This window comes from Actinophytocola sp. (genome assembly GCF_036002505.1).
Lineage (GTDB): Bacteria > Actinomycetota > Actinomycetes > Mycobacteriales > Pseudonocardiaceae > DASYTH01.
In genome coordinates, this window is the sequence record NZ_DASYTH010000274.1 from 1 (window position 1) to 40,685 (window position 40,685).

Here is a 40,685-nt window from a genome sequence, read left to right on the forward strand (position 1 = left end):
GGCGTGGTCATGATTCTTTGGCGCGAAGCGCCCCCCGCCAACCGGCACCCCAAAACCAAACCGGCACCGACGAGCACCACGGCGGCGCCACAGGCGGCGCCGTAGCGCTTCCTTTGTCTTTCCCTCTCCTAAAATTTCTAATCTTTTTAAAGGCGACCATCACCTGCCAAGAGCGGGAGAAGGATCCACTGCAAGGTTGTGGGCAGAGGAGGCCGCCCGCGGCCGAGTCTGTCCACAGCCTTGCGCCGGAACGCCGGACCCAGCCCACCCAAAGGCGACCACCCCGAGCGTTCCGACGAAGCCCGGTAGACCCGCCAAGCAAAACCGCGCCCAGCCCCGCCAAGCGAGACCTACCAGGACATCCCCTGACACCCCGCCGACGTCCCCCGCCCCTCACACTGCAAAGTAGCGTGCTCAATCCGATACCGACTCGCCAGCAGCCCCTGCGCAGCGCGAAGCACACGATCCCGGTCCACCCCATCACGCAAAGTCAAATGCGCAGAAAGCACCTCCATCCCCGAGGTGAGCGTCCAGACGTGCAGATCGTGAACCCCGGCAACACCCTGCAGCCCACCCAGCGCGCTGATCATCTCCGGCACGTCGACCCGCTCCGGGGCATGCTGGAAGAGGATGTTGAGGGAGCGACGGGCAAGCGTCCACGTACGCGGGAGGACGAACAAGCCGATCGCCACACCGATGAGCGGGTCGGCGTAGCGCCAGCCGAAGAGCAGCGTTGTCGCGCCGCTGAGGAGAACCCCGAAGGAGCCGATCAGGTCGGCGAGGACCTCGAGGTACGCGCCCCGGACGTTGAGGCTTTCGCTGGATCCCTTGCGGAGCAACAGGAACGAGGCGAGGTTGGCGAGCAGGCCCAGGGACGCGGCGATGATCACAGGGAGGCCGGGAACGTCGGGCGGGTCGGCGAACCGGGTAGCGGCCGCGACCACCACGTAGCCGGCGACGCCGAACAGCAGCACGGCGTTGGCGAGGGCGGCGAGAACTTCGGCCCGGTAGAGGCCGAATGTCCGGTGTGGACGGTTGGACTTCCGGTTGGCGACGACGATGGCGACCAGCGCGAGGCCCACCCCGATCATGTCGGTGAGCATGTGCGCGGCGTCGGAGATGAGCGCCAGTGAGGAGGTGGCGAGGCCGACGGTCAGCTCGACCGCCATGAACACCGCCGCGATGGCGAACGCGGCGGTCAGCCGGCCGCGGTGCCGCCCGGAGGCGCTGGCCGGCGTGTGGCCGTGGCCGTGTCCCATCTCCCCTGCCTTCTCGCCGGTTCAATCCCGAGGAGAACGTATAGTCGCATGCGCATGAGTACAACGTCAGATTACTCGCCGGCGTGTGCGACCTTGGTCGCCTGCCGGTCGAGCCAGCGGCCGAACGCCCTGGTGAGGATGGGTGCGATCCGGGCGCCCAGGGCGGTGATCCGGGCCTCCGGGGTGACCGGGACGACGACCCGGTTGTCCCGCACGGCCCTGATCACGGCCGCGGCGACCTTGTCCGGGCTGTAGCCGCGCCGACGGTAGGCGGCGGTGGCGCGCTCCCGCCGGGCCCGCTCCTGGTCCGGGGTGGTACCGGCGAACCGGGTGGTGCCGGTGATGTTCGTGTGCACGACGCCCGGGCAGATCGCGCTCACCCCGATGCCGGCCGGTTTCAGCTCGCCCTCGAGGCACTGGGCGAGCATCAGCACGCCGGCCTTGGTCGTCGAGTACGCCGGCAGCGTGGGGGTGGGGAAGAAGCCGGCCATGGACGCGGTGATCACCACGTGGCCACCCTCGCCGCGCTCGACCAGCGGCGGCAGGAACGCCCGTAGCGTGTTGACCACGCCCCACAGGTTCACGTCCAGCACCCGGCGCCAGTCCTCCTCGGAGGTCTCCAGGAACGACCCGCTGACACCGATGCCGGCGTTCGCCATGATCACGTCGGGCACGCCGTGCTCAGTGCGAATCTGATCAGCCAACTTCCCGGTGGCCAATCCGTCGGCGACGTCGAGTTGGAACGGGAACGCCGCCGAGCCGTGCGTAGCGGCGGCCTCGGCAGTCTCCTTGGCCGTAGCAAGGTCGACGTCCAGGCAGAGCACGTCCGCACCCTCCTGGGCGAAGGCGAGCGCGGTGGACCGGCCGATGCCGCTGCCGGCACCGGTGACCAGGGCGAGCCGGCCGGACAGCGGTCCGCGCTCCTCGCCGACCCGGGACCGGGCCAGCTCGCGGCTGGCCGGCCGGCCCTCGATGTGGTCGACGAACTCGGTGACCAGCCGGGTGACCGCCCGGGGATGGGTGCGGACCGCCCAGTGGCCGGCGGCCAGCTCGCGCCGCCAGAGCCGGGTGCACCACGGGTCGGCGGCGGTGAGCAGGTTCAGCGTGCAGTACTGATCCTGAGTTAGTGCTATCTGCTGGATGGGTACTTTCGTTTCGCCGGGTACCGGTCGCCTGGGCCGGTACGGCATGTTCGCCCGGTACAGCCCGAGGCCGTTGCGGGCGTCGCGGTAGTCGGCGTGGAACCTCGCCCGCAGCGCCGGCAGCCGCCAGACCAGTTCGGGCACCGCGGGCACCTGGAACGCCGCCATGTACCAGGAGTGCGCGGCCTGCCGGAGCACGTGCGGGGCGCGCCGCGGGCTGCGCAGGCCGCCTCGGGTCCAGTGTCCGATGTGCTCGAGGCTCGGCCCGGAGATCGTGGTGAACGAGGCGAACAGCTTGGCGTGCAAGGGTTCGGTGACCGCCTCCCAGGCGTGGATGGAACCCCAGTCGTGGGCGACGAGGTGTACCGGACCGTCCGGGCTGACCGCCGCCACGACCGCGACGAGGTCCTCGACCAGGTTCTCGATCCGGTAGCCGTCCCGGGTCTTCGGCTCCTCCGACTCACCGTGCCCGCGCAGGTCGTACCGCACCACCCGGAACCGCTCGGCGAGTAACGCGGCCACCCCGTCCCACACCGACGAGTTGTCCGGATACCCGTGCACCAGCAGGATCGTCCGCCCCTCGGCCCGCCCCTCCTCCCGCACCGCGAGCCGCACCCCGCCCGAGTCCACCCACCGCCGTCGCGTGTCGCTCATGCCGATCACCGTAGGCGCTCGAGCCAGCGTAGCGTCGGGGGAAAGTCACTCACCGTGCGCTCAATTGCAAACGCACTCACCATTCGGGCGATAGCAATTCTCCAGGCCACCAGCTCACGCTGAGATCACCCTGCTATCTCCTGCGTGCCGTGGGAGGTCCACATGCGCCGCCTCCTCCTCGTCCTGCCCCTGGCCTTCGCCACCGTGATCACCCTCGCGATCGTCCCCTCCGCACAAGCCGCACCGGGTCCGTACACCGCGCTCGGCGACTCCTACTCCTCCGGCGTCGGCACCCGGACCTACTACGCCGACAGCGGTTCCTGCTACCGCTCCCCCAGCGCCTACCCGGTGCTCGTGGCCCAGCGCACCGGCGCGCCGCTCACCTTCGCCGCCTGCTCCGGGGCGCGGGTGGCCGACGTGCAGAACACCCAGCTCGGCAGCCTCAACGCGGGCACCGCGCTGGTGACCGTGTCGATCGGCGGGAATGACGCCGGATTCGTCGACGTGATCACCTCGTGCGCCCGCCCCTGGCCGTGGACCTGCTGGGGCGATATCGACAACGCCAACGCGTTCATCCGGAACACCCTGCCCGCCCGGCTCGACGGCCTGTACAACACGATCCGCGGCCGCGCTCCCAACGCGACGGTCGTCGTGGTCGGCTACCCGCGGCTGTTCAACGGCCAGGAGTGCAACTTCGGCGCCCGGATCAGTTCCGGCGAGCAAACTGAGCTGAACAAGACCGCCGACCTCCTCGACAGCACCACCGCCGCCCGCGCCGCCGCCCACGGATTCGGCTTCGTTGACCCGAGATCCGCCTTCACCGGCCACGCCATCTGCTCCACCGCCGAGTGGCTCAACGGCCTGTCCAACCCGATCATGGAGTCCTACCACCCCAACCAGACGGGCCAGTCCGCCGGCTACACGCCGCTCGTCCTGGCCCGCCTGGGGGTCACCGTCGGAGCGGGGGTGGCTGCGGCCTGAATGCCATGAAGGTGACCTTCAGGACGTTGAGCGTCCTGAAGGTCACCTTCATGGCAGTCCCTACCCGCGGAGGTCGTAGACGGTAGCGCCGCCGATGATGGTGGCGGTGTAGTTGTCCGCGACCCACTGGGCGATCTCGCTGTTGCCGCGGCCGGGGCCGCCGCCCATGCCGCCGCCGCTGATGTAGTAGCTGATCCGGCCTTCGCTGACCCATTGCTGGAACTGGGCGAGGGTGGGCGCGGGGTCGCTGCCGTTCCAGCCGCCGATGGCGATCACGGCTTTGCCGCTGGCGAGTTGGAGGTTGGCGGCGGAGGTGGCGCCGGTGGTGGCGGCGGCCCAATCGGTGGTCGTCTGCGAGAGGAAGGTGGTCAGCTCGGTGCTGGACGCCTCGCTGCCGGGGCCGCCGCCCATGCCGCCGCCGAAGCCGCCCGCGGAGTACTCGGCCGGACCGGAGACCGGGATCGAGCCGCTGTGTGTCGCAGACGCGGTGGCGACGGCGTAGGCGCCGGATGCGGCACCGGTGGTGATGATCGCGGCGGCCGCGATCACGGCGACCAGGCGGCGCATCGTGGGCAGGCCGACGATCACCACAGTGGCCACCACGACGCTTGCCACGAGGATCAGCCAGCGCAGTGCGGGGAGCCAGGTTTCGCTGCGGTGCAACAGGATGAAGGACCAGGCGCCGGTGACCGCGATCATCGCGCCGAGGGTGATCCGGGCGGGTGGGTAGGCCCGGCCGCGCCAGAGCTCGCGGCCGCCGATGGCGACCAGGGCGGCGATGGCGGGTGCCAGGGCGACCGAGTAGTACGGGTGCGTGATGCCGCTCATGTAGCTGAACACGAGCGCGGTGACGACCAGCCAGCCGCCCCAGAGGATCAGCGCGGCGCGGGTGCGGTCGGTGCGCGGGGCGCGCCGGGTGAACCAGAGGCCGGCGACGAGGGCGATCAGCGCGGCGGGCAGCAGCCAGGAGATCTCGGTGCCGAAGCTGGCGCCGAACATGCGGAACAATCCGGTGCTGCCGCCGAACGCGGTGTTCCCGTTGCCACCGCCGCCGAAGCCACCGCCGCCCGGGTTGCCGTCACCGCCGAAGATCCGGCCGAAACCGTTGTAGCCCAAGGCAAGCTCCAGCACGCTGTTGTCGGTGGAGCCGGCGATGTAGGGGCGGCTTTCGGCGGGCCAGAGCGCGACCAGCGCCACGAACCAGCCGGCGGAGACGACCAGAGCGCCCAGCGCGGCGAACAGGTGCGCGATCCGGCGGCCCAGACCCGTTGGGGCGGCGACCAGATACATCAGGCCGAACGCGGGCAGCACCAGGAACCCTTGCAGCATCTTGGTGAGGAAGGCGAACCCGATCGCGGCGCCGGCCAGCATGAGCCAGCGCACGCTCGCCTTCCCGGTGGCCCGCACGGTGCAGTAGGCGCCGGCGACGAGCAACAGGACGAGCAGCGCGTCAGGAAGGTTGAACCGGAACATGAGCACCGCCACCGGGGTGACGGCGAGCGCCGCGCCGGCCATCAGCCCGGCGACGTGGCCGGAGGTGCGACGCACCGTGGCGTACAGAAGTCCCACCGCGGCAACGCCTTCGAGTGCCTGCGGGGCCAGCACGGTCCAGCTGGAGAGGCCGAAGATCCGGGCGAACAACCCGCTCACCCAGAGTGCGGCCGGGGGCTTGTCGACGGTGATCACGCCGCCGGGGTCCAGCGAGCCGAACAGCCACGCCTTCCAGCTCTGCGCGCCGGCCTGGGTGGCGGCGGCGTAGAAGCTGTTGCCGTAGCCGGACGCGGTGAGGTCCCACAGGTACAGCACGGCCGTGGCGGCGAGCAGGACCAGCACCGACGGCCGGACCGGGAAAGCCTTGCGGTGCGGGGGTTCCGCAGCGGCCTGGGTGGCGATGCGTTCGGGGGCCAGGGTGGTGGTCACAGGGTCTCCTTCACGGCGGCGCGGCGCGGGTTGAACACCCAGCCGCGGAGCAGGACGAAACGCAGGACGGTCGCGGCCAGGTTGGCCAGGACCAGCACGGAAAGCTCCAGCACGCGGCCGGGCTCGGTGAGCGAGTTGAGCAGGGCCAGCGAGCCCGAGGTGAGCGCCAGCCCGAGGCCGAACACGACCAGGCCCTCGAGCTGATGGCGGCCGGCCCGCTCGCGGCCGCGCACGCCGAAGGTGAGCCGGCGGTTGGCCGCGGTGTTGGCCACGGCGGTGATGCCCAGCGCCAGGAAGTTCGCCGCCTGCGCGCCCATTCCCAGGCGCAGCACCAGGAACAGCACGAGGTAGGCGAGCGTGCTCAGGATCCCGACGGCGGCGAACCGGACCAGCTGCCGGGGCAGGCCGGTGGGCACGCCGGGAGCCTGGACCGTCGTCGGGGCGCGGCCGAGCTGGGCGCGCAGCGCGCGGACCGGGACCGCGCCGGTGGCCAGCGCCCGGCCGAGCCGGACGATGCCCTTGAGGTCGGCGACCGCGGTGGCCACGATGTCCACCCGGCTGTCCGGATCGTCGACCCAGTCCACCGGCACCTCGTGGATGCGCAGGCCCGAGCGCTGCGCGATGACCAGCAGCTCGGTGTCGAAGAACCAGCCGGTGTCGTTGACGTGCGGCAGCAGCCGCCGCGCCACGTCGGCCCGGATCGCCTTGAAGCCGCACTGCGCGTCGGTGAACCGGGCGGCCAGGGTTCCGCGCAGCAGCAGGTTGTAGCCGCGGGAGATCAGCTCACGCTTGGGCCCGCGGACCACCTGCGCGCCGCGGGCCAGCCGGCTGCCGATGGCCAGGTCCGAGTGTCCGGAAAGGACGGCGGCGACCAGCGGCGAGAGCGCGGCGAGGTCGGTGGACAGGTCCACGTCCATGTAGGCCAGCACCGCCGCGTCCGATGTGGACCACACCGCATGCAGGGCGCGGCCGCGGCCCTTCCTGTTCAGGTGCACCGAGGTCACCTCGGGCAGCTCGGCGGCGAGCCGCCCGGCGATCGCGAGCGTGCCGTCCGTGCTGGCGTTGTCGGCGATCGTGACCCGGAAGCGGTACGGAAAGTGCTCGGTGAGGTACGTGTGCAGGTGCCGCACGCACGGCTCGAGGTCGCGCTCCTCGTTGTACACCGGGATCACCACGTCCAGCACGGGGCCGGTTCCGTTGGTGTCGACCGGAAGTCGCTGCGGTTGGTGCATGGTGACGGTCATGTCCATTACGGTGTCCGGCCCGGCTGGGTGGCTGGTGTGGCCTTGCTGTGTCATCGCTGTGAGCCGCTCAGGTCGTACACCGTCACACCATCCACGGTGGACGCGGTGAAGTTGTCCGCCACCCAGTCGGCGACCTGCTGGGACACGTCGCTGCCGCTGTTGCCCTGCATCATGACGCCGCCGAGGAAGTACCGGATCGCTCCACTTCGGACATACTCCTGGAACTGCTGCAGCGTCGGGAACGGGTCAGTGCCGTTGAAGCCGCCGACCGCGAGCACCGGCAGGCTGCTGGCAAGCTGGTAGCCGGCCGCGTTGTTGGAGCCGACCGTGGCCGCGACCCAGGTGTAACCACCAGAAGCGTTGCGCAGTAATGAAGTGAGCTCCGCGCCAGGGGTGGTGGCGTTGAGCAGCCCACCCATGCCGCCGCCCATTCCCCCAGCACGGCGCCCGGTACCACCGCCCGGTGGACCGCCGCCGAACCCTCCGGAACTTGACGGACCGGCCGAGGGAATCGCCCCGGTGTGCGGCACGGCAGCCGTGGCCACGCCGTACGCCGCGGGTGCGAGCAGGATTGCGATCATCGCGATGCTAGCGACAATGCGTTGGGCCACTTGAGGAATCTGGCTCACCACGATGATCAGTCCGGCGGTGAGCAACCCAGCGGTCAGCACCACCGGGCGCAGCCACGGCTGCCAGTCCGTTTCCCGGCCAAGCAGCACGTAGGCCACCAGCACCGTGATCGCGATTCCCGCTGCGAGGCCACCTGCGGCTACCGCGTCGTGGCGATGCCGCCAGGCCAGTGCGGCGCCGATGCCGACCAGTGCAGCAACCGCGGGCGCCAGAGCCACCGTGTAGTACGGGTGGATGATGCCCTGCATCAGGCTGAACACCGCGGCGGTGATGATCAGCCAGCCGCCCCACAGGATCAGCGCCGCCCGGATCCGGTTGGTGCGCGGTGCTTTCCGGGTCAGCCAGAGGCCCAGGCCGAGCGCCAGCACCGCGGCGGGCAGCAGCCAGGCGATCCCGCCGGCCATCTCGGTACCGAACAGCCGGCTCCAGCCGGTCGAACCCCAGCCACCGCCGGGTGAGCCGCCGACGCTGCCCACCTCCTCGCCGTTGAGCCGGCCTACACCGTTGTAGCCCAAGGCAAGCTCCAGCACGCTGTTGACCTGCGAGCCGCCGATGAACGGGCGGCTGCTCGCCGGCCACAGCTCGACCGCCAGCACCCACCAACCGCCGGCCACGACCATCGCGCCCAGCGCCGCTCCGAGGTGCGCGACCCGCCGGCCGAGGCTCGCCGGCGCGGCGACCAGGTAGGCCAGGCCGAACGCCGGCAGGACCAGGAAAGCCTGCAGCATCTTGGTGAGGAAGGCGAACCCGACCGCGGCGCCGGCCAGCATGAGCCAGCGCACGCTCGCCTTCTCGGTGGCCCGCACGGTGCAGTACGCGCCGGCCACCAGCAGCAGCGTCAGCAAAGCGTCGGGGTTGTTGAACCGGAACATCAGCACGGCCACCGGGGTGACCGCGAGCGCCGCGCCGGCCAGCAGACCCGCGGCGTGCCCGGCGGTCCGGCGCACCGTGGCGTAGAGCAGGCCGACCGCGGCGACGCCCTCGAGCGCCTGCGGGACCAGCACGCTCCACGAGCTGAGCCCGAAGATCTTGACGGACAGCGCCATCACCCAGACCGAGGCCGGGGTCTTGTCCAGGGTGATCCCGCTCGCGGCGTCGGTCGCGCCGAAGAACAGCGCCTTCCAGCTCGCCGCGCCGGCCTGCGCGGCCGCGGAGTAGTAGGCGTTGGCCCAGCCCGACGAGCCCAGGCCCCACAGGTAGAGCAGCGCGGTCCCGGCCAGCAGCGCCGCGAGCGCGATACTTCGGGTGCGGGGCGGCGGTTTGGGTTGCGCAGGCACGGACGGCGCGGCGGTGCGGGGCAAGGTCGCGGTCATGACATCAGCGTCGAGCGCGCACCTGGACACACCTTGTGCCATCCCTGTGCGCCCGCTGTGAACCGGCGTGTTGGCGCCCGGCGCGGGTGTGTTGGCGCCTGGCGTCGCCGTGTTGGCGCCTGGCGTCGCCGTGTTGGCATCTGGCGTCGCCACATTGGCGCTTGGCGCAGGCGCGCGCCACTGGGCGCGAACGCTGGGAGCCAACATGACTACGTGACGGGCCAACACGCCGACGTGAGGCGCCAACACGCGGGGGTTAGGCCGGCAGGGTCACGGTGAACCGGGTGCTGCCGGGGACGCTCGAGACCTCGACCGTGCCGTGATGGGCGGACACCACCGCGGCGACGATGGCGAGGCCGAGGCCGGTGCTGCCGGCGGCGCGGGAGCGGGAGCTGTCGCCGCGGGCGAAGCGTTCGAACACCTCGGGGAGCAGGTCCGGCGGGATGCCCGGGCCGTCGTCGGTGACCGTCAGGATCGCACTGTCCCGTGTGGACCGAACGCCCGTGGTCACGGTGGTGCCGGGTGGGGTGTGCGTGCGCGCGTTGGCGAGCAGGTTGGCCAGCACCTGGTGCAGGCGCGCGGCGTCGCCGGTGGCCTGGACGGGCTCGGCGGGCAGGTCGAGCCGCCACTTGTGGTCCGGCCCGGCGATCCGGGAGTCGCTGACCGCGTCCACGACCATCCGGGACAGGTCCACCGGCTCGGCCTCCACCGGGCGCCCGGCGTCCAACCTTGCCAGCAGCAACAGATCCTCGACCAGCGTGGTCATCCGGGCGGACTCGGACTCGACCCGGCTCATCGCATGCCGCACGTCCGTCGGGACCTCGTCGCGGCTGCGCCGGGTCAGCTCGGCGTAGCCGCGAATCGCCGCCAGCGGAGTGCGCAGCTCATGGCTGGCGTCGGCGATGAACCGGCGCATCCGGGTCTCGCTGGCGTGCCGGGCTTCCAGCGCGTTGCCGATGTGCCCCAGCATGCGGTTGAGCGCCGAGCCGACCTGGCCGACCTCGGTGCGCGGATCGGTGTCAGAATCCGGAACCCGCACCGACAGCGCAACTTCCCCGCGGTCCAGCGGCAGCTCAGCCACCCGCCCAGCCGTCGCAGCAACCCGTTGCAGCGGACGAAGAGTACGCCGCACGATAAATGTGCCGCCACCCCATGCCGCGGCCAACGCGATCAGCGAGATCCCGCCGAGAATCAAGCCGACGGTCAGCAGCGTCGCATCTACAGTGGACAGTGGCAACCCGGTGATCACGATGCTGCCGTCGTCGGCGCGTGTCGCGGTGAGTCGGTACGAACCGAAGTCACCAAGGTCGCGGGTGGTGGCGCCGCGCTCCACCGGTAATCCGGCGAGCACCGGATACAGATCAGCGGAGAGTTCTTCCGACCCGCCGGCGGAGCTTAACCGCTGGGCACTGCAGACCTGGCCGCGCACGATCCTCGCGTTGAGCGTGCCGGATCCCTGACCGGGCGCACTGGTGAGCGGCGGTGGCTGGTCCGACAGGCAGTTCTGCGCGGGCAGTTCGGGCAGGCGGCCCGGGCCTGGACGATGCGTCGCACGTCCACTCGCCTCGGCCAGTTGCTGATCAAGCTGTCCCATAAGGAACCGGTGCAGGGCGAACTCGGTCGTCAGGCTCAGGATCAGGCACACCACCGCGACGACGCCGACGAGCTGGACTATCAGTTTGGCGCGGAGGGATCTCGGGCGGCCCTGCCTACTCCGCGGGTTTGAGGACATATCCGGCGCCCCGCATGGTGTGGATCATTGGCTCCCGGCCGGCGTCGATCTTCTTGCGTAGGTACGAGATGTACAGCTCGACGATGTTGGCCTGGCCGCCGAAGTCGTAGCTCCACACCCGGTCCAGGATCTGGGTCTTGGACAGCACCCGGCGCGGGTTGCGCATGAGGAACCGCAGCAGCTCGAATTCCGTCGCGGTCAACGAGATCTGCTCGCCGCCGCGGTGCACCTCGCGGCTGTCCTCGTCCAGCGTGAGATCGCCGACCACCAGCTTGGCGCCGGCCTCGGCCTCGGTGACGCCGGTGCGCCGCATCAGCGCGCGCAGCCGCAGCACCACCTCCTCCAGGCTGAACGGCTTGGTCACGTAGTCGTCGCCGCCCGCGGTGAGCCCGGCGATCCGGTCCTCGACGGCGTCCTTCGCGGTGAGGAACAGCACCGGCAGCTTCGGCGCCTCGGTCCGCATCCGGCGCAGCACCTCGAGACCGTCGAAGTCAGGCAGCATGATGTCCAGCACCACCGCGTCCGGCCGGAACTCGCGCGCCACCCGCACGGCGTTGCGCCCGTCGGCGGCGCTGCGCACCTCCCAGCCCTCGTAGCGCAGGGCCATCGACACCAGCTCGGCCAGCGTCACCTCGTCGTCCACGACCAGCACCCGAACGGGTGTGCCGTCCGGCCGGCGCAGCTCGGATCGGGCGGGGGCGCTCATCGTGGTCATGGTCCTCATCGTCGGGTGCCCGGTTTTGCCGGAACTGTGGTGTTCCTGTGTATCACCTGTGACCCGACCTCACAGGTCGGGCGGGGCGGATACACAGGTCCTACACAGGCTGGGCGGCGACGGTGGCACAGACAGCCCGTCTCGACAGGGAGGATCGACATGAGCACCGACGCGCCCAGCACCCCGGAGCAGCCGTGGGGCGCGGAGCAACCCGTGCCGCCGCAGCGACCCAAGTGGAGCGGCCGGAAGACCGCGGCCGCGGTGGCCATCGCGGTGGTGATCGCGGGGGGCGGCGGCGCGGCCATCTGGGCGGCCACCGCCAACGACTCCGGCAACCGGCCAGGCGGCGGACCGGGCGGGCCGGGGTTCGGCCGGTACGGTGGGCCGGGATTCGGCCAGGACGGTGGCCCGGACGGCGGCGGCCAGATGCGCGACCTCGGGCCGGCCGCGCTGGCCGACGCGCTGCACGGCGAGTTCGTGCTCGCCGACGGCAGCACGGATCTGCTGCAGACCGGCAAGGTGACGGCGATCAGCGCCACCTCGATCTCGGTCACCAGCACCGACGGCTACGCGAAGACGTACGTGATCAACGGTTCCACGCGGATCGACAATGGTCCGAACTCGACGGACAGCATCAAGACCGGCGACGAGGTGACCGTGATCGCGAAGCAGACGGACCTCTCCGCGATCACGGTCACCGACCGCGCCACGATGACGCAGCGGGTCCCGGGTCAACCTGGACAGCCCGGGCAACCGCCGCAGCCGCGGTGAACTGCCCTGTGGGTTATGCACAACGCCGGTTGCGAGTGGTGGGCCGCCGGGCGGTGTTCGATCCGACTAGCGAGGGTAGGCCGGAGGCCTGCCCGAGCGGTCGGACTAGCAACCAGCCCTGCCAAACCAGCCAGCAACCCGAACACCGCACGGCACGCTGGCCCACCGCGAGCAACCGGCCAGCCGGCCACGGTGCCGACGCAGCCACATGCCTTTGTGCATAACCCACTTCTCCATCGAGCAATGAATGCCTCATTCAGTGCCCCTGCCGCACCGAATGAGGCATTCATCGCCCTTACCTACTGGACGGTGCAGGCCGTCCCGTTCAGCGTGTACGAGGTCGGTTTGGCCGTGTTCCCGGTGTGCGTGGCCTGGAAGCCGAACCCGCTGATCGAGCCGCCGTTGGCACCGATCACCGCGTTGAAGCCGACGTTCCGCGCGGTCACCTGACCTGACGTCGGCGTGTACGTGGCGTTCCACGTCGAGGTGATCACCTGCCCGGCCGGCAGGGTGAACACCAGCGACCAGCCGTTGATCGCCGCGGAGCTGTTGTTGGTGACGGTGAAGTTCGACGTGAAGCCCGTGTTCCAGGCGTTCTGGTCATCCCGCACCGTGCAGCCACCCGGCGGCGGAGGCGGACCCGTCGTGGTGGTGGTGGTGGTCGTCGTCGTGGTCGTCGTCGTGGTGGTCGACGACGGCGGCGGGGAGCCGTCGAGGCCGAAGAACTGGATGGCGCGCAAGGCCTGGCCGCCCTGCGGCAGGCTGTGCCCGACGTTCTCCAGCCGGTTCGCCTCGACCGGTGCCTGGGTGCCGGTGCCGCCGTAGCGGGTGCGGGTCCAGCCGGAGCCCGGGGTGTCGGTCAGCGACGGGGTCTGGCTCAGGCCCATGACGTTGGTCCACTGCTTGATCTCCTCCCCGAAGTTGGGGAAGCGCAGGGTGGCGTCCGCGGTGCCGTGCCAGAGCTGCATCCGGGGGCGCGCTCCGGTGTAGCCCGGGTTCATGTTGCGGGCGGCGTCGCCCCACTGCTGCGCGGTCCGGATGATGTTGCCGTTGGCGCAGTCGCTGTTCCACTCGTTCGGCGGGGTGGTGGCGAAGCAGGTGGCCGGCACACCCATGAACGCCGCGCCCGCCTTGAACACGTCCGGGTAGTCGCCGAGGAGGACGTTGGTCATCATGGCGCCGGACGACGCACCGGTGACGTATACCCGGTTCGCGTCGCCGTTGCGGTTGGCCACCGTCCAGTCGATCATCGACTTGATCCCCACCGGGTCGCTGCCCCCGTTGCGCCGCAAGGCTTGTGCCGTGTAGACGTCGAAGCACTTGCTGCTGCGGGTCACGGTCGGGTAGACCACGATGAAGCCGAACTGGTCAGCCAGCCGGGCGAACTCGGTGCCACTGAAGAACACCGGGCCCGAACCGCCGCAGTAGTGCACCGCCACCAGGATGGGCGCCCGCGGCGTCACCACCCGGTCCGGAACGTAGACGTGCATCTGCAGGTTGCTCGGGTTGTTCCCGAAGTTCGTGACCTGGACCAGCGACGCCGCCGAGGCCGGCTGGGGCGAGAGCGCCACCAGCACGGTGACTGCGGCCAACACGACTGCCCCCAGACAGCTCAATGCCACTTTTCTCATCATTGAGAGATCTCCTCGCTTGCAGGGCGCGAAACATTCCGATTGTGTTCCGGAACGTTTCAGAAAGCAAGGAGACCGGATGCTCAACCTGCCGGCGGCGGCCCGGTGCTCTGCCGGACGACCAGCGCGGTGGCCAGCTCCACCCGGGTGCTCCTCGGATCCTCCCCCCGGGCCAGCTCGAGCACCAGGTTTGCGGCCGCGGCGCCCATCTGCACGAGGGGTTGCCGGACCGTGGTCATCGGCGGCCCGGCCCACCGGGTGAACGACAGGTCGTCGAAGCCGACCACGCTGAGATCCTCGGGGATGCGCACGCCGGCCTGGCGCGCCGCCTCGTAGACGCCGAAGGCCTGCAGGTCGTTGGCGGTGAACACGGCGGTCGGCGGGTCGGGCAGGCGCAGCAGCGCGGCGCCGTCACGCAGGCCGCCCTCCACATAGAGAGGGCTGCTGACTCGCACCAGGTCGGGGTCGACCGGCACGCCCGCGGCGTCCATGGCCGCGCGGTAGCCGTCCAGCCGGGCCCGGCAGCACGGCCACACGGTCGGGCCGCAGATCATGGCGATCCGGCGGTGGCCCAGCTCGAGCAGGTGCCGGGTGGCGGCCAGCCCGCCGTTCCAGTTGGTGGCGCCGACCGACGGCGTCTCGTGCAGCGGCTCCCCGGTCGGGTCCAGGACCACCAGCGGGATGGCGCGCGCGGCCAGCGTCGACTGCTGCGCGACGGTGAGGTCGGAGAACACCGCGACCACACCGGTCGGGCGGCGGGCCAGCACCTGCTCGGTCCAGGCCCGGCCCGGGGTGAGCCGGCCCTGCATCTCGGTGAGTACCACGGCCAGCTCGTGCTCGCGGGCCACCTGCTCGACCCCGCGGATGATCTCCAGTGCCCACAGGCTTTCCAGCGCGTGGAAGACCAGCTCGAGGATGGCGGCCGGCTCGGTCGACTCCGGGCGGCGGTAGCCGTGCTCGCGGATGACCTGCTCGACCCGCCTGCGGGTGTCCAGCGCGACCCCGGCCTGGCCGTTGATCACCCGGGAGACCGTGGGCGGCGAGACTCCCGCCAGCCGGGCGATGTCCGCGACGGTCATCTCGCCTCGCCGGCGTCCGGCCCGCCGCGCCGACGTCACCGCGGCAGAGTACCCCAACCGTGTCTTGACCGATGGTCCGCTGACCCCTAGTTTCGGAAAATACCGGACAGGTTCCGAAAGTTTTCGGAGGCATCATGGATCCCCGACCCCTGCTCGGGCGCCGCACGTTCCTCACCGGCACGCTCGCCACGGGCGCGCTTGCCGCCTGCGGCACCGGTGGCAGCACCAGCAACCCGTCACAGTCCGTCCAGGGGCTCAAGATGCCCACGCTCCAGGTATTCGCGGGCGTGAAACCGGACCTGCCGGGTAACGACCAAGGCTTACTCGACGCGTTCTCGAACTACCCCAGCCCACCGGTGAAGGCGTTCACCTCAGCACCCGGTGACGGCGGGCCGGTATCGGCGTTCGTGCTGACCGGCTCCCCGGTCCCGCCCGCGCTCCCGCAGAACCCGTTCTGGCAGGAGCTGAACAAGCGGATGAACGTGGATCTGAAGCTGACCATCGTGCCGAACGCGGACATGCCCACCAAGTTCGCCACCCTGGTCGCCGGCGACGACCTGCCCGACTTCATCGTGCCGGCGCTGTTCACCCCGAACGGCATGCCGGCCGGCATCGCCAACCTCCCGGCCTGGCTGAAGAGCAAGTGCCAGGACCTCACGCCGTATCTGTCCGGCGACGCGGTCAAGGAATACCCGTTCCTGGCGAACCTGCCCACCGCGTCGTGGAAGGACTGCCGGTACAACGGCGGCATCTACGGCCTGCCGACCCCCCGCGGCATCGGCGGCACCCTGATGTTCCGCCGCGACGACATCATCAAGCAGCTCGGCCTGAACCCCGACCCGAAGAGCTTTGCCGAGCTCCGGGAGCTGGCCAAGCAGGTGTCGGACACGAAGGCGAGCCGGTGGGCGTTCTCCCAGGCGCCGCTGGACTTCGTCCGGCAGATGCTCGGCCTGCCGTGGCGGTGGGCCGAGAAGGACGGCAAGCTGACCAGCGGCTACGAGATGGAGCAGGCCAAGCAGGCACTGTCCGACTGCGCGCAGATGTTCAAGGACGGCGTGATCCACCCGGACAGCACCGCGAACAACGCGCCGGTGAAGAAGTGGTTCAACTCCGGGCAGGCGGTGTTCAACGCCGACCGGTACACCGCCTGGCCGCAGTACTACGCGGACAACGTCGCCGGTCCGACCTTCGACATCGGCGGGCTCCGGCCGCCGAAATACGACGGCGGCGGGTTCGCCGCGACCTGGCAGGCCGCGCCCACCAACAACTTCACCGCTCTCAAGAAGGCGTCGGACGACCGAATCCGCTACCTGCTCAAGATCGCCAACTGGCTGTCCGCGCCGTTCGGCACCGAGGAGTGGCTGTTCCGCCGGTTCGGCGTCGAGGGCACGCACTACACCATGAAGAGCGGTGGCCCGGCCCAGACCCAGGCCGGCATCACCCAGACCGTGCTCGGCATCCGGTACATTGTGGACGCTCCAGACGTGATCTTCATTCCGGGCAACGCGGACGCCACCCGCAAGTCCTACGAGTACCAGAAGTCCATCATCCCGACCGCGGTCCACGACTCGCAGACCGGCATCTTCTCCGACACCTGGTCCCGCAAGCAGGGCCAGCTCGGCCAGCTCATCAACGACGCCCAGGGCGACATCCTCAGCGGCCGCAAGCCCGTCTCGGTCTGGGACGACGTCATGAAACAATGGCGTGAGAACGGCGGCGACAAGGTCCGCGGAGAGCTCGAAGAAGCCATCTCCAAGGGCGAGGGCTGAACTCAAAGCGGCCATGAAGGGTCCCTTCAGGACGCTCAACGTCCTGAAGGGACCCTTCATGGCATTCGGCCTCCGACGTGTGCCGGGTGCGCGTCCGCCGGCGCCGGCGGCTGGGGTAGCAAGCGATTCTCCATGGCCAGTGCCACCATTGCCGCGCGCGAATTCACGCCGAATTTGGTGAAGATTCGTCGAAGATATGAGGAGACCGTGAAGGAACTGATCTCCAATATCCCTGCAATGGTCTTGTTTGGATAGCCCTCGGCAACCATGCGCACGATCTCCGCCTCACGGGGGCTGAGCGCACCGGTGAGCGCGACAACGGACGATTCAAGCCGGCAACGAATGCCGTCGACGACGACATCGAGCAGCACCTCCGCTGAGCCGTCCAGTTGCGCCCGGGACAACGCGACGAGTTGGCGAACGAGTGACTCAATCTCGCTCGTCGATCGCACGCCGCACTCCATCCCGCCGAATTTCAAGATAAGCGAGTGTACGAAGCCGATCCGCCCCGATCCCGTCGCACAAGTGCGTGACACACATTCCGGCGGCACTCGTTCGTGCTGGACGAAAACGTGCCAATGGCGGTCGGGCATGACCGGTCCGTACGGTCCGTCTCATCAGCGACCGGCCACGGAGGTGCGGCGATGCAAGCAGTACGCGCGACCGAACTCGAGGACGAGTGGGAGTTCGAGGACGAGGCCGAGGACGAGCTCGAAGGCGAATTCGAGGGCGAGGAGTTCCTCGGAACCATCGCCAGGGGAATCGGCGGCCTGCTCGGCGGCCAGGGTGAGTACGAGGACGAGCTGGAAGGCGAGTACGAGTACGAGCTCGAGGACGAGAGCGAGGAGTTCTTCCGTCGGATCGGCCGGTTCATCCGCCGCGCGGCGCCGGTGCTGCGCCGGGTCGCCCGGGTGGCGGCGCCGATTGTTGGCACCGCCGTCGGTGGGCCGCTCGGCGGGGTGCTTGGCCGGGCAGCGGCCACTGCGCTGGGTGAGGAAGAGCTCGAGGGCGAGTACGAGGACGAGTACGAAGGCGAGCTGGAGTTCGAGGATGAGTACGAGGACGAGGCCGCCCCGGTAACCCCCAGCCAGGCTGTGGCAGAGCTGATGGCGAGCGTCGCGTCCCAGGCGCGGACCGAGACCGAAGCGGAGGCGATGGTCGGCGCGGCGACGCTGCTGTCGGTCTCCGCGGCCGACCGCGCCGAGCTGCGCAGGATCCTGCCGCATCTGGTCCGCGGCACCGCGGTCCTGACCCGCATCCTGCGCCGCCGCCGGGTGACGAGGCCCGCGGTCCGCGTGGTCCCGACGATCGTCCGTCAGACGTCACGGGCGCTTGCGCAGCGTGCGGCCGCTGGACGTCCGGTGACGAGGCAGGCCGCGGCGCGCACGATGGCCGCCCAGACCCGTCACGTGCTGGGTAGCCCGCGCGCCTGCACAGCGGCCGTGAGCCGGAACGTCCGCGCCACCCAGGCGGCGAGGAGGGCCACGCCGGCAACCGGGGCGCGGCTGCGGCGGCGCCAGGCGCTGCGGTAACCCGGCCCGAGTTCTCCTCCCATCCGAGCCGTACACGGAGGCCGGCACATGACCACCAGCGCGGAACTTCTGCAAGCGACGCCCGAGTACGAGTTGGAGCTCGAAGGTGAATTCGAAGCCGAGTATGAGGACGAGGAGTTCTTCCGGTCCATCGCGCGGCTTGCCAGGCGGGCCGCCCAGAACCCGGCGCTGCGCCGGGTCGGCCTGGCCGCCGCCCGCTCCGCGCTGTCCGGTCTCGGCGGGGTCGGCGCGGCGATCGGGGGGCCGACCGGCTCGCGGGGCGCCCGGATCGGAGGCCCCGCCGGTGCCGCGATCGGTCGCACCCTGACCGACCTGCTGCCCCAGCAGGAGCTGGAGGGCGAGTGGGAGTACGAGGTCAACCCGATCCGCCGGGTGTACCCGGAGGCCCTGATGGAGCACCTCGGCCACGCCGCCGCCGCGTCCGCGAGCGAGGCGGAGGCGGAGGCGTTCATCGGCGCGCTGGTCCCACTCGCCGCGCGGGTGGCTCCGCAGGCGGCGCGGGCGATCATGCGCAACGCGCCGCAGCTCGTCCGCGGGATCGCGGCGGTGACCAGGACGCTGCGCCGCAACCCGGCGACCAGGCCGCTGGTGCGCGCCCTGCCGACGGTCGTGCGGCGCACCGCGCAGTGCCTCGGCCGGCAGGCCGCCGATGGTCGGCCCATCACCCCGCGGACGGCGGTGCGCACCCTCGCCGCGCAGACCGCGGGCGTGCTCGGCAACCCAAGGCAGTGCGCGGCGGCGTACCGGCGCTCCCGGGCACTGGATCGCCGCTTCCACATCGCGGCCGCACGGCCCTGAATGGATCGGCGATGAACGACCCGAGCGCACAGCCGCTGGTCCGGCGCAACGGACGGCCGGCGCGAGTCCCCAGGCCGCAGGCGACACCAGCGGCGCCGGTGGCCGCCGGGCCCGTGCTGCGCCCGTGGCTGCGCGCCCAGTCGGTCAACGTCGTGCGGCACGCCGCGGCGCTGCGGCCGTTCGCCGACGGCGAGTTCGGCACCGACGCCGCCGCTCCCAGCCGCGGGCATGTGCAGGCGGTCAACGCGCTCATCGTTCGCCTGCGGGACCTGCTGATCCGCCGTACCCGGCAGGTCACCGACGCCGGCGAGCTAGCCAAGCGGCAGCCGAACACGGGCAGGCTGACCCGCGTGCTGGTCACCAAGGAGCGCGCGCACGCCCAGGTGCGGGCGGTCGAGACCGTGTGGGACTTCTACTTCGAGCTGTTCGGGCAGCGCCAGTCGCGGTTCGCACCGTGGCTGCTCGCCTGCGACCGGATCGCCCTGGACTGCTACCAGGTCGCCTTCCTCGGGGTCGGCGAGGCGAAGCCGATCCCGGCTCCGCCGCCGTTCTCCTATATGCGGACCGGTTTTTCGCCGGCCACCTACCGCCGCAGCATCCCGTTGCGCCGCCTCGGCCGCCAGCTCAACCCGTTCCCGCTGATCCAGCTGCCCTACCACCGGCTGGTGAACCCATGGACCCTCGGCGCGATCCTGCACGAGGTGAGCCACAACCTGCAGAACGAGCTCGGGCTCGCCGAGGTGATCCCGAACGCCATCGCGCGGCGGCTGCGGGCGGCAGGCCTGCCCGAGCCGGTCGTGGCGACCTGGCGGCGGTGGAACCGGGAGACCTACGCCGATCTCAGCGGCCTGCTGCTCGGCGGCCCGGCCGTGGTCGCGTCCCTGTTGGATGTCATCGGCCGCGGACCGGCGACCGTGCTGGCCTACCACCCGCGCGCCCCGCACCCGACCCCGTACCTGCGCGCCCTGATCAGCGTAGAGCTGTTGCGGCGCATGGGGTTCACCGGCGAGGCGGACCGCTTCCGGGCCATGTGGACCAGGCTCTACCCCGACCCCACCGGGGGAACCCTCCCCCGTCCGCTGCTGGCCACCGCCGCCCGGACCGTGCCGCTGATCGTGGACACCATCTGCTACCAGCCCTGTCGCGTCCTCGGCGGCAAGCGGCTCGCTGATGTGCTTCCTTTTGGCCGCAAGGAACAACAGATCAACGAGGAGGCTGCGCGCCGCCTCGCCTCGGGCAACGACCCCGGCATCGTCCCCGAGCGCTTCCTGATCGGCGCCGCTCGGATCGCCCTGGACAACTGCCTGGCGCGCCCCGGCGTCATCGCCCGCAACTTCTACGAAGCACTGGGGCGGAGGTAGGTCACATGGCGACCGTGCCGAACTTCCAGACCCTGTGGGCCGCGCTGCACACACTGCGGGACAGCCTTCGCATGCTCGGGCTCACCGTCGGACAGGACCACCCGCCCGCTCGGGCGGTGCCGCAGCCGGTGCGGCGGGCCACCGAGGATGTCGACGATCTGATCGGCACCCTGCACGACGCCATCGCCGCGATCGCCGAGGGCGGGTTGCGCGCCTGCCACGAGCGGCTGATCGCCATGGCCCGGATGTCCAGCGCCGGCCTCGCCTCGCCCGAACGCCTCGACGACCTGGCGTCGGTCGCCCGCGACCGCGGCGGCAACTGGCAGCGTTGGCTGGGAACCGTCCTCAATGGACTGATCAATTTTCAGGACGCGCTGTGGGACAGCCACTCCGCGGCACTCACCTGCTGGGACGACCTCGCCACCACGCCGCCGCGCATCCGGGTCTCCGGTTCGGCGCCACCCACCGAGGAGGACTGACATGGCCGTCAGCAAGAGAACCGTGTGGGGCCAGATCCAGATACCGCATGCGCTGGGCGGTGGCCGGACCGTCAAATGCACCATCGCCGTGCTTAACGGCAGAGGCAGCGTGATCGCCACCGACAAGGTGAACAAAAATGGCAAGTTCAAGATCAACCTGACGAAGATCGTCAAGAAGCCGGCACAGATCACGGTCCGGGCCGGCACCTGCCGCATCGACGGTCACGACTTCCTTCCCGAGCATCCGACCCAGACGGTCAGGTTCGATCCGAATGCGCCGTTCGACAAGCTGACCATCGGCTACGGTCCCGCGTTCGCCGAGGTTCAGGCCACCGCGTGGTACAAGGCCGCAGGCGGAAAGCCGCAGCCCCTTCCGGGAGCCAAGATCGAGCTGTTCCGCGGCCGGGGCACGACCAAGGTGCTCCGCACCGTCACCACCTCCGGCGGGCAGCCGACCCGCACGCTCGACGAGCTCAAGCCCGGCTGGTACACCGTGGTGATCTCCGGACCGGCGGAGTTCGCCGGTTTCCCCGTGGTGCCGGTCCATCCCCAGGACTCCAGGAAGACCGTACGGCTCAAGCCGGGCGATGTCATCGCGATCGCCCGCACCTTCCGCTCGGCGGGTGCGGTGGTGGAGGTGCGCGTGGTCAACCAGGAGGTCGCTGGCGCCATCGGCAAGGTGCCGGTCCTGCTCGAGTCCACAAACGGCATCCGCCACCTGGCCAAGACCAAGACCAGCGGCATCGTGACGTTCCCACCCGTGCCGCCCGGCGCCTACTTCGTGCAGCTCGCCGAACCGTCGGTCACAGTAGACGGTCGCAAGTGGATACTATCCAGCGGCCCGCAGATCGTGACCATCGGCCCCGGCTCGAACGAGGCGGTCGCGCTGCTGCAACTGGTCGCCGACACGCACGAGATCTTCGGAACGGTGCGGGATCCGAAGGGCAACCCGATCCCACACATGCGGCTGATCGTCCGGCGGTTCCCGGACCGCACGGAGATGGGCGACCTCTACAGCGACGACACCGGCAACTACCGGTTCATCGCGCCGGCCGCCGGCACGTACACGGTCAGCGTCAAGCAGCAGAACGGTGTTCCGGAACGGGCCACGCCGATCACGGTGAACAGCTCGACGCAGCACGATGTTCTGGTCGACGGGTCGTCCTATCCGGACCCACCGCCCACCAACGACGGCACCAAGGATGCGCTCACGGAGTTCCAGGCGTTCCCGGTGATGGTCGGCGAAGTCGACATCGGCGGCCCGCCCGCCGGCCGCGGTGGTGGCGGCGCATCGGGCGGGTCGACCGGGCAGATCGTGGAATCCGCGCTGAAGGACATCCTCGGCTGGCGGCCGCGCACGCAGGACCCGCGCGGGTTCGTCGCCGCACTCACGCAGTCGTTCTCCTGCAAGGAAGTCCAGGGCCATCGTGAGTGCACCTGGACGCCGCGCGGCTATGCCGCCTCCATCCAGGCCGATCTCGGGGCGCTCACCGGGGCGCAGGCGAGCATCTACGAGCGCGCCAAGATCGCGATCGACGCCGCGCTGCCGATCCTGGAGCGGATCAAGCCGCTGGCACCCGATGCCGACGAGGAGGACACGACCGCCACGCGACGCATCATCCGCTCGCGGCTCACCGAGATCCCCAAGGAACTGGGCGCCGAGGGCGGCCCGCGGGTGCAGCGCGTCGACGAGCTGTTCCTGAACCTGTTCGGCATCGTCGCGGCCGGCCCGATCAACGCCGAGACGGTGGTCGGTGAGCTCGGCGCGTTCCGGGAACGGCTCGGCCTGACGCGCAACCGGATCAACACGATCGACGAGGAAGCCAACTTCACCGACTTCCTCATGCTTGTCGACCACGTCGGCACGCTGTTCAACACCTGGCAGAACCAGCGGGACTTCTTCGACCGGGACACGACCGGCACGCCGTTCCTCGGCACCCAGCTCGTGCTGATGTCGCGCCAGCTCGAGGTGGTCACCGAGACCGTCAACGAGGCCTCCTTCGTCATGGACTCGGTGTTCCTCGGCGCGGCCGAGCGCCAGACCGTGCTGCTCAAGTTCCCTGCGGCGGCAGGGCCACCGGCCCTGCTCGATGAACCGTCGTTGACCGTCGCCGAGCTGCTGGACTGGGTGGAGCGGTTCGCCTCGGAGGAGGGCCCGCAGCTGATCACCGACGGCGGGGTGGACGGGGTACGGGCGTTCGCGCCGACCATCGAGCGGCTGGCCATTCTCGTCCGCCGGGCGCGGCCGGCACCCGACGGCCAGCAGACCACACCCCAGGTTCCACCCAGCTACCTGACCGCACGGGTGCGGCAGGCACTGGCCCAGCTGCAGCAGCAGTTGGAGGCCGCGTTCGCACTGGCCCAACCGTTTACCCAGATCGCCCGGCCGTAGTCGCGCGCGACAAGACCGACGAGGAGAGGCGACGATGGCGAACACCGAGCAGGGGATTCAGGACCTTCTCGACCGCGTCGCGGCGTTGCACGGGACGGTGGTACGGGAGCGGATCGCGGACGAGCTGGTCGCGCACCCGGGGCTGGCCGACGCGCTGGTCAAGCAGATCAACGAGTTGCTCGAGGCGGTGGTCACGGCGGACGACAATGCGCCGCCGCCACCGGACAAGGGACTCGCGCAACTGGTCGGGATCGGGCCGGAGGCGGCGGGCGAGCTCGGCGTCACCAGGCTGCCGCACGGGGTCGAGGCCTACGACGAGTCGGTCGCGTCCGAGCGGCTGAACGCGGTCGCCGACCTCTACTACATCTACCAGCATGAGCGGATCGGGGTGTTCCGGGCGATCCAGAAGCTGCAGGAGCTGTTCCGCGCGGGCAGCGTCATGCTCTCCTCGGGCACCGGCGCGTACGGGCTCTACCAGTTCGACCGGCGGGAGGTGCTCCGCTACACCCGGCGGGACCGGCTTTCCGCGTACCGCAAGGCGTTCGGCTACGGCACGGCGGCGGTGCCGGCCGGATCGCGGGCCAACACCGACTTCCACCGCCTGCTCACGCATTTCACCAACGAGGTCGCGCTGTTCTGGCGGGACAAGCGGATCTCGGACGTAATGCGGGAACGCGCGTACGACCCGAGCTTCGGCAGTATGGCCGTCGTCCGCCGGTCGGGACTGGACCTGCGGAACAACCTCAAATTCATGTCCTACGGCCATCTCAACGTGCTGCGCGTCGAGGTCATGCAGCTGCTGGACGAGGCGTTCCGGGTGCTGGGCAGCGACGACGTCAAACGGCTGTTCGGCGCGGACACGGCCTGGGACGTCGTCGAGAGCATCCTCACCCAGCACTTCAACGAGCGTCTGGTCAGCTCGCCGCGGCAACGGATGGCGGTCGCCGGGCGCGAGGTGGTCAGGTGGCTGGCGCAGCCGCACGTGCTGCAGACGCAGCGGGCCCAGTTCGAGGCGCTGCTGCTGCAGATCGCCGAGTACGCCGAGGAATGGCTCACCAGCGCCCAGTCGCTGGGATTGGCGCAACGCAGCCAGAACGAGCGGATGCTTCGGCGCGACACCCGGCCGCTGCCGCTGGCGGGGCGGCCGGCCGGTACCCGCGCGCCGCTCTCCCCCAACGGTGCACCGGTCCGCGGCTAGGCCGTGCTCGTCATCGACGGCCACTGTCACGCCGGCCGCGGGGAGGCGCTCACCGCGCCGTGGAACAGCGCGGCTCCGCTGGGCGGGTACCTGCGCAGGGCACGCGCGGCCGGGATCGACCGCACCGTCGTGATGCCGGTGTTCCACCACGACTCCCGACGCGCCAACGCCGAGCTGGCCCAGATCGTCCGGCGCCACCCGGACCGGCTGATCGGCTTCGGTTGGGTCCACGCGCGGCGGGACGCCGGACGGGTCGGCGAGCTGGTCCGTGAGGCGGTGACCGGGCACGGTCTGCGCGGTATCAAGGCACACCGGTTGGAGGCGCCCATCGGCCGGGAGATCTGCGAGGCGGCGCGACGCTGGCGGCTGCCGATCGTCTACGACGTGGCGAGCCGGCCGCATGCCCTGGATCTGCTGCTGCCCGCCTTTCGGGACGTCACGTTCATCGTGCCGCACCTGGGCAGCTTCGCCGACGACTGGCGGGCCCACCGGGTGGTGATCGACCAGCTGGCGCGCCACCCCAACCTGTACGCGGACACCTCCGGGGTACGGCGCTTCGACTACCTGGTCGAAGCGGTTCGACGAGCCGGCGCCGGCAAGCTGATCTTCGGGTCGGACGGTCCCTGGCTGCACCCGGCGCTCGAGCGGCACAAGATCGAGCTCCTCGGCCTGCCCGCGAACGACCTCGCCCTCGTGCTCGGCGGGACGCTGCGGCGGATCCTCGCACCGGTCGCCCGGGACCGGCTCACCGCGATGGCCGCCCGATGACCGCGGCGCCGCAGGCGGCCCTGCGCTGGGCCCGAACCCGGCGGGCCGGTTTCCTGCGCGTCCTGCGGGAGCTCGTCGAGATCCCGACGGTGAGCGCGGACCCGGGACACGCCGGCGATGTGCGCCGCGGCGCCGAGTGGCTCGCCCGCCACCTCCGCCGCATCGGGCTGCCCGATGTGGTGATCGTCGACACGGCCGGGCATCCGGTGGTCCGCGGGGCGTGGCGGGGCGCGCCGCACCGGCCGACCCTGCTGGTGTACGGGCATTACGACGTCCAGCCGGCCGGCCCACCGGATGCCTGGCGGACCCCGCCGTTCGCCGCGCGCCGCCGGGGTGACTGGGTGGTCGGGCGCGGAACGTCGGACAACAAGGGCCAGCTGCTCGCCCACCTGGCCGCGATCGAGGCCTACCTGCGGACCTCGGGAGCGCTGCCGGTCAACGTCGTCTGCATGCTCGACGGCGAGGAGGAGATCGGCAGCCCGCACCTTCCCGGCGTGCTCGCCCGCGAGTGCCGCGCCGACCTCGCCGTCGTCTCCGACACCCGGATGGCGGGCCGGGGCCGGCCGGCCATCGTCACCGCCCTGCGCGGCAGCGTCACCGCGGAGCTCGAGGTCCGCGGGCCGCCCCGGGCACTGCACTCCGGAACCTACGGCGGCGCGGTGCACAACCCGATCACCGCCCTGTGCGCCCTGATCGGCACGCTGCACGACACCGACGGGGCGATCGCCATCCCCGGTTTCTACCGGCACGTCCGGGAACTCGACCCCGACGAGCGGGCGGCCGTCGCCATGGCCGGCCCGACCGACCGGGCCGTGCTGGATCGGGCCGGCGTGACCCGCGGCCGGGGTGAGCGCGGGTTCACCGCGTTCGAACGCACCACCGTGCGGCCGGCCCTCGACGTGCACGGCATCACCGGCGGCCACCAGGGACCAGGCAACAGCTCGATCATCCCGCCGAGCGCGACCGCCAAACTGGGGCTCCGGCTGGTGCCCGACCAGCGTCCGGACGAGATCGCCGCCATGCTGCGCCGCCACGTGGCCAGGCAGGTTCCGGGAGGCATCCGGGCCAGGCTCCGGATCACCGGCCGGACGCCGCCCGTGCGGACCGATCCCACCCACCCCGCGGTGGACGCGGCCATTCGCGCCTGCGAGCGGGGTTACGGTGCCACGCCGGTGCTGGTGCCGTCCGGCGGCACCATCCCCGCGGTGGGGCAGCTCGCAACCACGCTCGGAGTGGAGACGGTCCTGCTGGGGTTCGCGCTGCCCGGCGACGGCAGCCACGGACCGAACGAGCGGGCCCACCTGCCGACCCTGTTCCGTGCGGCGGACACCTGCGTCTGGCTGCTGCACGAGCTCGCGGCTCAGGATCTGGCGACCGGAGACTGGTTTTCCGCGTCCAGGACGCCGGCGACCATCGCTGCCCTCGAATTGACCTGAAGCTTGGCGAAGATCCGCCGGAGGTAGGTCGACACCGTCCAGGTGCTGATTCCCAGGACGTCCGCGATGGCCCGGTTGGTGTGCCCCTTGGCGACCATCCGGACGATCTCCTGCTCGCGGGGGCTGAGCGCGGTCTGGCCGGCCGCGGGGGCGGTGACCCGCTGGCATCGGCAGCGAACGCCGTTGACCTCGACGTCGAGGAGATGCTCGACCTGTCCCGGCTCCTTCGTGGCGGTCAGCAGGGCGACGAGCTGGCGGACCAGCGCGCGTACGGCGGGATCGACAACGGGTTCGTCCGACCTTCCCATGTCGCCCACCGCCCAGACACGTCCGGCACGCACAAAGTGCGCGCCCCTCACATGGACAGTGCAGTTCGGCAGGTGCTGGATACGTCGGATCCACTATCAGCGACCGTCCAACCAATCCTCACCACAACCGGCGAGCCCGAGCAAGGGTCGAAGGGCCCTGACCAGCAGATGGTCAGACGAGCGGCCTCTTGATCATGTTGGGATACCGGTCCTGGAAGGCGTGCAGCGCGGACCGGGTCCGTTCCCGCAGCCAGGTCAGCGGTTCCGCCAGATACGAAGGCTCGTTCCCGTTCACGAACAACAGGTTCGTGTAGGCGGAATCGCGCTCGAGGATCAGGTCACGAAGCACTTTGCCGGCGGTGTGGGTGAATGCTATGCCGTTGCCACAATAACCGTGACCGTAGAACATGCCGTCGCCGAGCGTGCCGACGTGGGGTACCAGGTCGCGGGTCATGTCGATGCAGCCGCCGTAGGCGTGGGTGAAGCGGAGCTCGCGCCACATCGGGAAGTAGCGGGTGAGGGTTTCGCGGAGGAGGGCGACGGAGGCGGGGTTGCGCATGCGGTGGGGGTTCATGTCGCGGCCGTAGAAATACGGTGCCGGGCCGCCGCCGACGAGGAGGCGGTTCTGGGCGGTCAGGCGGCCGAACACGATGAGGTTGCGGGCCTCGACGAAGCCTTCGCGGCCGGGCCACGTCACGTGGGCGAGTTGGTCGTCGGTGAGCGGCTCGGTGACGGCGAGGTAGCTCCAGAACGGCTTGACTTTGCGGCGGAACGGGACGAACTGGTGCTGGTAGGCGTTGGTGGCGAGGAGAACCTTGTCCGCGCTGAGGGTTCCTCCTGGGGTCTGGATGATGTGGCGGGAGCCGTTGCGGGACATGGCGAGCGCGGGGGTGTGCTCGTGGACGGGTACGCCTTGGGCGCGGACCACGCGGGTCAGGCCGCGGACCAGGCGGTGGGGGTTGACGAGGGCACCGCCGACCTTGAAGGCGCCCTGGATCGCGGGTGAGGACAGCCGGTCGCGCATGGCGGAGCGGTCGAGCAGCTCCAAGGAGCTGTTGGCGCCCAACTGGTCCACCAGTTCGATGTCGCGTTCGAGCCAGCGGAGCTGTGCTGCGCTGGTGGCGACCTGGAAGTAGCCGGTGGGTTCGAGCTGGGCGTCGATGGAATGCTTGCGGCAGAAGCGTTGCAGCTCGAGGATGGAGCGGCCGACCACCGAGTAGGCCACGCGGGCGCGGTCGGTGCCGAAGGCGTGGGTGAACGCGGCGAGGCTGTGGCCGATGGTGGGCGTGACGAACCCGTCGCCGTGGCCGGACGCGCCGGAGCCGGCGTAGTCCGACTCGATGATCTGCACGTCCAGTGTGGGCTCGGCGAGTTTGAGCTGGTGTGCGGTCCAGAGGCCGGTGTAGCCGCCGCCGATGATCGCGACGTCGCAGCGCAGGTCGCCGGACAGGGGTGGGCCCGGCTCGACCGGTTCGGTTTCGCGCCAGTAGACCTCGTGCTTGATGGCCGGTGCGGCACGGCGAGCGGCGGGTTGCAGGTCGACCATGGCGTCCCCTCAGACCTTCTCGAAGACGATCCGCATGAGGCCGAGGTGGCGTTTCCGGAAGCCGGCGACGGACGCGGCCAGGTACCGCTCGTAGTCGGCGACCTGTTGCGCACCAACGAGTTCGGTGGCAGCCGAGCGGTTGCCCACGAGCTCGTCCAGCCAGGCCTGGCAGGTGCGGGCGTAGTCGTCGGCGTCGTTGCGGATTGAGACCACGTCGAAGCGGTGCTCGCTCGCCTCGGCTATCTCGGACAGCCAGGGCAGCTCGGACTCGGGGAAGATCCGGTCCACAATGAACAGCAGGTCCCGGACTGTTTTGCGGTCCATGCGCGTGTTGTTGCCCTTGACGTTGGTCTGCAGGGCAAGCCGGCCGCCGGGCGGCAGCCAGGACCAGCAGCGCTCGAAGAACTCCCGGTAGGCGGCCACCCGTCCGGCCCGGGTCAGCCCGAAGTCGGCGAAGTGCTCGAACGCGCCGATCGAGATGATCGCGTCGTACTCCGCGGACGGCACGTGGTCGATCCAGTTCTGTACCCGCACGTCGTAGCGTGCGTCGGCGAACCCGGCGACGAACTCCGCCTGCGCCGCACTCAGGGTGAGCCCGACGACCTCGCGAACCCCGTGCCGCGCAACGAGTCTGCGCAGCATGCCGCCCCATCCGCAGCCGACGTCGAGCACCCGCCGGGCACCCGTGGCGTTCGCGGCCGAGGCCAGGTAGTCCAGCTTTCGTTGCTGCGCGGCGTGCAACGTGTCGTCCGGACCACCCCACATCGCGCACGAGTAGCTGCGCGTGGGATCGAGCCACAGCGCGTAGAACTCGTTGCCGGCGTCGTAGTGGTGCTGGATGGCGGCGGCCGAGGCGCCCTGGTACGCGATCGTCATGTCTGGCTCCCTGCCCTCGCCACGACGCGGTTCAGCTTCTCCATCCGGGCGGCCAGCGTGATCCGGCCCTCCAGCTTGAACGGCGGCGGCTGCCGACCGTCCACATCGGAGAACCCGTAGGTGACAGCGAGATCGCCGACCGCGAGCCGGCGCCCGGTCAGCTCCATCACCTCGGGGTCGGCGGCCAGGTTGGCGATCGCCCGGCCGACGTACTCCGGCGAGTGCACCACCTGCGCCGGGCCGGCACCCAGCAGATCCCACGCCGCCTCAACGCGTTCAGTGCGCACGAAGCCGGGATGCACGGCCACCGCGGCGATCTCGTGCTTGCGCAGCTCGTAACCCATGCCCACGGCCAACCGGTCGGACGCAGACTTGCACATGTCGTAGGCGGCCTGTCCCAGGTAGACCTCGCCGTCGGTGAACGAGATGTTCGCGATCAGCCCGCGGGACTGCGGCAGCATCAACGGAACCGCAAGCCGGCTGGCCAGGAACTGGCCGCGGAGCGAGCGGGTGAACAGGTCGTAGCGCCACATCGGCTGCTCCCAGAACGGAGCGTCGAAACGGGTCTCGGTGCCGCGCTCGTAGCCCGCCCAGGCGTTGTTCACCAGCACGTCGAGCCTGCCGTCATCCCGGGTGATCCGCTCGAACAGCGCCTCGACGTCGGCGTCCACCGTGTGGTCGCAGCGCACGGCGACGCCAGCCCCGCCGCGCGCGGTCACCTCGTCCGCGGTGTCCTCGATGGTTCCGGGCAGGTCCTCGGTCCGAGCGCCGGATCGGGTGCTCCGCCCGGTCACATACACCTTCGCGCCGGCCTCGCCGAGGGCTCGGGCGATGCCTCGGCCCACGCCGCGGCTCGCCCCGGTCACCAGCGTCACCGCACCCCGCAGATCAGGGGCGGTCCACCCTTCGCTCATGCCACGGACTCCAGCCTGGTTCGGGACCGTTGCGCAGCCCAGTAGTCAAGACTGCGTCGGTAGGCGTCACGGTCGGACGGCATTGGCACTCCGTGCCGCTCACGCAGCTCGGGCATCGAGGTGGGGAGCACGCCGCCGCTGGCGTGGGTCACCTCGCTGACGTCGATGAGCACCTTGAAGAACACCCGCGAGGTGGCCGGAACCTGGTCCAGCGGAACGGGAAGCGGCAGGCGTGGGTCGACGATGTGCGCGGGGCGGAGCTGTCGGCCCAGCGACGCGGCATGCTCGAGCAGGACGCCCTGCGCGTCGGGCACGGTCATCGCCCGCTCGCCATAGGTCAGCCAGTACGTTCGGCCGAGGTCATCGGCTTCCACTGCCCGGGCGATCGCGCAGGCGGTGGTGTCCAGCGGGATCACGTCGACCAGGTTTCCGCGGTGGGCCGGGAAGAACGACGCCTTGCCGCGGCAGAACCACTCCGACATGGTCTGCACGATCTGCGGGCGGTGGCTGGCGCCGGTGACCGAATGACCGACCAGGTTCGTCGGCCGGTAGACCGAGTGTGGCACGCCGCTGGCCGCGAGCATCCGGTCACACTCCAGTTTGGACCAGATGTAGGGCCGGACGACGTTGTCCGGCCCCAGCTTGTCCAGCTCGCCGCGCTCGATGGCGTGCACGAAGCAGGTGCTGACCTGGTGCACGGGTGCGCCGGCCAGCTTGGCCAGCTCGATCACGGTGCGGGTGCCGCCAATGTTGATCGCCTCGTACCGCTCCCGCGGCTGGCCCCAGGCGGTCAACGCTCCCGAGTGGACGATCGTGTCGATCTGCTCGGCCAGCCGCCGCCAGTGCTCCTCGGTCAGGCCGAACCGCGGCGCGGCCAGATCACCGCGCAGCACCTCGTCCAGGGCGAGGGGTTCGTTGTCTGAGTGCACCAGGCCGATGACCCGGTGCCCGCGCAGCTCCTCGGCCAGCGCCCGGCCGATCACCCCGGAGGCGCCGGTGAGCAGGATGGTTCGGGGTCCGCGTGCACTGAATGAGGCATTCATCGCACTTCACCTCCCACCAGGTTGACCGTGGCCAGCGGCTCGAACCGGCCGGCGTCGAGCAGCTGCCGGCAGCGGTGCCGCTGGATCTTCCCGCTCGGCGTCTTCGGCAAGCTGTTGTGCCGCAGGAAAACGCACTCGTCAAGGGCTACGGCCGCCTTCGCCATGGCCACCGAGGCGGCCTCCTCGGCCAGCGGCCGGTAGTCCGCCAGGCCCCGGCGCAGTTCCACGAACAGGGTCAGCGTGCGGCCGGCCGCGACCAGCGTCGAGCAGCCCCGGCGCACCCCGTCCAGCGTGTCCACGGCGGTCTCGATCTCCCGGGCGTACACCTTCCGCCCGGCTACCGAGATCACGTCATCGGTCCGCCCCACCGGGTACAGCCATCCGTCCCGCAGGAACCCCAGATCACCGGTGCGCAGCGTGCCGCCGGCGAACTTCTCGGCGGTCCGCGCCGGATCGGCGAGATACCCCGAGGCCAGGCTCGGCGACCGGACGCCGATCTCGCCCAGCTGCTCGGAAACGGCCAGCTCCACGCCACGGCACGGGGTTCCGGCGGCGACCACCCGGGTTGCCGACTCGTCGGCGGCGTCGACCTCGTTCAGCTCCCCGTCGGCCAGCGCGATCGCGTCGACCACCAGGTGCCGTGGTTCGGCGGCGGCAGGCGTCGCGGTCACCGCGAGCGTTGCCTCGGCCAGCCCGTACGCCGGCATCAGGGAGCGCGGCGTGAACCCGTACGGCGCAAAGGTTTCCGCGGTGAACCGGAGCGTGTCCCACTCGACCCGCTCGGCGCCGACGATGCAGGAGCGCACGTTCAGCTCGCGGGTGAGCCGGGACCGTCCGGCGTACGCGCGGGCGGCCAGGTACAGCGCGGTGTTCGTGCCGGCGGTCATCGTGCCGCCGAACTCCGCGAGGTCACCGAACCAGGTGCGCGGCGCGAACGCGAACCGCTCCGGAGTGGACAGATACAGCTCGAAGTCGTTGGCCCACGGGGTGAGCAGGCAGCCGAACACGCCCATGTCGTGCGAGAGCGGCAGCCAGGACACCGCGGTCTCCCGCCCCGGCCGCCCGTCCAGCATCTCCATCACCAGGTCGAGCTGCGCGGCGATGGCCCGCGGGGTGAGCATGCAGCCCTTGGGCGCGCTGGTGCTCCCCGACGAATACTGCACGAACGCCAGCTCGTCCGGTCCCGGCGGCTCCGGCGCGACCCGGCCGGAGTCGACAAAGGACTCCCAGGGGTGGGCCGGCCACTCCGCCGGCACCACCCCGAGCATCGCCTCGTCCACCACGAAAAGCTCCGGGCCGAGCTGGGCGCAGATCGTGCCGAGCACCCGGACGTACTCCTCCGGCCGCATGCCCCGGGCCGGAGCCGGCAGCGACGCGACGACACCGCCGGCCAGCCACACCGCGAGCAAACCCCTTACCGCGGTCGGGGTGTTGGTCAGCACCGTGGCCACCCGGGTGCCGGGCCGCACACCCCGGCGGCGCAGCCCGGCCGTCATCGCCTCGGCCTCGCGCACCACGTCCGGCCACGGCGTGCGGTCGAACCCCGTGCCGGTCCAGCAGTGCAGCGCCGAACCACCCGCCTTCACCAGACGGTCGAACAGATCATTCGACATCGACGACCCCGACGGTGGTCTTCCGCAGTTCCGCCAAGGGTTTCGCCGGCGTCGAACGGGCGTGCCGGCCGCCACCGATCTTCTCCCAGGCGGCCGCCTTGGTCTCCTGCCGCTCGCGGTCGATCCGGATCACGTCCGACGCCAGCCCCAGCTTCTCCAGCCCGGTGATGATCATCGCGCTGATGTCCACCTCGTACCAGCGCATGCCGTGGCTGGCCGAACGCGGAAACGCGTGGTGGTTGTTGTGCCACGCCTCGCCGAACGAGAACAGCGCCAGCCATCCCACGTTGCGCGACTCGTCCGGGGTGGCGAACCGGCGCCGGCCGAAGTAGTGGCCGATCGAGTTCACCGCGTAGGTGACGTGGTTGGCGAAGAAGAACCGCACCAGCCCGCCCCACAGCGCCCCGGTGGCGGCACCCGCCCAGGTCCCGGTGAGCGCCAGCCCGATCGCCCCCGGCAACGCCACGCCACCCAGCACGAACCACACGAAGTTCCGCGAGATGAAGCGCATGTCCTTGTCCCGCAACACATCCGGGCAGTACCGCATCGGGTCGGAGCTGAGGCCGCGGTCGAACAGCCAGCCCATGTGCGCGTGCCACAAGCCCTTGAGCGCACCCCGGAGGCCGGGCTCCTCGTCGGAGTACGGGCTGTGCGGGTCGCCCGGCTTGTCCGCGACCCGGTGGTGCCGGCGGTGGTGCGCCACCCAGATGACCGGCGGACCCTGGCCCGCCATGGCACCGGCCGCCGCGAAGAAGATCCGCAGCGGCCGGGTGGTCCTGAACGAGCGATGCGCCAGTAACCGGTGGTACCCGGTGGACACGCCCAGCCCGGCGATGACGTACATGACGCAGAACGCGACCACGTCCGCCGGCCCGACCACCTTGTTCCACAGCAGCACCGCGGCCCCGATCACGGCCAGCAGCGGCAGCAGCGAGGACAGCAGAATGAAGGCGTAGTGCTCGCGCCCGTCCATGCCAGACTCCTCAGGCGCCGGTGGTGGCGGTGTCGTTGACGAGCGCGATCAGGTCGCCGAGCGTGCTCGCGTCGGCGGCGCGCGCCGGGTCGAACTCGACGCCGTAGTCCTCCTCGAGCGTGAACACGATCTCGGCGACCTGCAGGCTCGACAGGCCCAGGTCGTCGAGCCTGGTGCTCGCGTCGATCGTGACATCCTTGGCCAGCTTGCCGCGCAGCTCGCGGCGGATCAGATCGGCCACATCCTCCACAGTGATCACTCGTGCTCACCCCAAAGTGGATAGTCCTAATATGTTCGCGAACGCGACCATACCGATCTTGGAATTGCCGGTGATCGCATCGGACTCAAGGACAAATAAACACTCGAGGATTGCTCGGAGAACTAATTCACGGATATGTACCCGACCGGTTCCGGTCAGTGATGTTGCTTGACGAACGCCAGCGCCGCCTCGGCGACGTCCGCCCAGCCGCTGTCGAACACCAGCGAGTGGCCGCGCCCGGCGATCCGCTTGAGCTCGGTGACCGCGGTGTTGCGCCTCTGCAGCTTGTAGCTGGCGTTGACGATCGCCGGCGGCACCGTGTGGTCCCGCTCCCCGCTGATGATCAGCATCGGCCCACGCTCGAGCGTGCGGCTGTCCACCTTCGCCGCGGACCGCGGGTTCAGGTTCGCCGCCGCGGCCTGGAACAGCGGCCGGCCCGCGCCGGGCACCGGGTACGTCTCGTACAGCGTCTTGGCCTCGGCCTCGTCCACCGCGTTGACGAAAGCGAACCGGAACTGCTCGTAGGTCAGCAGCTGGGTGAACAAGATGCCGAACGAGGGCGAGTCTGATGGATCATCGCGGGACAATGCCTCGCACCGACCCAACGGGACCTCAGGGGTACCGTGACGGCACCCAGCCACGATCCACCGGATGTCCGCACGGTTCGCCGAGGCCGCGACCACGGCAGAAATTCCGGGGAGGCGGGCTGGTGGCCGACCACCGCGGGCTTACTGTCCAGGGCGGCGATCACCTCGGCCAGATGATCGACGATCTGCCGGATGTGCTTACCCGCCAACACTTCTGGGTGCGCCCGGGCCTCCTCGACGGTCTCCGGGTCGTCCGGCCAGCCGGGCGCGAGCGTGCTGTACCCGTTCTCCTCGAACAACGTCCGCCAGGAGTCCCAACTGGACGCCAGCATCCACAGACCGTGCACGAACACCACGGGCGGGCGGCCGGAGGCGTTCGCCGCGCCGACTTCCCGGCGCTCCCGCGCGGTGAGGCTCATGAGGCGTCAGCCTACTGTCGCGAACCATTCCGCGCAGTAGCCCGCCAGCTCGTCCAGGGACGACGGGGACTCAGGCAGTTCGGCCGGAGCGTCGAGCCCCTTCAACCCGCTGCCGGTGCCGAGCGCGACGACGTTCCGGGCCCCCTGGTCGAGCAACCGGCGCGCCACGGCGACGGCGACCGCGGAGGAGGCCTCCAGGAACAGCCCGGTGGTGAGCGGCAGCCGGCGGTGCTCGGTGAGGTAGTCGTCGACCTCCAGCGCGACCGCCTCGCCGCTCGTGTTCCACAGTGCCTGAAGGCCCTGCCAGGCCGGCTGGGTGCTGCCGATGGAGAACGCCGGCGACGGTACCGAGTGGACAGTGGTGAGCTCCTGGACCACGCGGTCGTCGTGCCGCAGCGCCGCGGAGAACGCGGCCGCGGTGGCGGTTTCCGCGGCAACCATCCGGGGAACGGACGTGACCAGGCCGGCCGCGGCCAGCTCCCGGTATCCCCGCTCGACGCCGGCCAGCAGGTCGGCCCGGCTGGTCGGCACCACCACGGTGTCCACTGTGGACCCCAGGTCGCGGGCCAGCTCGTAGGCGATGCTCTTGTACCCCTCGTTTCCGTACGCGTTGCCGCCGGCGGCCGGCTGCACGTAGTTGGTCAGCGGGTACCAGCCGAGTTCCCGCACCGCGGCCTCGATCATCGTGTCGCGGGCCGCGGTGTCGGTGAACGGCACAACCGGGGCGCCGAGCGCGCGGGTCTGCTCGGCCAGCACCCCGGGGATGCGGACCGTGGTCAGCACCACGCAGCGCAGCCCGGCGCGGGCGGCGTAGGCGGCGGCCGACGCGCCGGCGTTCCCGGAGGACGCGGCCACCACCGTGTCCGCGCCCTGCGCGAGCGCGGCGGCCACGCCCACGGCCATGGCGCGGTCCTTGTGCGATCCGGTGGGGTTGCGGCTCTCGTCCTTGACCCACAACGAATCCCCGACCGGAACCAGCGGCGTGTCGCCCTCGCCGAGAGTGAGCGGCGGGCCGGGCAGGCTCGGCCAGCCCCACGGGCCGCCGGGGAACGCGGCGAGGTCGCGGCCGCGCAGGTCGAGCAGCGGCGGAACCAGGTTCACCGGGACGCCGTCCGCGCGGCAGCGGGGGCAGCCGGCGAACCCGCCGGCCTCGAGCGAGCAACGCGGGCAGCGCAGCGGAGCGGGCATGGCCTGGAGTGTGCCAGCGGCGGTCGGGGCCGGCTCGAGGACGCGTCAACCTCAAGCTGGGCAGCAATGTGACATTGCTTTCCTTCTATCGCAGCAATGTCACATTGCTTCCCGTCAACCGACGAGGATCGTGGTCCAGGTCAGACCGTCCGCCGACAAGGCGTAGGCATTCGGGCGGGTCGCCGAATGGGACAGGTAGCCGGCACCCGTCCGCCGCACGTGCCCGCTGGTGCCGTCGGGATAGAACCGGATGCGTGGGCCGAAACCCGTGCTCCGGAATGACCGGCCGGAGTTCGTGTGCACCTCCAGCGACCCGTCCGCGGCGGCGATCGGGACCCCGTCGACGGTGTCCGGCTCCGCGTCGCCGCCGGAGCGCAGCCAGATGACCGCCCAGCTCCGGCCACCGTCGGTGCTCCGGCAGATCGCGACCAGCGTGGCCAGTCCCCGCGCCGGCCCGGTCGCCATCGCCACGTAGGCCGTGCCGGCTCGGGCATCCATGTCCACCGGTGCCGGGTTGTAGACCACGTTCGGCAGCTCCGCCACCGACCAGCTGCGGCCCGCGTCCCGGCTCACCGCCACGCCGGTGCCGGCCTTGTCCGGCAGCAACCCGAGCACCCACCAGCTCCCGTCGGCGCTCGGCGCGGGTCCGACCCGCATCAGCTTCAGCGCCGGCTGGTTGGCGAGCACCACGTTCCGACCGGAGTCCGGCAGCATGACCACGAGGCGGGACCGGACGCAGCTCTCCCCGATTCCCACGCACTGCGCCTGCAGAACCCCACCCGCCGGGATCGCCTCGACGCCTTCCTCGGCGGGCTCCGGAACCTGCCGCCAGGTCCGGCCGGAGTCCGCGCTGTACCACTTCGCCGCGGCCCGGGCCGGGCCGGGCGGGTCCGCGAAGTCGCCCAGCGCCACCCGGTCCGGGCCGAGCACGAACAGCAGTCCGGACCGGTCGCCGGCCGGTGGACGGTCGGCGGTCGGCAGTGTTGTCCTAGTCTGCCAGTGCGCGCCGTCCTCGGTCACCAGCAACTCGTTGACACACCGGGTATCGGCGTCGCACCGCTCGCGCAGCGCGTAGCCGTGCCGGAGGTCGGCGAAGTCGAGGGCGTAGACGGACGGCTCGGGGATGGCCCGTTCCGGCTCCGGGACCGGTTCGAGCTGGGTGCGCAGCAGGACGACCAGCACCGCGACCAGGCCTGCGGCCACAACGGCTCCGAGGAGCGCCCGGTGGCGGGTCATGCCTCGACTGTCGCACACCGGGCGGCGATCATCGAGTGTCGGTGCGGACCGGTATTTTCGGTGTCGTGGCCACATTGGTGTCGTTCCACGCCCATCCCGACGACGAGTGCATCGGGACCGGCGGCGTGATGCGGAAGGCGTTCGAGGACGGTCACCGGGTGGTGCTGGTGGTGGCCACCCGGGGTGAGAACGGCGAGGTGCCCGACGGGTTCCTCGCCGACGGGGAGCTCCTGTGGCAGCGCCGGGTCACCGAGACCCATGCGTCCGCGGAGATCCTCGGCGCGCACCGGGTGGAGTTCCTCGGCTACGTCGACTCGGGCATGGTCGGCACGCCGACGAACGGCGCGCCCGGCTCGTTCTGGACCGCGCCGGTGGAGGACGCCGCGGCGAAGCTCGCCGCGATCCTCCGCGAGGAGCGGGCCGACGTGCTGACCGTGTACGACGACAACGGGGTGTACGGCCACCCGGACCACATCCAGGTGCACCGGGTCGGCATGCGCGCCGGCGAGCTGGCCGGCACGCCGCGGGTGTACCAGAACACGTTCAGCCGCGAGCACATGCAGCGCGGCCGGGAGATATTCGGCGAACCCGAGGTGGAGCCGCCCGACGTCGACGGCGAGTTCGGCAAGCCCGAGGCGCTGATCACCACCGCGGTCGACGTGACCCCGTACCTGCACCACAAGCGTCGGGCCATGCGCGCCCACGCCAGCCAGATCAGCGAGCAGTCGTTCTTCCTCGCCATGCCGGACGAGAACTTCCGCCTCGCCTTCGGCACCGAGTGGTTCATCCGCGACGGCCAGGGCCCCGGCATTACCGAAACGGATCTGATGGCCGGCCTGTAGTGCCCTGAAGGCGACCTTCAGGACGTTGGACATCCTGAAGGCCGCCTTCAGGGCATGTCACCCCGCGAACGGAACCCGCCGAACTCGGTCCGGATCAGCTGGAAGTACTCGTCCGAGCACAGGCTCGACCCGCTCTTGATGTCCCCGAGGTGGTTGACCCAGCGCACCGCCGGGTCCGCGTTGATCTGCGCGACCACCCGCGGGAAGTTCGCGATTTGCGCGTCCCCGTAAGGAATGTCGCCGATGACGGCGAACGTGTACTCGTCACCCTCCCCCTGCGCCGGGGCGCCGACGCCGGCACCCGCCAACCCGATCACGCCGGCGGCCACGACGACCCGAGCCCAGTTCCGCACGACACCCTCCTCGGTTGAACCGGTGACGCGCGGACGCTCTCATGTCGAGGTGAACAGGCGATGGACGGTCGGTACGTCGGGCTGGCCGACCTGGCCACGCAGCATGCGCTGCGGGGAGATGTCCGGCGGCGGGGCGGGCGCCTCGAGCCGTTCCCGCTCGTTCGCGATGAGCTCGATGTCCGTGGCGTCGAGCAGGTTCTCCAGCTGCTCGAACGTGCGCGGGCCGATGATCGGCGCGGTCACCCCGGGCACGGCCAGGAGCCAGGCCAGGGCGAGCTGCGGGACCGGGCGGCCATGGTCGGCGGCGAGCTTGGTGAGCTCGTCGAGGACCCGGAAGTTCCGCTCGGTGGCCCGCCGGTGCACCGCCTCCTCCAGGTCGTCCGGGGCTCGGGTGACCCGGCCGTCGGGCATCGTGCCCCGCTGGTAGCGGCCGGTGAGGAAGCCGGCGCCGAGCGGACCCCAGGGCAGCACGCCGAGCCCGGCGGCCCGGCAGAACGGCAGCAGCTCCAGCTCGGCGGAGCGCTCAACCAGCGAGTACTGCGGCTGCAGGCTGACGAACGGCGCCCAGCGCTCCCGGTCCTGCACGGCCACCGACCAGGCCAGCAGCCACGCCGGGAAGTTCGACGCGCCGAGCGCACGGACCTTCCCGGCGCGCACCAGACCGTCAAGCGCGGCAAGGGTTTCCTCGATCGGCACGGCCGGGTCGGGGCCGTGCACCTGGTACAGGTCGATGGTGTCCACGCCGAGCCGGCGCAGGCTCGCGTCGCACGCGGCGCGGATGCGGTCCGGGGCCAGTCCCTCGCCGCCGGGATCCGACACGCCGAACCGCACCTTGGTGGCCAGCACCACCCGGTCGCGGTGCCGGGCCAGCCAGGGCGCGAGGGTCCGCTCGGACCCCCCGTCGCCGTAGACGTCCGCGGTGTCCACGAAGTTGCCGCCGGCGTCGAGGAAGCGATCCAGCATCCGGTGCGCCTCCCCGGCGGGCGTCTCGGCGCCCATGAGCATCGCGCCCAGGCAGAGCCGGCTGACGGTGAACGGTCCCAGGTTCGTGGTTCGCATGGGGTCGAGTGTTCCCGCTGGAGCGCGCTCCAGGTCAACCGGCACGATGGGCGGATGCGCTATGTGAAGCTGGGCGGCAGCGAGCTCGAGGTGTCCGTGATCGCGCTGGGGTGCGGGAACTTCGGCGGGGTCGGGTCGGCGCCGGAGCTGTTCGGGCGGGGCGAGTCCGAGCCGGAGGCGGTGGAGCTGCTGGATGCCGCCTATGCCGCGGGGATCACGCTGCTCGACACCGCGAACACCTACGGCGGCGGGCGGTCCGAGACGTGGCTGGGCAACTGGCTGGCGAGCCGCGGGGTACGCGACGAGGTGGTGCTCACCACCAAGGTCGGCAATGCCACCGGGCCCGGCCCGGACGAGCGCGGGCTGTCCGCCGCGCACATCCGCGGTCAGGTCGAGGAGAGCCTGCGGCGGCTGCGCACCGACCGGATCGACCTGTACCTCACGCACGCCCCGGACCCGGGCACCCCGCTCGAGGAAACCCTGGGCGCCTTCGACGAGCTGATCCGCGCCGGCAAGATCCGCTACTTCGGCCTGAGCAACGCGGACGCCGCGGACATCGACCGCGCCGCCGCCCTGCACCCCGTGGTCAACCTCCAGATCGGGCACAGCCTCATCGATCCGGCCGACCCCGGCACACTCGACGC

The 40,685-nt window shown here is 70.7% G+C and carries 37 protein-coding genes; 13 read left to right on the forward strand and 24 right to left on the reverse strand.

The annotated features are described in order from the left end of the window. Positions 1 to 350: 350 nt before the first annotated feature. Together VGR06_RS24060 and VGR06_RS24065 are read right to left on the reverse strand one after the other, a co-directional pair. On the reverse strand, positions 351 to 1,259 hold the full coding sequence (locus tag VGR06_RS24060; protein WP_327561380.1) for a cation diffusion facilitator family transporter: 909 nt from the start codon (positions 1,257 to 1,259) through the stop codon (positions 351 to 353). 71 nt (positions 1,260 to 1,330) lie between these two features. Then, the gene (locus tag VGR06_RS24065) at positions 1,331 to 3,055 is read right to left on the reverse strand and encodes an SDR family oxidoreductase (RefSeq protein WP_327561381.1); all 1,725 of its coding nucleotides are present in this window, start codon (positions 3,053 to 3,055) and stop codon (positions 1,331 to 1,333) included. Between the two features lie 162 nt (positions 3,056 to 3,217). On the opposite strand from VGR06_RS24065, the gene VGR06_RS24070 reads away from it, so the two are divergent. Next, positions 3,218 to 4,036 carry an SGNH/GDSL hydrolase family protein gene (locus VGR06_RS24070; protein WP_327561382.1) on the forward strand — a complete coding sequence of 273 codons (819 nt, stop codon included), beginning with the start codon at positions 3,218 to 3,220 and terminating at the stop codon, positions 4,034 to 4,036. Positions 4,037 to 4,096: 60 nt separating this feature from the next. Here VGR06_RS24070 and VGR06_RS24075 read toward each other — a convergent pair whose 3' ends face one another. From VGR06_RS24075 to VGR06_RS24095, 5 genes are all read right to left on the reverse strand, one after another. After that, complete coding sequence (locus tag VGR06_RS24075) at positions 4,097 to 5,956, reverse strand: ArnT family glycosyltransferase (protein ID WP_414637323.1); 1,860 nt, start codon at positions 5,954 to 5,956, stop codon at positions 4,097 to 4,099. Then, on the reverse strand, positions 5,953 to 7,200 hold the full coding sequence (locus tag VGR06_RS24080) for a bifunctional glycosyltransferase family 2/GtrA family protein (RefSeq protein WP_327561383.1): 1,248 nt from the start codon (positions 7,198 to 7,200) through the stop codon (positions 5,953 to 5,955). The genes VGR06_RS24075 and VGR06_RS24080 overlap by 4 nt, the downstream gene beginning before the upstream one ends. 50 nt (positions 7,201 to 7,250) lie before the next feature. After that, positions 7,251 to 9,143, reverse strand: a complete 1,893-nt coding sequence (locus VGR06_RS24085; RefSeq protein WP_327561384.1) for a glycosyltransferase family 39 protein — start codon at positions 9,141 to 9,143, stop codon at positions 7,251 to 7,253. A 256-nt stretch (positions 9,144 to 9,399) separates the two neighbouring features. Further along, the gene (locus VGR06_RS24090; RefSeq protein ID WP_327561385.1) at positions 9,400 to 10,875 is read right to left on the reverse strand and encodes a HAMP domain-containing sensor histidine kinase; all 1,476 of its coding nucleotides are present in this window, start codon (positions 10,873 to 10,875) and stop codon (positions 9,400 to 9,402) included. Continuing rightward, complete coding sequence (locus VGR06_RS24095; RefSeq protein WP_327561386.1) at positions 10,853 to 11,590, reverse strand: response regulator transcription factor; 738 nt, start codon at positions 11,588 to 11,590, stop codon at positions 10,853 to 10,855. The genes VGR06_RS24090 and VGR06_RS24095 overlap by 23 nt, the downstream gene beginning before the upstream one ends. A 159-nt stretch (positions 11,591 to 11,749) precedes the next feature. Here VGR06_RS24095 and VGR06_RS24100 point away from each other — a divergent pair, with 159 nt between their 5' ends. After that, entirely contained in the window at positions 11,750 to 12,361 is a 612-nt protein-coding gene (locus VGR06_RS24100) for a hypothetical protein (protein WP_327561387.1), read from the forward strand. 299 nt (positions 12,362 to 12,660) lie between these two features. Here the strand turns inward: VGR06_RS24100 and VGR06_RS24105 are convergent, their stop codons facing one another. Beyond that, the gene (locus VGR06_RS24105; protein ID WP_327561388.1) at positions 12,661 to 13,956 is read right to left on the reverse strand and encodes a PHB depolymerase family esterase; all 1,296 of its coding nucleotides are present in this window, start codon (positions 13,954 to 13,956) and stop codon (positions 12,661 to 12,663) included. Positions 13,957 to 14,075: 119 nt separating this feature from the next. Continuing rightward, positions 14,076 to 15,071, reverse strand: a complete 996-nt coding sequence (locus VGR06_RS24110) for a LacI family DNA-binding transcriptional regulator (protein WP_327561389.1) — start codon at positions 15,069 to 15,071, stop codon at positions 14,076 to 14,078. Positions 15,072 to 15,205: 134 nt separating this feature from the next. On the opposite strand from VGR06_RS24110, the gene VGR06_RS24115 reads away from it, so the two are divergent. After that, a complete protein-coding gene (locus tag VGR06_RS24115) occupies positions 15,206 to 16,840 on the forward strand; it encodes a hypothetical protein (protein WP_327561390.1) in 1,635 nt (544 codons plus the stop codon). Between the two features lie 56 nt (positions 16,841 to 16,896). Here the strand turns inward: VGR06_RS24115 and VGR06_RS24120 are convergent, their stop codons facing one another. Further along, positions 16,897 to 17,292 (reverse strand): helix-turn-helix transcriptional regulator, encoded by a 396-nt coding sequence (locus VGR06_RS24120; protein ID WP_327561391.1) that lies wholly within the window; start codon positions 17,290 to 17,292, stop codon positions 16,897 to 16,899. 192 nt (positions 17,293 to 17,484) lie between these two features. Between VGR06_RS24120 and VGR06_RS24125 the strand changes: the two genes are divergently transcribed. Genes VGR06_RS24125 through VGR06_RS24160 form a run of 8 tightly spaced genes read left to right on the forward strand, consistent with a single transcriptional unit; the run spans position 17,485 to position 26,825 of the window. After that, positions 17,485 to 18,372: a hypothetical protein gene (locus VGR06_RS24125; protein ID WP_327561392.1), complete on the forward strand. Its 888-nt coding sequence runs from the start codon at positions 17,485 to 17,487 to the stop codon at positions 18,370 to 18,372. Positions 18,373 to 18,420: 48 nt separating this feature from the next. After that, positions 18,421 to 19,191, forward strand: coding sequence for a hypothetical protein (locus VGR06_RS24130; RefSeq protein ID WP_327561393.1), 771 nt, complete (start codon positions 18,421 to 18,423; stop codon positions 19,189 to 19,191). Between the two features lie 11 nt (positions 19,192 to 19,202). Further along, the gene (locus VGR06_RS24135; RefSeq protein WP_327561394.1) at positions 19,203 to 20,552 is read left to right on the forward strand and encodes a hypothetical protein; all 1,350 of its coding nucleotides are present in this window, start codon (positions 19,203 to 19,205) and stop codon (positions 20,550 to 20,552) included. Between the two features lie 5 nt (positions 20,553 to 20,557). Next, a complete protein-coding gene (locus tag VGR06_RS24140; RefSeq protein WP_327561395.1) occupies positions 20,558 to 21,031 on the forward strand; it encodes a hypothetical protein in 474 nt (157 codons plus the stop codon). 1 nt (position 21,032) lies between these two features. Further along, complete coding sequence (locus VGR06_RS24145) at positions 21,033 to 23,423, forward strand: carboxypeptidase-like regulatory domain-containing protein (protein ID WP_327561396.1); 2,391 nt, start codon at positions 21,033 to 21,035, stop codon at positions 23,421 to 23,423. A 34-nt stretch (positions 23,424 to 23,457) separates the two neighbouring features. Further along, positions 23,458 to 24,621, forward strand: coding sequence for a hypothetical protein (locus tag VGR06_RS24150; RefSeq protein WP_327561397.1), 1,164 nt, complete (start codon positions 23,458 to 23,460; stop codon positions 24,619 to 24,621). Positions 24,622 to 24,624: 3 nt separating this feature from the next. Continuing rightward, positions 24,625 to 25,389 carry an amidohydrolase family protein gene (locus VGR06_RS24155; RefSeq protein WP_327561398.1) on the forward strand — a complete coding sequence of 255 codons (765 nt, stop codon included), beginning with the start codon at positions 24,625 to 24,627 and terminating at the stop codon, positions 25,387 to 25,389. Next, positions 25,386 to 26,825, forward strand: coding sequence for a M20/M25/M40 family metallo-hydrolase (locus tag VGR06_RS24160; RefSeq protein ID WP_327561399.1), 1,440 nt, complete (start codon positions 25,386 to 25,388; stop codon positions 26,823 to 26,825). Before VGR06_RS24155 ends, VGR06_RS24160 begins: the two co-directional genes overlap by 4 nt. Here VGR06_RS24160 and VGR06_RS24165 read toward each other — a convergent pair. The 12 genes from VGR06_RS24165 to VGR06_RS24220 form a co-directional block, all read right to left on the reverse strand. After that, the gene (locus VGR06_RS24165) at positions 26,750 to 27,133 is read right to left on the reverse strand and encodes a LuxR C-terminal-related transcriptional regulator (protein ID WP_327561400.1); all 384 of its coding nucleotides are present in this window, start codon (positions 27,131 to 27,133) and stop codon (positions 26,750 to 26,752) included. The two genes, VGR06_RS24160 and VGR06_RS24165, sit on opposite strands and share 76 nt — an antisense overlap. Positions 27,134 to 27,305: 172 nt before the next feature. Next, positions 27,306 to 28,679, reverse strand: a complete 1,374-nt coding sequence (locus VGR06_RS24170) for an FAD-binding oxidoreductase (RefSeq protein WP_327561401.1) — start codon at positions 28,677 to 28,679, stop codon at positions 27,306 to 27,308. A 9-nt stretch (positions 28,680 to 28,688) separates the two neighbouring features. After that, entirely contained in the window at positions 28,689 to 29,555 is an 867-nt protein-coding gene (locus tag VGR06_RS24175; RefSeq protein ID WP_327561402.1) for a cyclopropane-fatty-acyl-phospholipid synthase family protein, read from the reverse strand. Next, a complete protein-coding gene (locus VGR06_RS24180; RefSeq protein ID WP_327561403.1) occupies positions 29,552 to 30,469 on the reverse strand; it encodes an SDR family NAD(P)-dependent oxidoreductase in 918 nt (305 codons plus the stop codon). Before VGR06_RS24180 ends, VGR06_RS24175 begins: the two co-directional genes overlap by 4 nt. Further along, on the reverse strand, positions 30,466 to 31,512 hold the full coding sequence (locus VGR06_RS24185; protein ID WP_327561404.1) for an SDR family oxidoreductase: 1,047 nt from the start codon (positions 31,510 to 31,512) through the stop codon (positions 30,466 to 30,468). Before VGR06_RS24185 ends, VGR06_RS24180 begins: the two co-directional genes overlap by 4 nt. Beyond that, positions 31,509 to 33,125: an AMP-binding protein gene (locus VGR06_RS24190; protein WP_327561405.1), complete on the reverse strand. Its 1,617-nt coding sequence runs from the start codon at positions 33,123 to 33,125 to the stop codon at positions 31,509 to 31,511. The genes VGR06_RS24185 and VGR06_RS24190 overlap by 4 nt, the downstream gene beginning before the upstream one ends. Beyond that, positions 33,115 to 34,098: an acyl-CoA desaturase gene (locus tag VGR06_RS24195; RefSeq protein WP_327561406.1), complete on the reverse strand. Its 984-nt coding sequence runs from the start codon at positions 34,096 to 34,098 to the stop codon at positions 33,115 to 33,117. The genes VGR06_RS24190 and VGR06_RS24195 overlap by 11 nt, the downstream gene beginning before the upstream one ends. A gap of 10 nt (positions 34,099 to 34,108) precedes the next feature. Beyond that, positions 34,109 to 34,357, reverse strand: a complete 249-nt coding sequence (locus tag VGR06_RS24200) for an acyl carrier protein (protein WP_327561407.1) — start codon at positions 34,355 to 34,357, stop codon at positions 34,109 to 34,111. A 155-nt stretch (positions 34,358 to 34,512) separates the two neighbouring features. Beyond that, positions 34,513 to 34,902: a hypothetical protein gene (locus tag VGR06_RS24205; RefSeq protein ID WP_327561408.1), complete on the reverse strand. Its 390-nt coding sequence runs from the start codon at positions 34,900 to 34,902 to the stop codon at positions 34,513 to 34,515. Beyond that, positions 34,884 to 35,363 carry a hypothetical protein gene (locus VGR06_RS24210; RefSeq protein WP_327561409.1) on the reverse strand — a complete coding sequence of 160 codons (480 nt, stop codon included), beginning with the start codon at positions 35,361 to 35,363 and terminating at the stop codon, positions 34,884 to 34,886. The genes VGR06_RS24205 and VGR06_RS24210 overlap by 19 nt, the downstream gene beginning before the upstream one ends. A gap of 6 nt (positions 35,364 to 35,369) precedes the next feature. Further along, the gene (locus tag VGR06_RS24215; RefSeq protein ID WP_327561410.1) at positions 35,370 to 36,551 is read right to left on the reverse strand and encodes a pyridoxal-phosphate dependent enzyme; all 1,182 of its coding nucleotides are present in this window, start codon (positions 36,549 to 36,551) and stop codon (positions 35,370 to 35,372) included. A gap of 114 nt (positions 36,552 to 36,665) precedes the next feature. Next, positions 36,666 to 37,787 (reverse strand): hypothetical protein, encoded by a 1,122-nt coding sequence (locus VGR06_RS24220; RefSeq protein WP_327561411.1) that lies wholly within the window; start codon positions 37,785 to 37,787, stop codon positions 36,666 to 36,668. Positions 37,788 to 37,852: 65 nt separating this feature from the next. Here VGR06_RS24220 and VGR06_RS24225 point away from each other — a divergent pair, with 65 nt between their 5' ends. Then, positions 37,853 to 38,629, forward strand: coding sequence for a PIG-L family deacetylase (locus VGR06_RS24225; protein ID WP_327561412.1), 777 nt, complete (start codon positions 37,853 to 37,855; stop codon positions 38,627 to 38,629). Positions 38,630 to 38,676: 47 nt separating this feature from the next. Here the strand turns inward: VGR06_RS24225 and VGR06_RS24230 are convergent, their stop codons facing one another. Both VGR06_RS24230 and VGR06_RS24235 read right to left on the reverse strand, forming a co-directional pair. Further along, positions 38,677 to 38,982: a hypothetical protein gene (locus VGR06_RS24230; RefSeq protein WP_327561413.1), complete on the reverse strand. Its 306-nt coding sequence runs from the start codon at positions 38,980 to 38,982 to the stop codon at positions 38,677 to 38,679. A gap of 39 nt (positions 38,983 to 39,021) precedes the next feature. After that, positions 39,022 to 40,041 carry an aldo/keto reductase gene (locus tag VGR06_RS24235; RefSeq protein WP_327561414.1) on the reverse strand — a complete coding sequence of 340 codons (1,020 nt, stop codon included), beginning with the start codon at positions 40,039 to 40,041 and terminating at the stop codon, positions 39,022 to 39,024. A gap of 54 nt (positions 40,042 to 40,095) precedes the next feature. Between VGR06_RS24235 and VGR06_RS24240 the strand changes: the two genes are divergently transcribed. Continuing rightward, positions 40,096 to 40,685: aldo/keto reductase (locus VGR06_RS24240; RefSeq protein ID WP_327561415.1), on the forward strand; the 590-nt coding region annotated here is incomplete at its 3' end.

Coding starts and splice junctions, on each gene's coding strand:
- VGR06_RS24185 (WP_327561404.1), bottom strand. CDS start 31,512: ATGAATGCCTCATTCAGTGCACGCGGACCCCGAACCATCCTGCTCACC.
- VGR06_RS24135 (WP_327561394.1), top strand. CDS start 19,203: ATGAACGACCCGAGCGCACAGCCGCTGGTCCGGCGCAACGGACGGCCG.
- VGR06_RS24175 (WP_327561402.1), bottom strand. CDS start 29,555: ATGACGATCGCGTACCAGGGCGCCTCGGCCGCCGCCATCCAGCACCAC.
- VGR06_RS24150 (WP_327561397.1), top strand. CDS start 23,458: ATGGCGAACACCGAGCAGGGGATTCAGGACCTTCTCGACCGCGTCGCG.
- VGR06_RS24110 (WP_327561389.1), bottom strand. CDS start 15,071: ATGACCGTCGCGGACATCGCCCGGCTGGCGGGAGTCTCGCCGCCCACG.
- VGR06_RS24235 (WP_327561414.1), bottom strand. CDS start 40,041: ATGCGAACCACGAACCTGGGACCGTTCACCGTCAGCCGGCTCTGCCTG.
- VGR06_RS24115 (WP_327561390.1), top strand. CDS start 15,206: ATGGATCCCCGACCCCTGCTCGGGCGCCGCACGTTCCTCACCGGCACG.
- VGR06_RS24090 (WP_327561385.1), bottom strand. CDS start 10,875: ATGTCCTCAAACCCGCGGAGTAGGCAGGGCCGCCCGAGATCCCTCCGC.
- VGR06_RS24160 (WP_327561399.1), top strand. CDS start 25,386: ATGACCGCGGCGCCGCAGGCGGCCCTGCGCTGGGCCCGAACCCGGCGG.
- VGR06_RS24130 (WP_327561393.1), top strand. CDS start 18,421: ATGACCACCAGCGCGGAACTTCTGCAAGCGACGCCCGAGTACGAGTTG.
- VGR06_RS24215 (WP_327561410.1), bottom strand. CDS start 36,551: ATGCCCGCTCCGCTGCGCTGCCCGCGTTGCTCGCTCGAGGCCGGCGGG.
- VGR06_RS24100 (WP_327561387.1), top strand. CDS start 11,750: ATGAGCACCGACGCGCCCAGCACCCCGGAGCAGCCGTGGGGCGCGGAG.
- VGR06_RS24065 (WP_327561381.1), bottom strand. CDS start 3,055: ATGAGCGACACGCGACGGCGGTGGGTGGACTCGGGCGGGGTGCGGCTC.
- VGR06_RS24085 (WP_327561384.1), bottom strand. CDS start 9,143: ATGACCGCGACCTTGCCCCGCACCGCCGCGCCGTCCGTGCCTGCGCAA.
- VGR06_RS24080 (WP_327561383.1), bottom strand. CDS start 7,200: ATGACCGTCACCATGCACCAACCGCAGCGACTTCCGGTCGACACCAAC.
- VGR06_RS24170 (WP_327561401.1), bottom strand. CDS start 28,679: ATGGTCGACCTGCAACCCGCCGCTCGCCGTGCCGCACCGGCCATCAAG.
- VGR06_RS24095 (WP_327561386.1), bottom strand. CDS start 11,590: ATGACCACGATGAGCGCCCCCGCCCGATCCGAGCTGCGCCGGCCGGAC.
- VGR06_RS24145 (WP_327561396.1), top strand. CDS start 21,033: ATGGCCGTCAGCAAGAGAACCGTGTGGGGCCAGATCCAGATACCGCAT.
- VGR06_RS24220 (WP_327561411.1), bottom strand. CDS start 37,787: ATGACCCGCCACCGGGCGCTCCTCGGAGCCGTTGTGGCCGCAGGCCTG.
- VGR06_RS24210 (WP_327561409.1), bottom strand. CDS start 35,363: ATGAGCCTCACCGCGCGGGAGCGCCGGGAAGTCGGCGCGGCGAACGCC.
- VGR06_RS24180 (WP_327561403.1), bottom strand. CDS start 30,469: ATGAGCGAAGGGTGGACCGCCCCTGATCTGCGGGGTGCGGTGACGCTG.
- VGR06_RS24070 (WP_327561382.1), top strand. CDS start 3,218: ATGCGCCGCCTCCTCCTCGTCCTGCCCCTGGCCTTCGCCACCGTGATC.
- VGR06_RS24165 (WP_327561400.1), bottom strand. CDS start 27,133: ATGGGAAGGTCGGACGAACCCGTTGTCGATCCCGCCGTACGCGCGCTG.
- VGR06_RS24190 (WP_327561405.1), bottom strand. CDS start 33,125: ATGTCGAATGATCTGTTCGACCGTCTGGTGAAGGCGGGTGGTTCGGCG.
- VGR06_RS24140 (WP_327561395.1), top strand. CDS start 20,558: ATGGCGACCGTGCCGAACTTCCAGACCCTGTGGGCCGCGCTGCACACA.
- VGR06_RS24195 (WP_327561406.1), bottom strand. CDS start 34,098: ATGGACGGGCGCGAGCACTACGCCTTCATTCTGCTGTCCTCGCTGCTG.
- VGR06_RS24060 (WP_327561380.1), bottom strand. CDS start 1,259: ATGGGACACGGCCACGGCCACACGCCGGCCAGCGCCTCCGGGCGGCAC.
- VGR06_RS24125 (WP_327561392.1), top strand. CDS start 17,485: ATGCAAGCAGTACGCGCGACCGAACTCGAGGACGAGTGGGAGTTCGAG.